Origin of the sequence: Prevotella falsenii DSM 22864 = JCM 15124 (assembly GCF_000613945.1) — a bacterium.
Lineage (GTDB): Bacteria > Bacteroidota > Bacteroidia > Bacteroidales > Bacteroidaceae > Prevotella > Prevotella falsenii.
Window position 1 is genome coordinate 1 of sequence record NZ_BAJY01000007.1, and the last position, 57,671, is coordinate 57,671.

Genomic DNA, 57,671 nt, shown 5'->3' on the forward strand with positions numbered 1-57,671 from the left:
GCTATAAAGTTACAAAAAACTAACGAGATTACCAACTTTTAAAAGGACTTTCTTATCCCGAACTCGCGTATTATTGATGTCAGTGCATTATTTTATGAAAGTTCTATAAAATTTACCTTATAAATTGCTATCTTTGCAGAAATTAAATATTTAATAATAATGGAATATGCTGTTTTAGAAAGAAACTACAACGAAATAATATCTTATATAGGAAAATATGAGAATAATGTTTCCCAAACTAATGCGAAAGAAGTTATTGTCTCATTCAAAGAAGAATGGGTAAATTCTATTGATTATATGTTTCGTGGTAAAGATATTGGGGAAAAGTATGGAGAGGCTTTGATTGTGTATTCTGCTGGAGTTTTTGAATTAGAAACTCTTTCAACAGTCGAAGTTGAGTTGCTATCTGAAAGGATTAAATTCTTTGACGAAAACGAGTCTGTAAAATACAAGTTAGGGATCAAGACCACACTATTTATAAATGTTGCTCTATCCTGGCATAGATTAGGAGACAAGTATAAGAAAAATATAATAGATTCCATAAAAAAGTATATTTACTATTCGATATGTATTTCTTATAATACAAGTTATAGCCCAAGCGCATATAAGTTTAGGACATGCAACAAATACTTATATCAATCATTAATTAACGAAAGTATAGGGCTGACATCTCCAGGATATTTTAACGATCCGTTTGATAGCCCTATTCTTGAGCTATTGAATAATGATGAAGATTTTTCTCAATATATTCGCCAAGCTTATAATGAAGGTCTGAAAGTTTCTTGTTTTTCATCAAATATAAAACTACCAAGAGAAGAAACACACACACACCAAGTTATAAATAACGAAGAAAAGCTAAAGGGAGCTCTTCCTGAATACTTGAATGAGCTGATGTGGGCACATTATGCAGACTCTCACAAAGGGGTATGTATCAAATATCACTTCCCTAATTCATTCACAAAATTTGTCGACAATAATGATGGAGTTACTTGTTTTTTTAATGATGTAACTTATTCTGATAGTGATATCAGTCAATATTCTAACAAAGATAGTATCAATATGAAGGATGCTTTTTTTCTTAAAGGAAAACAGTGGGAATACGAAAACGAATTAAGGCTCTTATACTTCGATGTTAATGGGAGAGAGGGATATAAAGTCATAAAAGCTGAGAATTGTATTGAAGCTGTATATTTTGGGTTAAGATGTTCTGAAGAAGATAAGACTACTATTATGAACATCTTAAAGGACAAAAAGCTTATTACAATAGATCTTCGGGAAAAGCAAATAGAAAGTCCAATTAAATTTTATCAAATGGAGGTAGACAAAGAACATTTTGGACAAGTGAAGGCTATTGATATTAGCCCTAAAACAATATGTTCTACAAAGAAAACGAAATTATGTTGCAAGCTGCTGAAGCTAATAAAGACTATAACTTATGCGCATTAGGGAAGAGGCACGATGCCATAGAAATTATTCTTTAAACCATTTCTGCGAAGTATGTCTGTAACCTTGAACTTCGGATATATCGGTGAGTAGGCAATATGCTGATAGGCTTCATTATCGTTGCGTATTGCCATAGGACTATAATAGGAAAAGGTATCAACATAGTGTCCCAATACCCTCTGTATGCCAACCACAACTTTTCGTCCCTGCATATTCCACCAATATTGCCCAATCTCTATTATGGAAGTCTGGGCTTTGTAACCTTTCTCCATACCCACAATAAGTAGGAACATACGTAATACTTGAAACTCTCCACAAGTGGTAAGTAGGGTGAATCCGTCTTCTTCATTTCGCATATTGTGGAGCATTGGAAAGGAAGCGAAAGTGCAACGCCCATAGTGGGAAATAGAAAAGGTGGCTATCTCGAAATGCGAGATAACCACCCGATGAAATATAAATGAAAGGTTTACAAAACCGTGCTTCTCAAAGCACGCAAAGCAGGATGGCGCAGAGTATCGCCAGCCAGAAAAGAAAACTCAGAAGCGCAAATGTCACTTTCAGGATTACCCGGACTATAAAGCGCAGTATCAGAAAACCTGCAATGACTGACACGGCGGTAACGACCTGTGGCGTTACTATCTTCGAGATAAGCCAAATGGCACCGATAACGACGCAAAGCAGGATGGCCAGTTCGATGAAGCGTGTCCAACCGAAGCGGCGGACTTGCTTGGGAGAAGTCAGCTGATGCTTGATATTATCGGTTTTGTTCGATGCGTCTGCCTTGATGAAAGCAGGTGTGTGAATGTCTTGATTCATGATGATTGTATTCATAATCGGAGCTTTTTATAGTTTCAAGAGCGATAACAAGATGCTCTAACGACCCAAAGACAAGTGTTTGCAAAACTCTTGGCGTGTGGAGTGGAGTGTTTATCTTGGCTCTTGACACTACAAAAGCTCCCGATGGTACTACATCAAGTCATGTTCTCACCGCCTATCGTTGGCAGACCATTGACCTCTATAAGCAGAACGATTGCACCTGTCAGTTCGGTGTAGAGTTTCTCATACTCAGGACTTGCGGCGAAATCGTCCGTGAGTTCGTACTTGTCGAAAATGCTTTGCACAGCCTTGTTATCCAGAAGTATCGGGGAAAGTCTTTCGGGAAGTGGGGAGGGTAGCTCTTTCTCAAACTCATTCTCCAAGATAGATACAAGCGTGTCGTATTTTGAGAAGTGCAGTCCTCGATACAACACTTCGCTTGCCATTGTCTCCGCTTCGGGATGCGAAAAACCTTGTGCCACGGCATCGCAGTAGGTGCTAAGTGCTTCGTCGGCTCTTGCCGTTATGAATGGTTTGTCACTCAGCATTTCGGGGAAATGCTCACCGAGATAGTTCTCCAACTTCAGACGGAAGTAGGACAGTTCTTTCTTTGTCGTTTCCATAATTCATTTTATTTTTAGGGTTATACATTATTATATTATCGGATTCCCATTGCCTTGTTGAACTTACCGAGTTTGTCGGCAAGCTGTTCCATGTCATGCTCAATCTTCTTGTTGGTTATGCGGGCATAGATTTGGGTGGTTTTAATATTCGTATGCCCCAACATCTTCGACACACTCTCCATTGGAACGCCCTTACTCAGCGACATAGTGGCAAAAGTATGCCTTGCAAGATGGAAGGTCAGGTTCTTCTTGACACCGCAAAGGTCGGCTATTTCTTTCAAATACGCATTAGTCTTCTGATTGGTCAGTATGGGGAATAGTTTGCCGTCCCGATAGGTCTTTCCACTATACTTTGCAATGATGCGCTTCGGAATATCGAGAAGTAGGACATTTGCTTCCACGCTTGTTTTCTGTCTTTTGGTCATAATCCACTGCTTGTCATCGAGTGTAACGATGTTGTCCGGCGTGAGATTGGATACGTCGATATATGCCAGCCCTGTAAAGCAGGAGAAGATGAAAACGTCCCTTACCAGTTCCAAACGCCGGATGCCGAAATCCTTGTTGGCTATCTTCATGATTTCCTCGTCCGTGAGGAAACCACGGTTTACCGGCTCCAAATGGAAGCGGTGATTGAGGAAGGGGTCGTGATGCAAGGCACCCATTTTTTGCCCTAAGATGACAATGGTCTTAAAAGTCTTCATCGTTTTAGTTGCCGTATTGGCATTCTGTCCAACCTCAGTACGAAGATAAATATCAAATTCTCGGATAACTGTATAAGTCAGCTCTGACAGTTTGATGTCTGCTCTTCTATAGTTGTTTTGCAGGAACTCCAAAAAGTGCCGCCTGCAAACATTGTATTTTTGCAACGTGGCAGCACTTACAGAAATGCCGACTTGTTGGGCAATATCCGCATTGTGTTTATCGAAAAGTTGCGACAGGGTGTCTATATCCTCTTTTTTACCTAAGAACTCTGCCTTGATGCGTTCCAAGCACAAATCGGAGCTATCTTCCAACTTACGATAGATGTTTTGCAAGCCATTACGAATGTTGTCCAACTCAAGATTGGTACTCAGAACGTCGGTTGTACGACCTTTGAGTTTCTCATTCTCTTTGTCCCATAGGGATTGCACTACGGCAATTCCCGTGGAACCAAGTGAAAGGCGTTCGTTGTTGAGATAGATTCTCAACATCACCGGTGTCTTTCCCTCCTTGTTTACATAGTTGCTTCTAAGATAGAAGACTGTTCTGAAAATTGACTTCATACTTTGCTTGTTTTTAATTGTAGCCAAGAACAGAGAAATTGTAGCCGGACAGATGGCTGATTGTAGCCAAAAGTCCATTGTTTCAATCTCTGTAGCCCGGCTACAAAGTTCTACATAATTGTTTGAATAACAGCAAAATACAAGTACTCTAAACGAACTCTCTACGAACTCTTGGCTACAATTTTTGGGAGGCTCAAAAAAATGTAGCCGGATTGTAGCCACAGGAGAGTATTTTGGGTGTTCATACGACCTTTTTACGTACTCTGAAAGCTTGAATGAGTATAAAATAAAAGTGTCGTAACTCTTTGAAATTACGACACTTACAGATTTTTGAAGTTTTTGTTTACTCATTTTACAGAGTACTTCACGCGGAGAGAGAGGGATTCGAACCCCCGGTGCCTCTCAGCACGGCGGTTTTCAAGACCGCTGTAATCGACCACTCTACCATCTCTCCAATGGTGATTACCATTTTGCTTTTGTGAACAAGTGGTTGTTCCTTCAAAGCGAGTGCAAAGTTAAGAAGTTTTTCTGAAACACAAGCAAAAGATGCAAGATATTTTACGAAGTAAACCTTTTTTAACTATTTGAATGGGGCTGCGCTGCGTAATCTCCAGACCTTTGCGCTACTTCTTTCAGGCTTTTGTGCTGCGACTTTCAGACTTTTACATTGCCACTTTCAGACCTTTACATTGCCACTTTCAGACCTTTGCATTGCTACTTTTCCATGAGTACGTTGCTGCTTGCGTGCTTCTACTTTATAACTTCTGTGCCTTTACACTTATAAAGAGGGATAAACCGGAATTTGCGGCGTGTGGTTATGCGAAAATTACGTACCTTTATATTATGGAAATTTGAGAACGAAGATGCTTTATCTCCTTTTGATTATAAACATATTAAATCACAATATCGGCACAATTCTTATACCGAACTCACGCATATTTATAGCTGCTAAATGATTTTATCCGTTGAATTGCCGTTCTGCCATGAACGGATTTAGAGCTTTGCGACAGATAAGAAGCAAACGATTTATTTGTATTTATTGCCGCTTTCCCAAGCCTTACCCACGCTACTGCCAACAGAACGATAGGCTAAAGAGATGGGGTCGAACACGATAGGCTTCACTTTTTCCATGTCTATGTGTCCTTCAGCGTCCAATACGCTCTTGTCGGCAGTGGTATTGACAACCTCGCCAACGAGTATGCCATTCTCGAAACTTACCAATCGGCACTCTAAAGTAACAGGATACTGGTCGATAACAGGAGCATCAATCTTGCCGGCACGGTGGGTTGTGAAACCAACACGGGCAACCTTGTCGGCTACGTCATTGCCCGACACAGCACCTAAGTAGTCGCTTTCTGCCATTGTTGCTTCTGTAGCGAAGCTGATAGTGAACACTTTCTTCAATCGGATATTGTCGGTTGTCTTGTGTTTGCTCAATCGAATAGTTATCTGATTGTCTTCAATCTGTCCTCCCCACGCTGCCATCATCACGTTGGGAATACCCTTTGCGTCGTAAGTACCAATCATAATGCAAGGCTCGGGAAGCACAAAAGCCATGTCGCCAAGGCTTACTCTGTTGTTTTTCGATGTCTTTTCCTGCGCCTGAACCATTCCCACAAAGAGAACCATCAAGGCAAATAAAATAATTTTTCTCATTGTCTTATACATTTATATTAATCTTTTTGTTCCTTTATTCTATTTCTTTTACGGCTTAATGTTACCCTATTCCACCATCGAATTTAATATACCGTTCTGTAAAGACAGCACCAACGAGCGTTATAAAAACTTGTTCTTTAATTGCTGAGCGCAACCCATTTTCTGCAAAGATAACCATATTTTACCGAATATCTGTAGTTTTTGCATCGAAAAAGCCATGTGGCTGCCGGACTTTGCACAATTTCTGTTGCTATAAGTTAAACTAAGTTATAAGCTGATATTATTTCCATTGGAAATTTGTTAATACGAAACAGACGCCTTATCTTTGCATTAGTTTCCAACGGAAACATAAAGATAGACGTTAGGAAACATACTGATGACAATTAACAATAACAACAAAGAAAAAACAAAAGAAAGGAAAAAGAAACAGGAAAGAGAAACAGAAGTGAAACCAAAACATTGACAGACAAATGAAAACAAGAATATTCATTGCCGTGGCAGCCGTAGCATTTACGCTCAGCAGTTGCAACACATCGGCAAAAAACAAAACAGAAAACAACAAGCAGGCGACTGCACAAACTAAAAAAGGAAACAAGATGAAGACAATAGAAATGAACGAAGCAATGTTCAAGGAAAAGGTAATGGACTACGCAACCGCAGGCGACACATGGAATTTCAAGGGCGACAAGCCTGCCATCATCGACTTTTATGCTACGTGGTGCGGTCCGTGCAAAGCCACAGCCCCCATTCTCGAAGAGATAGCACAGGAGTACGACGGCAAGATTGACGTGTACAAGGTGGACGTAGACAAAAATCAGGAACTCTCGGCATTGTTCAACATACGTTCCATACCGTCGCTGCTGTTCGTACCGAAAGAGGGAAAACCCACCATGTCGGTAGGTGCGCACCCCAAAGCCGAACTCGAACGAATGATAAAAGAAACTCTTTTGAAATAAGACCACACAACAAAAACGTATGGACAACAACTGCATACACAAGATACACAACATCTTTCGCGCAGTAGTGGAATTTGAACGGGCATTGGAAACCACATTCGGCATGAACATCAACGAGCTCATGCTGCTGTGTATGCTCGCAAACAAGGAGAGCCTTCTCGCTGGCGAAATAGCCAACGAGATGGGGCTCACTCGTTCGAATGCATCGAAAGTAATCGCTTCGCTCGAACGAAAAGGATTTTTGGAACGCCAAACCTGCAAGCACGACAGCCGCTGCCAACGGTGCAGCATCACAGCGCAAGGAAGAGAACAGATGGAGCACGTGAACTGCCAATCGTTCCCCGCACCGCCCAACCTCGCTGCCATCATCAATCCGTAGTGCAGGAACGCCGTGGCAAGGCTGCCGCAAAGGCTGAAGCAAGGTACTGTTTCCCTCGCTTTCGGCAATGCGGAAACATTGCAGCACTGCCTTTCCGAAGTTCCGTAACAAAAGGTTTCGCCCCCTGCCTGTAACAAGAATAAACGGTGTAAACCTTTCAAAAAACTCCTCTACAACCCTTATAGCCTACCTGTTTTCGGGTAAGCAAGATACGCTTTTTCCATTTTTATTTGGCATTTTCGGCTTTTATATGTATTTTTGCAAGCGAAATTTTAAATGCAAACCAGTATGTATATAGACCCGGCCTACCAAAAACTACTCGATTGTGGCATACGTCCGTCATTGCAACGCATAGAAATTATGCGCTATTTGCAGACACACAAAACGCACCCCACTATCGACGACATCTTTGTAGAACTGAAAAAACGTATTCCATCTGTAAGCCGCACCACCATATATAATACCCTCAGAATGTTCTCTGAGAAGGGTGGAGCACTCATGATTACCATCGACGAGCATCGTGTTTGCTACGACGCTGCACCACACCGCACGCACACTTCTGCTGTAAAGAGTGCGGACAGGTGTTCGACTTGCCCGATATGCAGCCCCCCGCACCGCAAAGCCCATCTATCGACGGCTTCCGCGTAGACGATGCACAGCTCTACTACAAAGGCATCTGCCCGGAATGTCTGAGAAAGAAAGCCGAAAACATTTCCTGAAATAACGGAAATACAGGCAAAAAGATTTAACTATATAAATATATAAACTGCGACAAAAAAGTGAAAATATTTGTTAATCGGAGGCTTACACTCACGTTTACGCCTCGATTAACAAGTAAAACTACTTTTTTGTCGCAGTTGTTTTATTGTCCGTTTCCAAAGAACTTCCCTATTTGTTGCCGTTGTATGTAAAGTGCTTAGAACACAGCTTGTTACGCCTTACTTACGAGAAGACGACACAAAACAAAAGCAAGTCGCACAGCCATGTTCTAAGCCGAACCTGCCAAAGCGCAGGCACCACAACGCCACTGAAAGGCAGAAAAACCGCCATTGCCACGCAGTCATCTTCCCTTTCTGTTGCCACCGACCTCCCAATGCGTCGCACCCTGCTCATATTCATTCCTATTCTGTCGCACCAAACCTACTCGCTTGTCGGTTGCTTTTTCCGCAAATGTCGGCTGCAACCTACCCTTTTGTCGGCAGTTGTGCGCAGAATATGCTCAATATCAAGCTGTTGTGCAGTCTTAAATAATCGGTACAATAGATTTACAAATGATGGTCTAAAGTCTCTGACGGTCGTTCTGCCGTGTGCTTAGCGATTTTCTCTCTCGCCGTACGCACCGCAGTGGCTTACATGCACGAGCCCATTCCCAGTGTAGTGGCAACAGCCGAAAGCACTGAAAGGATAAGCTGAACGATGAACTTCCATTTTTCTTTCTTCATGTTTTTGAGATTTTTAAAGAGTTAATAATAGGTTGAAGGTGGGAAGGCAGGGGGTTCGGGGAGGATAGGAATGGTAGAAGTCTTAGGAATCCTAAGGGGTTCTAAGGTCAAAAAGGGCATGAAAATAGCCATTGAAATGGTAGAACTCCTAGGGTTCCTAGGGGTTCTAGGGATTCTAGGTTTCCTAGAGGTTCTAGGGTTCCTAGGGGTTCTAGGGTTCCTAGGGGTTCTAGGGGTTCTTCTATCCCCACGCACCCCTAAAAGCCCCACGCCTTTTCGCTTATGGGTGTGTTTGCTCGCCGCCGGTAGAACCTTCTTCTTTCTTTGGCTTTGGCGTGCCCTCATACTTGTCAAGCTCCTCTACCTTCACACCCGCAACAAAGTTCTTGATGCGCATCTTGTCGGCACCCACATGGGTTTCGGGCTGGAAAATAACGTGCGGACACTTGATGTTCTTCGCTGCCGAGAAGTCTTTCACCTCCTTTACACCCGTAGAGCGAATGGCAATCTTGAATGCGCCGAAGCCGTCGAGCTTCACACGCATACCATTCTTGAGGTTGTGTGTCATCTCGTTCACCAGTGCACTAATCACTGCCAAGATGTCTGCCTCGGTTACGGTACAGCGTTCACCAATGCGTACTGCCAAATCCTTGGTGTCGGCAGTGCCTATGTGTGCGGCACGCGCATACCAATAACCGTTACGTTTGCTTGAACTGTTCTTTAACTGATACATTTTGTACTTGATAGACATAATACTTAAAAATTAAAAGGTTAATAAAAAAATGAATTGATAATCCCAAACCGGGCATTATAGTCCTTGACTTATTTTGTTCGATTGTCGAGCAGATGTGCCGGCGTTTCATCGAAGGCGTAGCTGCTACGTCGAGATGTAAGGGCTGCGCAGATACCGGCAACGACCAAACAGGTCTGCCACAGCTCGTCTGCCCCGACGAGAACGCCAACGGAAACCTTCCCAATGCGTCGCCGACAACGCTACTTTTTCCGCCTGAAGGTTACGTGCAGCCATCGCTTGTGCTTTGTTCCAAGCGGTTCCAACAACACCTGCTGCACGGCAGAGTGTTCCTCGAGAATGCGTCCGTAGCGCATCGCCGTTTCCGTGTCCGACACATATATGTCGGCAGCCTCGCCCCGCAGGTGCTGCGAGTTCCACACTCCGCCCACCGCCTTGTTCAGCTTTCGGCATCGATAGCCGCTCGTTATTATCACCCGCCCCACCCTTCGGCGCAGTGGTTCCAGCACTTCCGTGCACAGTGCCCGCAGGTTTTCTATCACCTCCTCGTTCGTCAGTCCGTCTTCGGGGTGTGCGTCAGGCTCGTTCACAATGCCCAATCGGATAGCCGTGCCCGACCGAAAGAACTCGCCCACCGTGAAATGTGGCGACAGATGTTCGTCAAAAGTTAATTTCATGTTTTTGTCGCATTATATGTTTTTATAATTTTGTTTTTACATTCTCAAAGGTTTACGTATCTATATATATAAATAATGTGTAGCAGTCTTGCTGCTTTCAACATTTCCCGCACCCCTTGTTCGTTTACGTTTGCAAAGGTACAACATCGAGAAAGCCATATCAAGTATTCTGTGGGTAGTAAGGTGGGGAGTGTTGGCATAGCGGTTTCGCGCCCTCGCCGATGCGCCAACGCTTTATAAAAACTGTTGTTTGGCGCGGTGAAAGGGGGGATAGGGAGGCTAGAAAGCCTAGGGGTTCTAGGTTTCCTAGGGGTTCTAGGAACTCTAGAATATCTAGGAGGGCTAGGGTTCCTAGGGGCTCTAGGAGCTCTAGGATACCTAGAAAATCTAGGCTTCCTAGGCACTTTACTCCCTCCACGCTTTGCTGCCCACCACCAAAACGAATGTTAAAATGCACCTACTTCGCACAGAAATAAATATAAATGTAGTAACTTTACCGCCTGTAATGAAAAAAACCATCAACATACTGCTGCTGTTGTTGCTGTCCGTGCTGATTGTATGGACAACAACAGGCGTCGTGTTGATGCAGTGTGCACATACCGGCAACGTTGCCATTGGCAAGAAACCCATCGCCGACCGAGGCTGCGGAAAGGGTGCCGACAAAGGCTGCATGAAGGTGCAGGTACTGAAACTTACCGAAGCAAGTCAGGCTTCAACGACACAGTTCGACCTGCAACCCTTGCAACTGTCGCTGCTCGAACCGCTTGTAACGTTGCTCATTGCCCTGCCCACATTACTTTTTATTGTGTCGCCGATACGGCTGATGCCCTATTGCCGGCACAGTCCGCCGCGACGATACCTGCAAAGGCTTACCGTTCTCATAATTTGATTTTGTAACTTTATCATGGCTTTCTATCTGACGGACAACAAACAGCGTGTCTATCAGATACTGTTTTCGTATTCACAAAATCAAATTAAAAGAACAAACTAACAAATGAACAAACATATTATACGCACAGGAATACTCCTGCTGCTCGCATTGCCTGCCATGGCGCAACACAATTCTGCCGACTCGCTGGCAACACTCAAGGAACAAGAACTCGAAAACGTAACCGTTACCGCAAGGCGCGCCACCGTGCGCACGCTGGGCGGTGCCATCAACGGACAAGACATATTGCGCGACGAACTCTTCAAGGCGGCATGCTGCAACTTGGGCGAGAGCTTCGTTACCAACCCTTCGGTAGACGTAAACTACTCTGATGCCACAACCGGCGCACGACAGATTAAGCTGCTCGGACTCAGTGGCACGTATGTGCAGATGCTCACCGAGAACCTGCCAAACTTCCGCGGTGCTGCCCTACCCTACGGTCTGGGCTATGTGCCGGGCCCTTGGCTGAAGAGTTTGCAGGTAAGCAAGGGCAACTCGTCGGTGAAGAATGGCTACGAGGCAATGACGGGACAGATTAACGTAGAGTACGTAAAGCCCGAGGACGAACAGGGCGCAACCATCAACGTCTACGGCAACACGATGAGCAAACTCGAAGCAAACGCCGACGCAACTTGCACATCGGGGGCAACAAAAACCTGAGCACGGAAGTTCTTGCCCACTTTGAAAACAATTGGAACCAACACGATGGCAACGGAGACGGCTTTCAAGACAGTCCGCAAGTGCGACAATACAACTTGCAGAACCGCTGGCTGTGGAAGAACGGCAACTATATTTTCCACGCAGGACTGGGCTTTCTGAAAGAAGACAGAATGAGCGGACAAACCCGACACACCCACCATCTTGCCCCCGGCGCAACGCCCTATCGCATCAACATCGGTACGAACCGCTACGAGGGCTACATGAAACACGCCTTCATTCTCGACCCGAAGCACGGCACCAATATTGCTTTGATGGGCAATATATCCATGCACGAGCAGGCTGCCGACTACGGCATCAAGCATTACGACGTGAACGAGAAGAACGCCTACGCATCGCTGGTGTTTGAAACCAACGTTGCCGAAGTGCACAACCTTTCTGCCGGACTGAGCATGAACCACGACTACCTGCACCAGAACCTTAATCTGACCGACCCTACCGCCATTTCCGCCAACTACGGCAACCGCTATCCGCTGTCGAACGACGTGGAGAGCGAAACCACTTCGGGCGCATACGTGCAGTACACGCTGAACCTTCACAATCGGCTGGTGGCGATGGCAGGAGTCCGCATCGACCATAGCAACGTTTACGGCACTTTCGTTACCCCGCGTTTCCACATCAAGTGGGCACCCACCGACGTGCTCACCCTCCGTCTTTCTGCCGGAAAGGGCTACCGCAGTCCGCACGCCTTGGCAGAAAACAACTACCTGATGGCATCGGGCAGACGCCTTGTGGTAGACCCAAAGCTACAGCAGGAAGCGGCATGGAACTACGGAACGAACATGGCTTTCAACATTCCCATACGGAACAGACTGCTGAAAGTGAACGCAGAATACTACTACACGCACTTCACAAGTCAGACTATCATCGACTACGACACCGACCCGCTGACGCTCCACATCGGCAACTTGGACGGCAAGAGCTATTCGCACACCTTTCAGATTGATGCTTCCTACCCCGTCTTCCGCGGTTTCGAGCTCACCGCAGCCTATCGCTACAGCCTCGTAAAGGCTACCTACGGCGGACGATTGCTATCGAAACCACTGCAAAGCAGATACAAAGCGTTGCTCACCGCAAGCTATAAAACACCGCTCGGACTGTGGCAGTTCGATGCAACCTTTGCGCTCAACGGCGGCGGACGCATGCCTACACCCTACACAACGGCTGACGGCACACCGTCGTGGCAGCACAACTACAGTGCCTACGGACAGCTGAATGCGCAGATAACGCGCAATTTCCGCCACTTTGCACTCTACGTAGGCGGCGAAAACCTTACGAACTACAAGCAGAAAAATCCCATCATAGGCTATCACAACCCGTGGTCGCAAACCTTCGAACCCACGCTCGTTTATGGTCCGATAGAGGGAGCGATGGTCTACGCAGGTATCCGCCTGAACCTCGGAAAGCGCATGTAGGCAGCCGTCAGCCCACGTCCGGCTTGCCTGTCGTGGGCGGACAGCCCGACAATCACGTAAATTCCAATTTGCCCTACGGGGCTTCTAAAAACATAAAAAACAATGAAGAAAAGTATCATCACAATGATGCTGGCAATGGCAGCCATCGCCGCATCAGCCAAAGACATCAAGACAGTCGTCTTTACCACCACTCCGCAGATGCACTGCCAAAGCTGCGAAAACAAGATAAAGGGCAACCTTCGTTTCGAGAAAGGGGTAAAAGACATACAGACAAACGTCGAAGCACAAAAGGTTTTCGTTACCTACGATGCCGACAAAACTACCGAAACAAAGCTCCAAAAGGCTTTCGAGAAGTTCGGCTACAAGGCTGAAAAGACCACCAAAGATGCCAAAATACCTGCCCACGAGGGCGGCAGCTGCGAGAATATGTAGGGAAAACGCAGCCCGGCTCTCACGGTTCTCTTAGGGACTTTAAGTTTCATGGAAACGATAAAGCCCCTAAGATACCCTGAAATCCCGGTGCACTCGGAATAGCCCGGAGCTTCCTACAAAGTTCCAAAAAAAACGCATTACCTGACAAACTCATTATAAACACATAGAAATACCCTTTGTTTTACATCGCAGAAGCGACTGTTTTGCAGCTTCTGTATGAAGCGCAAAGAAGCAGACCTTCCTTATTTTAATAGGAGAAACGAAAATTTACGTAAAAGTATAGTTATATTAGAAAGAATTTGTATCTTTGCCAAATATGGAAAGGCATTTATATATTATCAGCGGTTGCAATGGAGCCGGCAAAACAACAGCTTCATATACAGTGTTGCCAGAAATCCTTAAAGTAGAGGAATTTGTAAACGCTGACGAAATTGCGCGTGGTTTATCGCCTTTCAATCCTGACAGTATGGCAATCGAAGCCGGTCGTCTCATGCTAAAGCGCATAGATGAACTCTTAATGAAAGGAAAGAACTTCGCTATCGAAACAACACTGGCTACTCGTTCATACGCCAAATTGGTGGAACGTTCGCACAGCTTAAATTACACCGTTCATTTAGTTTACTTCTGGCTTAGCAGTCCGCAACTGGCAAAAGAGCGAGTAGCAAACCGTGTCAAAAACGGTGGGCACAACATTCCCTCTGCCATTATAGAGCGTCGTTACAGCTTGGGAATAAGGAATTTAGTCGATATTTTCCTCCCCATCGTAGACGAGTGGATTATGGTAGACAACAGCAGCATGGGACGGATAATAGTGGCTGAAGGAGGCACAGACAAGGAAACTGTGATATACGATAATACTTTATTCTCAAAAATAAAAGGTTATGGAAGATAAAGAACAATACAGCGAGTTTGCACGCAAGATAATGGAAGGCGTAAAAAAGGCGCAACAAAAGATGATACGCGAGAAAATACTGAAAGGCGAAAACATCGTGATAGCTGATGCAGACGGGAAAATCATGAACATTCCCGCACAGGAACTCGCTCCAGACGAGTAAGTTGCATACATTGAAAGCCACTTGCCGACAATGGTCGGCAAGTGGCTTTTTGCTGCCATTTCCAAAGGTAATACATCGTTCTATTAAAGTGAGTTCGGCATCATTCTTACATCGAACTCACGTTCTGTTCGGTTTCCCGAAACGCCTCTCCCCCTTTACGATACCCCGAAACCCCGGTGCGCCCATCGCCCCAAGCCCACAACCGGCGCGCAGATTTTGCCGTCTGCACTTTTTTTATTATCTTTGTCGTTCAAATACAAAAATTAAAACAATGGCAATAAACAGAAAGGCAGCAGCTTGCTTGTTGGCGTTTTGGCTCGCAATGGGCACGGCAACGGCAGACAACAGGTATGCACACACCGCAGTAAAGGACTCGACCGACGAGAAAACCGAAGTGGAAAAACAGAAAGACGGCAAAGCGAAAGCCGACGAAAAGCAAGGAAAGGGTAAGGAAAAGGAAGACTCCTACGAACAGCTCATAAAGAAAAAAGGCAGCATGCACGAAGGTGTCTTCACGGTAAGGCATATCGACGAGAAGTGGTATTTTGAGGTTCCCGACTCCATTATCGGGCGTTATCTGCTGGCGGTAACACGCTTTACGGGTGTGCCGCAGAACTTCGGAAAGTTCTCGGGCGAAGCCGTGAACCAGCAAACCATCTACTTCGAGCAGCGCGACGCAAAGACAATGGTGCTGCGTGCCTACGTGCTCTCGCAGGAAGCCGACCCCGACAGCCGCATCTCGCAGACGCTGAAGGCATCGACCATCGACCCTATCATCGCATCGTTCAAAATCATCGGCCGCAACAAAGCCGCAAATGCACAGATGATAGAGGTTACTCCGCTCTTCGCAAAAGACAACGGCGTGGTAAGCATATCGTCGAACAGTGCAAAGCAACTCAAGCTCGGCGCACTGCAAGCCGACCGCACTTTCATCGACACCATGAAGGTATATCCCATCAACGTCGAGGTGGCTACCACCCGAACCTATGCCGCCACACCGGCCGCCACACCGGCTTCGCACACCGGCGCAATAACCGTCGGACTGAACACCAGCATCGTTCTGCTGCCGAAAGTGCCCATGCGAAAGCGCATCTGGGACAGCCGCGTGGGCTATTTCACCAACCATTACACCATTTTCAGCGACGAACAGACCAAGACCGACCGACAACAGTTCGTCTCGCGCTTCCGTTTAGAACCGAAAGATGTGCGCCGCTACCGCAAGGGACTGCTCACCGAACCCGTCAAGCCCATCGTTTTCTACATCGACCCGGCTACTCCGAAGAAGTGGGTACCTTATCTGAAGAAGGGCATTGAAGACTGGAACGCAGCCTTCGAAGCAGCAGGTTTCAAGCACGCAATAAAGGCAGCCGACTTCCCCGACGACTCTACGATGAGTGTGGACGACGCCCGTTTCAACGTGCTTCGCTATCTTCCTGCCGAAATCGAAAACGCTTACGGTCCGCGCATCGTAGACCCGCGCAGCGGCGAAATCATAGAAAGCCACATCTGTTGGTACCATAATGTAATGAATTTGCTTACAAAATGGTATATGACGCAGTGCGGACCGCTCGACAAGCGTGCCCGGACAATGAAGATGGACGACCGCCTTATGGGCGAACTTATACGCTTTGTGTCGAGCCACGAGGTTGGGCACACACTCGGTTTGCGCCACAACATGGGGGCAAGCCACGCCACGCCGGTGGAGAAGCTGCGCGACAAGAAGTGGGTGGAGAAGTACGGGCACACGGCAAGCATTATGGATTATGCCCGCTTCAACTACGTGGCACAGCCGGAAGACGGCATTTCAGAGCGCGGACTTTTCCCACGCATAAACGATTACGACAAGTGGGCCATAAGCTGGGGATACCGGTATCGCCCCGAGTTTAAGGACGAAATGGACGAGAAAGAAAAGCTCATGGACGAAACCACTGCCGCGCTTGCCAAGAACCCGCGCCTCTGGTTCGGTGGCGAAGGTAGGAACGAAGACCCTCGTGCACAGACCGAAGACCTCGGAGACGACAACGTAAAGGCGAGCGACTACGGCATAAAGAACCTCAAACGCATCGTTGCGGCACTGCCCGAGTGGACGTATCAGAAGAACGACCGGTACACCGACCGCATCGAAATGTGGAAAAGCGTCGTCGGACAGTTCAACCGTTACACCAACCACGTGCTGAAAAACGTAGGCGGCAGATACATCAACAACATGCCGGGACAGAAACCTTACGAGGTGGCACCTGCCCGGAAAGGCAGAGATGCCGTCGATTATCTTGCCCGCCAACTGTTCGATGCCCCTGTATGGCTCTATCCGTCGTCGATAACCGACGTGCTCGGGACGGACGTTGTCGAAGAAATCAGTGCGCAGCAAGTACGCGTGCTGAAGGTATTGCTGAACGCAACGCTGATGGACAAGATATACAAAGACCAACGGGCAAAGGGTGCTTATGCGTTTGCCGACTATCTCGACGACGTTTTCCGTGCCGTTTGGAAACCGCTTTCCGGGCTTAGCGACGTGAAAGCCGGCACGCGCCGACTGCTCGAACGTGCCTACGTGGAGCAGCTCGACAGCCTGCTCAACCCTGCCAAAAAGGAGAAACCGACTGCCGCCGACCGTGCCAACGCTTCCGATGCCATGCTCTACATGGAGCAACAGCTTGCCAAAGTGGAAGCCTTCTGCAAGGCGCAGGCAGCCCAAAGCAACGACATCGACCTGCTGCACTACAACGACTTGCTCCGCCAACTCAAACTTATCCGGGAGCGCAGAGTAACCGTAAAGTAGGTTTTAAGGCTTTGGAAGCAGGCAAATGCTTGCTTTCGTATTGTCCAATCTTAATTGCCTAATCATAAAAAGCCCCGACCAAACTTGCATTTGGTCGGGGCTTTCCCTTTTGTAATGGCATCTCAGAGATGCCTTATGCGTTTCTGTTTACTTCACCAATACCTTTACAGTAGAGCCGTCAGACATCTTGACGATGTTAAGACCGCGCTGCGGAGCACTTATTCTGCGACCGTCTATGGTGTAGCGTGCCACTTCTTTCACTTCGCCCTTGTTCTCAGAAATGCCTTCAACGCCTGCCGGATCCGGCAAGTAGAACTTGGCTGCATTTTCAATCCTGCCGTCCTTGCGGATAAGCATTGCGACAACTGCGAGTTTGTTGTAGTAGCCTGTTTTGTCGATAGCGGCTTTCAAATCAGCCTTCGTTGGCAACTTAAGCGTGTAAGTGTTCGTTACAATATTACCATCCTGTAGCGGTGCGAGCGTTGGCTTGGTACCGGCAAAAGAGGTGGCGAGCACAACATCGTCGTAAACCAATGCAACTTTTTGAGTTCCATACTTGCCACCCTTGCCGAATGGAGCCAAGTCTGCGGGCAATTGTGAGGAATTGTAGTTGACGAAATAGTTGCTCTGCTTCCATGCATCAGTTGTTCCGGTAAGTCCGTCGGCAACAAGAACATAGGCTATATCGTATGTTCCGTTTGCCACAGGCTCGATGGTTGTCGTAGCTGTTACTTCGGTACGGGCGGCATTCAGTTTACATGTACCCGATATGCCTACTGCCGCAAGACGTGAGAGTTCTTTCTTGAAGTCGTCGCAGACGTCGTCTTCCGAACCATAGTAAGGGTCTATTTGTTTAGTATTGCGGTCTATCTTACAAGCAGGTGCTCCATTAAAAGCAAGGTCATAGTCCTTGTAGTACATTGGGTCGTCCGGGTTGAACTTGTGTAGAGCAACACCTACGAAGTTCTCGCCGAATTGTTCGCGCATCTTCTTCATACCTACCCAGCCGCGCGGACACCAGCCACAGCCTGTGCCTGTAAACTCTTCGACAACGACACCTCGCTTCACTTCCTTGGCGACGGTGGTCAGTTGGCAAGTTGCAGTCTTGTTGCTTGCTTCGTTGGTTTTGCCGTTCACCTTGGTAATGGTAACGGTTTTCGTGGTTATTCCCGTATTGGCATCGGCTGCCAAAGGCAATTCGATGGTGTACTGAGCAGCATACGGCTTGAACGCCGGGCTGATGTTGAGGTGCTGTTCTGCGCCCACCGTACCATTGGTAGCAACTGTATAGTCGATGCTGCTGATACCGGCAATACCGGTATTGGTTACGACGAACTTGGTCTTGCGTGTGGTATTCTTCGCTACAACAATATCTTCCAACGAATTGGCAGATACCGAATTCTGTGGGAGGTTACCCTCTATGAGTATTTGGTGTGTCGTTTTGCCATAATTTTGATTCGAATAATCACTCCAATCAGCTATAGATTTCGAGGTGCGGAGGAAGATGCTATTAGCTTCCTTATTGCCATTAGAAGAAACGATAGGGTACTGTGTTGCTTCGTCTGAAACTTTGGTAATGGTGAAAGAATAACCTACATAGACACCTTCAGAACCTATAACGTATGGTTTGGTCAGGGCAATGTCGTTGGCAATTCCTAATTTTTCCTTGCTCTCGTCGCCGGCTTTCAGAGACGATTGGGCAACATTCTGAACATAGTCTGCCTTGCTGACGTCCGAAGGCTGCCCCTTTGAAATCCATACCTTGACATCTTTCGTATTCGCTTTATCGCGGAGATAGATACGAATTGCCTTGATGGTCTTTCCCACAACAGCACTATTGTCGGGGGCAACGCGGAAAGCAACATCGTAAGTTTCGGGTCTTGATATGCCAATTGCCGAACGCTTTTCGGTTTCATTGCCATATCCCCACCAAACCTGATTGGCAGCGGGGTCTATCTTCTTGGGCTGCTGCCCTTTGTATGGAGTGAACAACTGTGCATTTCCCATTCTGTTTGGGACTTGCTTTAATACTCTCGGTTGCGCATGTACCGACATTCCCAGTACAATCGCAAAGGTTAAAAATAAAAGTTTTTTCATAATCGTGAAATTTAAGTTAATAGCCATAATGGGTTATTACGGCATTAATCAACACTTTTTTCTCATTATTTTTGATATAAAATTAAAAAATTTAATAGTTTTGTTGTCAATTCTTCACTTCCCTGTTCAGGTGGGAGTATGTATTTTATGCAAAGATACAGATTTATTTTGAAAATACCATCGTTTTGTTAGAAATATTTCTTAAAAAGACTTAACAAACGTCTTTATTGTTGCAAAACAGAGAAAAAGCACGGCAACAATTTATGTTTTTCGCTACATTTGCGGTACTGAAAAAAAAATAAACATAAAAAGCTATATATATTAAATAAGGTGGTTACGCTTTAATATGCCCATCACCGGAAAGCAGTTGAAGCCTCTTCGGGATTAAACCCTTATACCGACTCCATGTTGTTTATAAGCGAAACGAAGCCAAGAAATACGTAAACGAAACCAAGAAAAAGCATAAAAAAAGCCCATAAAATCGTAAACATTTTTCGCAAGCGTAGCTGTCGTGTAACCATCTGTACGTCAGCGTGTTGCAAAACCTATTGTTTCGCATTGTAAAACCGTAGGTTTTGCACGGTTAAACCGTATGTTTTGCATCGTTAAACCTACGGTTTCGCAACGCCAAACCGATTATATCACTTTTTAACAGAATTATCTTTACAAAACAAGACCGAAATTCCCTCATCGTTTCAACAGCAAAATACCTACTTTGCGGTATTGTGCAGACAATGCTTTTATATTACTTTTGCACCATTAAAAAAATATTCAGAATAGCAAATAAGGTAAAAAGATGAAAGCAATGAGACTTATTATCGTGTTTCTGTTGCTGTTGGATATTCAGGTTACATGGGCGCAGCACGTATCGAAAAATACAGGAACGCATAATGTAAGCCTGACCGTAACGGACAAGAACAGCAAGGAAGCCATGATTATGGCAAACTGTGCGCTCGAACCGCTCGGTGCTGCCAACGTAACAGACATAGACGGAAAGGTTTCTTTCCGGAAAGTTCCGTCGGGCACGTTCACGCTGAAAGTAACGTATGTGGGCTACGAAACCTACACCACAACGCTGAAAGTGGAGGGCGACATGCAGCTGAACATACAGCTTGTGCCCACCTCGTTGGCACTGAACGAGGTGGTGGTAACTGCCAAACAGAGTGCGTCGGGCGCATCGAGCGCATCGATGATTGGGCGACAAGCCATCGACCACCTCCAAGCATCGTCGCTGGCAGACATCATGCAGCTTATTCCGGGAAAGGCAATGGGCAACACCGACCTTACCCAACAAGCGAACTTGCAGCTGCGCACCCTGCGCAACAACAACACAAGTGCCTTCGGTTCGAGCATCGTCGTGGACGGCGTGCCCATATCGAACAACGCACAAGTGGGGCAAGGAGCTTTTTCCGGCACCGCCTTCACGGGCACCGACCTGCGCCAAGTGGCTGCCGACAACATTGAAAGCGTGGAGGTGATACGCGGCATACCGTCGGCAGAGTATGGCGATTTAACGAGCGGACTGGTCGTGGTGCGCTCCAAAATGGGCGTTACACCGTGGCAGCTGAAGACGAAAGTTAATCCGTCGATGTCCAATGCCTCGCTTACGAAAGGCTTTTCGCTGAACAGAGTGGGCATCGTAAACGTGAACTTCGACTACGCAAAGGCATGGGGCGACCCCCGACAGAAGACCCGCAGCTTCGACAGATACACCCTGAACCTTGGTTACAGCTACGACATAAACAGACGCTGGCACACCGAAACGAAGTTCAGAATGCTGTCGGCAAAGGACTGGACAGGCAACGACCCCGACGCAAAACAAGACGGCAGCGATGCAAAGAACCAAACGCTGAACTTCGGACTGACGCATAACGGACGCATTTCGGCAGACAAGACTTTCGCGCGCACGCTCAACTACACGCTCGGCATAAGCTATGGCGGAACAGACAACGTGCAAACGGCATTCGTTCCCGTAAGTACAGGACTGCTTCCGATACTCACTGCGACGGAAACGGGCTATTTCAACGTGCCTTGGCAAACACAGTCGTACCGTGCAACCGGCAGAACCGAAAGCCGTCCGGGCAACATCTACGCCAAGATAAACGATACTTTCTACTTCACGGCAGGAAAAACGCGACAGAATTTCAAGGTCGGAGCAGAGTATCACTACGATTGGAACAGCGGCAAAGGGTACTACAACGACAACGATTTGCTGCCGCTCCGCCCCAACAGCAGCGGTCGTCCGCGCGCCTTCTCGGCTGTTCCGGGACTGCACCAAATAGCTGCCTATGCGGAAGACAACTTTCTTTGGAACATGAACAAGGTGAACCGGCTGCGTGCCAACCTCGGTTTGCGTTTCACGGCAATGCAGCCTTTCAGCGACGTGGCAACCACTTCGCTCTCTCCACGCGTCAATATCGTGTTCGGCGCAGCAAGTTGGCTCGACATCAGAGGGGGCATCGGCTTGAACTCGAAGACGCCCGGGTTAGGCTATCTCTACCCCGATGCAAAGTACGACGACCGTGTGGCAGCCAACTACATGCCGCAAACCGACCCCGCCGGCCGGCTTCTTGTCTACCACACGCAGGTGTATCAGACTGCCTACTCGAAGAACCTGAAGAACGCAACCACCACAAAGATAGAGCTGGGGCTTGACTTCAAGCTGAAAAACGGACGCCGTCTGAGCATTCTTGCCTATCGCGACCGCACGCCGAACGGCTTTGCAGCACTGAGCGACTTCTTTACTTACCGGTACAACCTATATACACAGGAACGCGGACTGAACATTACGCCGGGACAGGCAACCACCATCGACTACGCCAATCCGTACCGCACGTTCAACGCTTTCATGACCACGGGAGCCGTAGGCAACACCAATACCACCGTAAACAAGGGCTTGGAGTTCGACTTTGAGCCGGGCGAGATACGCCCCCTCCGCACTTCGCTCTTCTTCAGTGGTGCTTATTCCGAAACAAAAACGTATTCCACCGACCGCAACACCGCTGCCGTGCCAACGGCATTGCTGCCTGCCGAGTATGCAAGCTATGGCGTTACGCCTTTCAGAGTGGTATATCCTTCAGGACAGGACTACGAGAAATACCGCCAATTCCTGAACACCTTGCGCATCGTAACCAACATTCCTGCGCTGAAAATGGTGGCTTCGTTCACCGCCCAAGCGATATGGTACAATTGGAACACGAGCTTCTCGGCAGACAAAAAGCCCATCGGCTACTTCGGAGCAGACCTTGTGGAACACCCCATTACAAACGACATGATGTCGGGCTACCTCGGCATGGACGGCACATACTATGCGACCAAGCCGGCAGGCATCGCCACCGTTGCCGTGAGCGACCTTGCTTCTCGTGCCGGCGACAATAAGCCGACGAAGTCGCCAATAGAATGGAACATGCAGGGACGCCTTACCAAACAGCTCGGCAACTTCGGCGGTTTGTCGCTCTATGTGAACAATATGATATACTACGAACCCTACCTCAAGAGCAGCAACTCGCAGACGCTGACCCAGCGCAACACCGGTAAGTTCAGCTTTGGCGTAGAGTTATACCTTAATTTATAGGCATTATGTAGGTGTTCATAATTAATTGACATTGTATTAACACCTACTTATTTTAAAACAGAACTAAAAGATGAAGACAGTAAACTATATACTTTCGCTCGTTGCGATGTTTGTTTTCGCTTCGTGCGTAGACTATTCCGACGCTACCGAAAGCGTAACGGCAAAGGTTCGGGTGCAGCTTCCGAAAGAGTTCGGAACGAACAACGGCTTGGAAGGACATACGGTGCTGCTCCGGCTCGGCAGTGCTTCCTACTCGGCAAAGACCGACGCTGAAGGCATGGCAACGTTTGCCAACATCACCCCCGACGTGTATGACATCTCGACTTCGTGGGACATTTCGGCTGACGAATACAAGCAAATAACGGGCAGCAACGAAGCCAACAGCGGCGCAACCGTATCGGGCAGCCTCAACGCACAACTTATTTCAGGGGCAGAAACCCTTACGCTTGCCACGACGTTGTCGGTGAAACGCGACATCGTAATCGGCAAAATATACGTTGCCGGCTCTAAGGACAACAACGGAAAAGCCTACCGCGCAGGACAGTATGTTGAACTTTACAACCAATCGAACGACACGGTAGATGTGTCAGGACTATACATCGGACTGCTCGAAACCGATGTTCCGCAGGCTTATACCCTCGCCAACCTGCACGCCGACTACGCCGATTCGGTGGTATTGGTGAAGCAAGTGTTCCGCATTCCGACCACTTCGGCTTACAAGGTTGCCCCCGGCGGCACCGTCGTACTGACGAACAGTGCCATCGACCACAGCGTGAATGCCCCCAACGAACACAACTTGCTGAAGGCAGACTTTGAAGCAAAAGACAAAGTGGGCGGCAAAACGCAGAACAATCCTGACGTTCCGGCATTGCTGAACGTGTTCAACATCTATCCGAGCATTGCCAACATGAACCTCACGAACAGCGGTCAGGGCGTCGTTATCTTCCGTACAACGGCAGACGTGAGCAGTTTCAAGCTGACCTATAAATACGGAAAGACGAACGGAACACAGTATTTGCTGCTGCCAAAACGCTACATCATCGACGGCGTAGACTACCTGCGACACAAAGCAACAGGCACCGACGTGGGCGAAAAGCGACTCTACGCCGACATCGATGCGGGCTTTACGAGCATCAATGCCACCGCAGGACTGTCGGGCGAGGTGGTGTACCGCAAGACATCGGCTACTGCTGCGAACGGCAACAAGATACTGATGGATACCAACAACAGCTCCAACGACTTCGCCGTGTCTGTCACGATAGCTCCCCGCATCTATCCGTAAGCCACGCAATGAATACGATTTCAACCGACCATCATTATAAATCAAGCAAGTAAATTTATGGACAACAACATATTTCCAATACACACCAAGCTGTATGTTTCGGCTGTTTCGCGATGGTGGGCAGTGCGCTTGCTCGCCCTTATCGCCCTACCCGCTTTGGCACAGACACCCACCGACACGCTGAAAGGCGAACAAGAATACAGGTTCGGCAACCTTATGCAGCTGTGGCACAACACCAATAACGCTTCAGGACTGTCGCTCGACCAATCTCCCAACCGCGGCTACGCTGCCATGGGCTACCTGCATCGGGACGGCAACTACCACCGGGTGCAGGAAGGCGGCATGGCAAACAGCCTTCAGTTCTTCACCGAACGCTATCAGCAATTGGGCAAATACCTCTACGGTTACGGCAAAGTGGACTTCCGTTTGGGCAGAACCAAGGACCGTGCCTTTGCCGACCAATACCGCCCGTACAACGCCAATCCGTACCAATCGGGCAGTTCCATTGCAGGAAGCTACGATAACCAAGACTTCGACATCGTGGCGGCAGTGGGCACCGTGCCCGTCTTCGGCTGGCGATTTGGCATGCAACTCAACTATCGGTTGGGCGACCTGTCGCGCCTTCGCGACCCCCGCTCGCGTTCGCAGCTGCTCGACTATCGGCTCACACCGTCGGTATCGTACACCGTCGATAAGCACACGGTGGGTCTGGCAGGCTATTACGACCGGCGAAAAGAGAAGATGGGCTCGCTGACAACGGTGCAGAGCGACGCCACACTGACTTACTACCTGTTCTCGGGAATGGAAAACGCAACCGGAACCATCGGCGGCTACTCCGCCTTCAACCGCGAATGGGTGAACCATACATTGGGTACGGAACTGAACTACGGCTTCCGCACCGATGCCTTCCATACGCTGAACACACTCGGCATCAGCCGCGGCGAAGAGTATGTGTACGGCACTTACAAGTACGAACCGGGCAGATACTTCAGCTATATATATAATGTGCAGTCGCAAAACCGTCTCCGCACCGGTTCGGTGATACACCAAGCCGACCTGCAAGCACAGTGGCAGCAAGGCTATGCCGACGAATACAGACAGCAACTCGTTATTACGAAAGACCCCGAAACAGGCATAACATCGTATCGCTACGACCGATTGCTGGAATTTAGAAAACGCTTTCAGGTGCGCACGTTCGACTTCTCGTTCGCCTATCGTGCCAACTTCGCAGCCCGCCCTCGGCTCGTGGGCACGTCGGCATCGGGCTTCGGGCAGTCCGACAGCGAAAGCATCAGAGCCTACACAGGCTTCCGCATCGATGCCCACACGGCGAAAAACCGCCACCTGCTGCCCTTCTCCGAGTCGGATTACGGACGCATCAACTTCCAATTAGAAGACGGAATATCGCTCTTCAAGCATCGTGTAATGGCGGATATGACGCTCGGTTACAGTCTTTCCACACGTGCCAAGCTCGCTTTGGCAGACCCTTCAAGCGTCTTGGCGCAGGGCGTATGGCTCAAAGACCTGCCCTACTACGATGCCAACCTCGTGCACGGCAGTCTGCAAGTGATGTACCAATTCCCCCTCACCATCAAGCGCACACGCTCCCTTTGGTTCGTGAAAGCCTTCGGCAACTTCACTTCTGCCGACACGGCAGGGCACCCCAATCTGTACAACATCGGCATCAGCATCGGCATGTTCAACTGATACGCCGAACGCTTCAGCCCCAATAACGATTGGAAAGCGCAACGGCAGCAACTGCAAAAAACCGCTGCTGCAATTTCAGAACGCAATGGCAGCAACTGCAAAAGACGGCTATTGCAACTTCAGAACGCAACGGCTGCAACCCTAAACCGCAAAAGCCTCGTCTCCAAACAAGTGAGACGAGGCTTTTTGGGTTCTTCCGCCAAATGCGTAAACAGCGCATTATGCGTATATGGAAAGAGCCGACGGCACTTCTGCACAATACCTATCGCAAACCCATACCGATGCGATTAAAAATAAAAAATATTAGAAAAAATTTTTAATTCTAAAACAAATATATTATTTTTGCATAAGATAAGTTGCACTCGGACATTTGAGAATAAGTTCTCATGTCGCTCGTTGGCGTTATCTTTGCATAAGATAAGCTGCACTCGGACATTTGAGAATAAATTCTCATGTCGCTCGTTGGCGTTATCTTTGCACAAGATAGTACCAGCGAACGGAACGAGCGCACAAGCGCAAACACCTGCGGGCAACCTGTTAAACCTAAAAACAGCTACAACAATAAAAGCATTAACGCAAAACCTAATTCATCACATAAAATGCCCAAACCTCCGATACGGCGTTGCTCTGCGAAGAGTTTCAACAGGGAGGAAACAACTTAAAATGAAACCAAATCTACTTAAGAAAAGCTACGCGGCTACGGCTGCATTGTTCATCGCATTGTTCGCTTTCGGCACAACGGCGCACGCACAGCAGGACTACACACTTGCCATTGCGGGCAGAACCGTAAACGAACAGAACTGCAAAGAAATATCTAAGTTTCCCGGCGTTAGCGGAAAGGTGGAGTACGACAACGCTACGAAGACACTGACGCTCGAAAATGCCACCATCACGGCGTCGCAGGTGAACACACATTGTATCATGAACTTCATCAACGGACTTAAAATAAAGGTGGTCGGCAACAATACGCTCGAGTCGAAACAGGCTTGGGCGATACTCAATTATCAGGATTGCGACCTCACGGTGATGGGCAGCGGCACGCTGAAAATGAAAGGTTCGTCCACTTCTGCCGAGCCTACGTTTATGGTAGGCTTCTTCAATGTGGGCACCGTAACGGTGAAAGACTGCACCATGGAGGTGAGCGCAGGACTCTACGGCATCGGTAGCGGCAAGTGGAAGTTCGACCATTGCACCGTGCGCGCCAAGGGTAACGGTGCCGACGACAACGAATTTGCAGGCAGCCTCTGCTATCTGCACGCAAAGCCGGAGTTTGTCGGCTGCGAGATAGTTGCTCCGGAAGGAGCTTATTGGAAAGAATTTGAGAGCAACGGACAAAAGAAATACTCGCTCTTTGGGGCTGACGAGAAGGTGATGACCGACTGGGTTACCATCTCGTCTCAAGCAACAGGCATCGACACGGCTGCTGCCAAGCCCGGCAAAACCACTCGCAGCATCTACAGTATTAGCGGTGTCCGCCTGTCCGACGAGCTGAACAACCTGCCGAAAGGCGTGTACATCGTAGGCGGAAAGAAGGTTGTGAAGCAGTAAAAACCTCGCTCTTGCACTACCTTTGCACAACAACACATACGAAAAACAACAAGTAAAACGTAAAACCTAATTCATCACAATACGCCCGAACCTCCGACACGGCGTTGCTCGGAAAGAGTTTCAATAGGGAGGCAACCATTAACAATGAAACCAAATCTACTTAGGAAAAGCTACGCACGCACAGCCGCGCTCTTCTTGGCACTGTGCGCCCTGCCCGCAACAATGTCGGCACAAACCGAATACGGTATCGAAATTGCAGGAGAAAAAGTAACTTCCGAGAACTGCAAAGACCTGTCTGTGATAGAAGGTGTAAGCGGTAAGGTAAGCTACGACGACGCCACAAAGACCCTCACGCTTGAAAACTCAGCCATCAACGGAGGTTCAGACGCCGGCATCAGCTCTAAAATCGACGGGCTCACCATCAAGCTGACAGGTATCAACAAAATACTTTCTTCAGAGTCGGGCATCTACACCGTGAAGTCGTCGGGCATGCAAGCACCCAAGCCACTCACCATTACGGGCGGCGGAACGCTCAACGTTGAAAGCTCCAACTACGACGGCATCTATGCAAAAGGCACATCGCTCGTTATCGAAAACTGCACCGTGAACGCCAAGGGCGTAGGCTTCGGCATTACGGGAGAGAGCGGCATAGGCAGCGAAAACTTCACCATCAAGCAAGCAACCGTAACGGCTGAAGGCACTGAACGCGGCTCCATCGCACGGTTCGCAATGATGCACATCGACGGTTGCGACATTAAAAAGCCCCGCCAAGCCAAGTTCGACGAAGCAATGCACGCCATAACCAACCTCGGCGAAATACTTACGGAACCCGTAACCATTAAGCTGTAGACAAATACTACATCGATATTGCAGGCGTGCCGGTAACACCGGAAACCTTCAACGACTTCTCGAAGATACCGGGCGTAAGCGGCAAGGGGTACTACGAACCTGCCACAAAGGTGGTAACCTTCGATAACATCACCATCGAGAAGGACGCAGATATATGTTTCTTTAACGGAGTAACGGGTCTGACCGTGCGTGTTATCGGCAACAACACCCTGACCTCTGCCAACAATGTAGCCATCTCGGGACTTGCCAGCGGCAGCATGACCTTTGAAGGCGACGGCAAACTGGTTGCCAACGGCTCGACCGATGCCAACCTCGAAATACTTCGTACTGGCATTTGGATAATGGCTGACATCACCGTTCGCAACTGTACGTTCGAGATAACAGGCGGTGTGTGCGGCATCTTGGGCGGCGAATGGACGTTCGACCACTGCAACGTGCGTGTCAAAGGCGACGGCAGCAACGACAAATATGCCGGCAGCATCAACTATTTACTGGATATTCCGAAGTTCATAGGCTGCTCTATTGTTTCTCCGGGCAACACTAAATGGCAGGATTTCACCATTCAGACCACCAACTACTATACCCTTTATGGCGAAGACGATAAGGCTGTTACCGACTGGGTTGTTATCGAACCGGACGAAACAGCCATTGCCCGGCCAACCGTTAAGCCCGTTACAGCCAAGCAAGGCATCTACAACCTTAACGGCGTACGCCTGTCGGCACCGCTGAAAGACCTACCCAAAGGCATCTATATCGTAAACGGTAAAAAGGTTGTAAAGCAATAAATGTTGCGCTGCAGCGGTACGAAGCATCGCACCCTGCAAGCCTTATCCTATACAACTACAATAAGATTTCAAGGTGTGGGAGCATGCGTCGTCATGTTCCCCACACCTTTTTTACTTCCGTCAAGGATAGGACGGAAAGGTAATCGACACATCAATGGCATGTTCCTCACACCTTTTTTACTTCCGTCAGCCATAGCCTACCACCCTAAAAATTGCATAAGAAAGCAGAAAAAACATAGATTTAAATTTGATAATATGAAATTAAAAACCTACCTTTGTAAAACAATGAGAATAGAAAAGAGCTATTATTTGTTACATAAAAGACAGGTTCTAAAAGACAGTAATAAAAGGAACTCTTCAGCATGGAATTTTTAAGTTCCTGCCTAAAGGCAATTTAACCCATTTAACGCCCACGCCTCCGACACGGCGTTGCTCCGAAAGAGCTTAACAGGGAAGGCATTTGAACAATGAAATCAGGTAAACAAAAGCACGTCTACGCAGCAATGGCTGCGCTGTTCATCACCATTTTCGCACTGCCTGCACAGGCACAAAACCTCTACGAGAACGAACCCACAACCACCTACGACCTTAAAATTGCAAACACAGACGTAACTTCCGACAACTGCAACGACCTTTCTAAAATTCCCGGCGTAAGCGGAACGGTAAGTTACAACCCACAAACAAAAACCCTGACCCTGCAAGACGCAACCATCGATATACAAGAAGACAACGCCATCTTGTCGTACATCGACGACTTGACGGTCAAGGTTACAGGCACCAACAACCTCAGTTCATCGAAGGCAACCATCAGCTTCAGAGCACCACTCACCATTACGGGCGGAGGCACGCTCAACCTTCAAAGCGAGAAAGACTGTGCCCTCTACATCAATGCAACAAAACTTACCATCGACAATTGCACCCTAAGTGCCAAGAGTAAGGTGTATGGCATTTCGGGAGCTGAAGGCATTCGGGAAAAAGTTGCCGTAACAAACGCCACCGTAATAGCCGAAGGAACAAAGTACGGTTCTATCTGCGACATTGCCGAACTCACCCTGACAGGCTGTTCCATCACCGAGCCGATGGGCGCAATCTTCGACCCCGACAAGCGCGCCGTTGTGCTTATGCTGAACAATGAGATAGTAAAGAGCAAGGTAATAATAAGCAAAGACCCCACCGGCATCGAAGCACCGGTTGCAGACACGGCTGCCCCGCAAGGCATTTTCACCCTTAGCGGCGTCCGTCTCCCTGACGATGCGCAGTTGTCAAAAGGCATTTACATCGTAAACGGAAAGAAAGTTGTGAAGCAATAGCCTGTGGGAAAACCGACGTTTCCATAGCTCCTATCCCCTACCCCTCGTGAAACAGCAGCGGGGGAACTGCCCCGAAGGAATACAGTTTCCCCTATTGCAAATTAGGAAAATCCCGATGGCTGTCTCATTTTTTACCATTACCTTTGCACCATACATTAAACCCCAATCGGTCATTAGCGTCCTTGACTGATTTTGTTCGATTGTCGAGCAGATGTGCCGGCATTTCATCGAAGGCGTAGCGGGCTACGTCGAGGTGTAATGGCGGCGCAGATGCCGGCAAGCGGACCAAAGCAGTAAGGAAGCATGACCGTAATAACAAATATAAGAAAAGCGTCCTAATGAACCGATTGGGGTTAAACTAAAAACAGTAAAAACAAATAAAAGTAAGGTAACTATGAAACAGACGAACTTTAAAAACTTACGCCACAGCGCACTTTTGCTTTTCGCTGCCTTCGCACTGATAGCCGGCGCACAGCCGCAACAACAGAAACAGCTCTATTCTTTCAACCGTAAGGGAGTGTACTACGAACGGCAACCCATGGTGGGAGCAGACTATCGGTCGTTCATCGACTTGGGTTACGGCTATGCGAAAGACCGCTATAACGTGTATTACAGAGGACGGGTGCTGCCCTACGTAGACCCTGCCACTTTCCGCCTGCGTCTGCCGGGCATGCCTTATCCTGACGATTACCCGATGGACGGCGACGGCTACGGACAGCAGAACTTCGAATACTACCGCATTACATCGAATGCCGTGCTCTTCCGTGGAAAGAAACTCGACGCATCGCCCCATAGTTTTAAGGAATTGGGCTGGGGCTACGGCAAGGACGCTTTCAACGTTTACTACATGGGAAAGAAGGTAGAAGACGCTTTCGTCAGCAACTTCAGAGTGCTCGAAGACGGCTATGCGGAGGACACTTTCAACACATATTACAGGGGAAGAAAGATAGAATAGCCCCCTATCTGACGTGCGTGCGGCTTTGTTAAAATAATGCAATGCGTTGGTCTAGTGTTTCTAGGATTTCTAGGATTCCTAGGATTCCTAGAAATACTATGCCAACTCGTTTTTCTTTGGTGTCGGCAGCGCGATAAACTACGCTCCTGCAAGTCGGCAGCAGCTCTTTAACTAATTTTTATATACCCTTTAAAAGGTAATGAAAAAAAAACATTACCTTTGCAAGCGGCTTTGCACTCACTGCAAAGAACAATACAGAAAGACAATTGATACATTATTATATATAATAGATGAAAAAGTTTAGATTGGTGGACAACACGCTGGGGTGGCTCGCTTTCCTGATAGCCGCCTTTGTTTACTGCTCCACGATAGAGCCAACGGCAAGTTTTTGGGACTGCCCCGAGTTTATTACAACAGGCTATAAGCTCGAAGTAGGGCACCCGCCGGGGGCACCGTTCTTTGCGCTTACAGCCAATTTCTTCTCGCATTTTGCAAGCGACGCAACGCAAGTGGCACGCATGGTGAACACGATGAGTGCGCTGTTGTCGGCAACGTGCATCATGTTCCTGTTTTGGACAATCTCCCATCTCGCACGCAAGCTAATCGTGCGCGACGGCGAAGAAATATCAATGGGCAAGCTCATTGCCATCGAGGGCGCAGCTATGGTGGGCGCATTAATCTACACTTTCAGCGACACCTTTTGGTTTTCGGCGGTCGAAGGCGAAGTTTATGCCTACTCGTCGGCATTTACGGCAGTGGTGTTCTGGCTCATATTGAAGTGGGAAGACAATGCCGACAAGCCGCACGCCGACCGCTGGCTGGTGTTAATAGCCTATATGACAGGACTTTCCATCGGCGTCCACTTGCTCAACTTGCTTTGTATTCCTGCCATCGTACTGGTGTATTATTACAAGCGTGTGCCCGATGCCAACCTCAAAGGCTCGCTCATAGCCCTCGCTGTTTCCATCGTTTTGGTGGCTGCCGTGCTCTATGGCGTTGTGCCGGGCATCATCACCGTGGGTGGTTTCTTTGAACTTTTGTTCACCAATACGCTCGGCATGCCGTTCAACACGGGTACCATTCTCTACATCTTGCTACTCATCGGGAGCTTCGTCTGGGCGATTGCCGAAACCTATAAAGACAGCAACCGCAACCGTCAGAACATAGCGTTCCTCGCTGCTTTCGGACTTATCGGTATTCCGTTCGTGGGTTACGGCTGGAGCGCATTCATCGTTGGCATCGTCATACTTGCAGGTCTGTACTTCGTGCTCAACATCAAGCGTGGCAAAGAGTTGCTCGTTTCTGCACGCATGAAGAACACGGCGTTGCTCTGCATGCTCATGATGATAATCGGATACGCATCGTATGCCGAAATCGTGATACGTTCAACGGCGAACCCTCCAATGGATCAGAACTCGCCGGAGGACATCTTTACGCTCGGAAACTATCTGGCACGCGACCAGTATGGCGACTCTCCGCTGTTCTACGGACAGGCATATACCAGTCAGCCAAAGGTGGCAGAAGACGGCAGACACTACGAGATAAAGAAGGGCAAGCCCATCTATGAACGCAAGGAAAAGGCATCGCCCGACGAACCGGACGCTTACTTCCTTGTGCGCAACAAGACATCGCAGGTGTTTGAACAGAACATGTTCTTCCCTCGTATGTGGGACAATGCGCACGCACAGAACTACGAACAGATTATGGGAGGCATAGAAGGGCACGACGTGGACGGCGTGAAGATGCCCACACAGTTCGAAAACATACGCTTCTTCCTGTCTTATCAGTGCAACTTTATGTACTGGCGATACTTCATGTGGAACTTCGCCGGCAGACAAAACGACATACAAAGCTATGGCGAACCGGAACACGGAAACTGGATTACGGGTATCTCGTTCATCGACAATATGCTCTATGGCGACCAAGACTTGCTGCCCGACGAGCTGAAAGCAAACAAGGGGCACAACGTGTTCTACTGTCTGCCGCTCTTGCTGGGTCTGTTGGGTCTGTTCTGGCAGGCATGGCGCGGACGCCGGGGCATACAGCAGTTCTGGGTAGTGTTCTTCCTTTTCTTCATGACAGGGCTTGCCATCGTGGTTTATCTGAACCAAACACCAAGTCAGCCGCGCGAGCGCGACTATGCTTATGCCGGCTCGTTCTACGCTTACGCCATTTGGTGCGGACTCGGAGTACTTGCCATTTACGACCGGCTGAAGAAGCTGAAGGTTTCCGGGACAGCCGCAGCAGCCATTGCTTCGGCAGCCTCTATCCTTGTGCCGATACAGATGGCGTCGCAGACTTGGGACGACCACGACCGCTCGGGACGCTACACTTGTCGCGACTTCGGGCAGAACTATCTGAACTCTATGCAGGAAAAAGGCAACCCAATCGTGTTCACCAATGGCGACAACGATACTTTCCCGCTGTGGTACAACCAAGATGTTGAGGGCGTGCGCACCGACACTCGCGTCTGCAACCTTTCGTACTTGCAGACCGATTGGTACATCGACCAGATGCGCCGACCTGCCTACACATCGCCAAGTGTGCCCATTAAGTGGAACCGACTCGACTATATAAGCGGTACGAACGAATACATTCCCATACAGCCGGAGCTGAAACAAGAAGTGTTAGACCTGTACAAGGAGAACCCCGAACAGGCAAAACAACAGTTCGGTGCCGACCCGTTCGAACTGAAGAACGTGCTGAAATACTGGGTGCGTTCGCGCGACCCGCAGTTCCACTGCATACCTACCGACACCTTATATATGACCATCGACAAGGCAGCAGTGCGCCGCAGCGGTATGATGATGCCCACCGACAGCATTCCCGACCGTATGGCTATCTCGCTCGTAGGTAAGGAAGGACTGATGAAGAGCGACATCATGATGCTCGAAATAATTGCCAACTGCAACTGGACACGACCGCTTTATGTGGCTATTACCGTAGGCAGCGACAACTTCATGAACCTCGGCGACAACTTCATACAGGAAGGATTGCTGAACCGCATCACACCGTTCTACACCAAAGACGCAGGCAGCTTCGACGCAGAGAAGACCTACAACGTTATTATGAACAAGTTCCGATGGGGCGGAGTGTCTACAAAGGGTATCTATCTCGACGAAACCGTGCTGCGTATGTGTTACACCCACCGCCGCGAAATGGCACAATTGGCAATGAACCTTATACTGCAAGGCAAGCGCGACAAGGCTTTAAAGGTGCTCGAAAAGGCTGAAAAGGAACTGCCAACCTACAATGTGCCGCTTTCGTTCTCGCATGTAAAGGGCGGACCGATAATGCTGACGCCTACGCAATGTTAGGAAAGAAAGCCAAAGCCGAAGCGATGTACAACGAAATGTGGAAGACATCGGCGCAATATGTGCGCTACTACTTGAGTCTTCCTGCCAATACGTTCAATACGAATATGAGTTCTTGCGCTATGCACCTGCAGATTATGTACCAGTATATTCGTGCAAACGAGCAGAACAATCCGCAGTGGGCAAATGCACACAACGCCGAACTCATGCAAATGCTCAAGGCTTACGAGGCAAAAGGCGGCAAAATGCAGTAAAGCATAGGGACGGTAAGAAAACAACGAATGCAAGGCAACACGTGCAGGGGCGTGGTTTATCACGCTCCGCATGCTTTGCCGCCGGTACGAAGGCGTTGTTTCATCACATTTCCGGCACCTGCCTTACAACTCCGGACGTCCGTTATCTCGCTGCCTGTTCTGCGATAACGGAAATTGGCGGAACACGCCTTTCCGCCATCAACTGCACGGACACCCACCCCAAAACCCTCTTGACGAGGGACGAGGGAACACGTTGAATATGTTTATAGAACAACCCGCACGCTGGTTGCGATGGCTTTACCCGCACGCATTGTGGCGAATGTCGCCCGACGAACACTCCGTCTACCTGACATTCGACGACGGTCCTATACCCGAAGCCACACCTTTCATTCTCGATACGCTCGACAAGTACGGTGCAAAAGCAACCTTCTTTATGGTTGGCGACAACGTAAGGAAGTATCCCGAACTCTACGAAGAAGTGGTGCGCAGGGGGCATTTGGTGGGCAACCATACCTATCACCACCTTGGGTCGTTCAAGCATTTCACCCTTACCTATGCCGTCGATGTCATCGAAGCCAACGCCCTCATCAAGTCAAAGTTCTTCCGTCCGCCACATGGCTGGCTCCGCCACACTGTCTATTGGTGGGTGAAACGCAGGTATCGCGTCGTAATGTGGGACCTCGTAACCCGCGATTACTCCAAATGGCTTACAGGACCCGATGTGCTGCGCAACGTTCAGAGATATGCCCGCAACGGTTCTATCATCACGTTCCACGATTCGCTGAAGAGCATCGACAAGCTCCACTACGCCCTGCCACGTGCTTTGGAATGGCTGAAAAACGAAGGATATGAGTTCAAGATATTCAAGGAAGGAGATTAAAGTCGAGGCAGAACGTCTCGGCTTTTTTGCTTGTGGCATTGCCCGTGCCGAGCCGGTAGATGCCGAAACAGCCGCTGCCGTGCGCGGTTGGATAAGCAAAGGCAGCCAAGCCACCATGGACTATATGGCGAACTACACCGAAAAACGCCTTAACCCCTGCTTGCTCGTGCCCGGAACGAAATCCATCGTTTCGCTTGCCATGAACTATGCGCCTGCTCAAACCATGCCCGAAACCGAGTATCAGCTCGCTGCCTACGCCTATGGGCAAGACTATCACGACGTTATGAAGCGAAGTTGCGCCGGCTTGCAGCCCTTATTGCCAACAAGTTTGATGGCGAAAGCGACTGCGGAATGGAAGAAAACCACCGCAACAGCACAGCCATTGCCACTGAAAACCCCGACGAAACCCACCCGGAACCTATGGGCGAAATTCGTGTTTTTGTCGATACTGCCCCCGTGCTCGAACGCTATTGGGCGCAGCGGGCAGGCTTAGGGTGGATAGGAAAGAACCATCAGCTCATCATTCCCCGCGCAGGCTCTATGTTTTTCCTTGGCGAAATCTTCCTGCCCTACGAGTTCGAGAGCTACGACAGCCCCATGCCAAGCCGTTGCGGCAAATGCCGTCGCTGCATAGAAGCCTGTCCCACCTATGCCATTACCGACGAATGGGGCTTCGATAGCGAGAAGTGCCTGTCCTATCAGCTCATCGAAAACCGTGGCGAACTTTCCGAACAAGCCAAGCAAAATATGGGCACCACCATCTACGGGTGCGACCGTTGCCAAACCGCCTGTCCGTGGAACAAGTTCGCAACTCCCAATACCACTCCCGAATTTCAGCCCAAATCCGAACTCCTTGCGATGACAAAAGCCGATTGGCACAACCTTACCATCGACGAATATCGTGCCCTTTTCAAAGGCTCGGCAGTAAAACGTGTCAAGTTCGACGGCTTGAAACGCAACATTTCGGCAAAGGAATAAGGGGGCAAATCAAAATATAGACCATGCAAGTCTTGCGATGCACGGCAACAACCCATTGCTTTCTACTGTGTGTCAGTGATTTGCAGCTACTATACAGCTTCGCCTGCACGCCACAAGCCACGCCCCTACTCCTCCTCGTGCTGATGTGTCTGTGCGCCTTTACATTCCCTGCTGCTTGCCGGCAATTATGTTCCTTACACCTGAAAAATACGTAAAGATTTTTCGCAATCGCAACTTCTGTGTAACTATCTCATTAGCAACGCAATGCAAAACCTATTGTTTTGCATTCCAAAACCGTAGGTTTTGCACGGTTAAAGCGTAGGTTTTACAACGCAAAACCTACGCTTTCGCAACGCCAAAGCGATTATATCACTTTTTAACAGAATTATCTTTACAAAATCAAGGCGGTTATGGCGTTCCGAAAAACAGGTATTATGCCTTCGCTTGGAGTTACGATGATGTTTGCTTTAGCGGTTATGGCGTTCCGAAAAACAGGTATTATGCCTACAGATATATGCTCGTTCTGTGCCCTTGCGGTGCAGTTGCAGTGTTCCGGTTTCTTTGTTCGTTGTAAGTGCAAATATGGCTCTTGGCTGCTCTGTGCATTGTTGCTTTTTTCTGTTATTTATGTTCTGTTCTACCTATTTTTGTTCCCTTTCGGGTTTGATACATTAGGAAGGTATTTAGATTTTTGCATTTTTAAATGGTGTTTTAAAAATATTTAATTGCCATATTATCAGATATATATATACTTTACGGCTTTTAGATAAATTTAGATTTATATTTGTAGGGTATTGCAACAACGATTTTATTGTGTACCTTTGTATCAGATTTAACGAAAAGACTGTCGTGAGGCAATTAAAGAATGTAGCGTTTAAAATGGTAAAAAGATGATTTTAGGTAATGTTAAATTGTAGACCTATTTGTAGATTATAGGCGAACCAATTCTCAATCAACAATGGACTAAACGCAAAGTGCACCAAGAAGAGAATTCATGGTGCACTTTTTTTGTGCCTTAATTTGGTTTTTTCAATATTTTTGTCTATTTTTGTAAGGCTGAACCACCTTAATATATAACGTGGCAGAGGAAAAACCAAAAAATACGAAACTATGATGCGCAAGCTGTTTTTGCTGCTTCTGCTTGCAGTGCTGCACGCTTCGGTGGGCACGGCAGGCAATGAATATGACGAGCTGGACCATCTGATAGGACAGCGCAGTGCGATAACCGACAAGAAGTTATTGCAAATCAGGGACATACGCCAACGCCTTTCTACGCCCTATCTTACCGACAAGCAACGCTATAAAATATGTATGCAGCTTTACGAGGAGTACGAAGCGTTCCGTTTCGATTCGGCATTGGTCTACGCCAACCGTACCATTATGTACGCAAAGCGTGTGGGCGACCCGAAATGGATAGCCGAAGCGCAGCTCAAGAAAGTGCATGTGTACACGCTGGCTGCACTTTTCTTGGAGTCGAGAGAACTCTTGGACAGTATGAATACGGCGGACTTGGACGACCGTCTTCGTCAGGATTATGATAAGGAGTGGTATCTGCTGATGATGTTCATGGCTGAATTTACCGACGGAACGCAGATGCACACGTACTACGACAAGCAGGCGGATTATTACAATGCGCTGATTTTGAAAAGCCGGTACAGAGATACGCGCGCCTATATCATGGCGAAGGCAAAGGATTTGAGCGAGCGCGGCAACACCGGGAAAGCCATTGCGATACTGAAAGAATACTTGCAGAAGTGGCAAAGGCACGAACACGACTATGCAATGATAACCAGTGAGTTGGCAAGACTTTACGGTAAGGTGGGCAACACCGATAGGCAGTATTTCTATCTTATTGAAAGTGCGATGGCAGACATACGCTCGTCGGCGAAAGAAAACAACTCCTTGCGCCTCTTGGCTACGCTTTTGTTCGAGAAAGGCGATGTGAGGCGGGCTTATATGTACCTGAATATCTCGATAGAAGATGCCAATTTCTACGGCACACATTTGCGCAACAGCCAAAATTCGCGCATTCTGCCCCGCATTCTGTCGGTCTATTTGGTGCAGAAACGTGCACAGCGTATGCGCATTACCATGCTTTTGGCAGTGGTGAGCCTTGTGGCAATCGCCCTTGTGGTGGCTGTTTTCTTCATTCTGAAGCTCTTGAAACGCTACCGAAAGATGAACAAGCAGGTGGTGGTGATGAACCAACAGCTGAACGAAGCGGTGGAAAACCTTCGCAAGATGAACGCGCAGATAAGCGAAACCAACAGTATAAAGGAGGAATACATAGCCCGCTTCCTCGAATTAGCATCGAACTTCATCGACCTCGTAGACGAAAGGCGCAAGGTTTACAACCGTCTGGCGCGCGAGAAGCGAATGGAAGAACTCTATGCAGAACTGAAAAACAGCGATTTAATCCAGACTGCCACCCGCCATTACTATATCAATTTCGACACGGCTTTCTTGAATATATACCCCAATTTCGTAACGGAGGTGAACCGGTTGCTGCGCCCCGACGGACAGATTGAGCCGAAAGGCGACGAGCGGCTCACCACCGAACTGCGCATTCTCGCCCTTATACGCCTTGGCATTACCGACAATGCGCGCATCTCTTCCATTCTGCGTGCGAGCCTTACCACCATTTACACTTATCGTTCGAAGCTGAAAGCCCGCGCCATCGACCACGATGGGTTCGAGCATGCAGTGAAGAAAATAGGCTGATGGGGTAGTTATAGGAGTCCCTAGATTATCTAGAGGCTATAGAAATTCTATGCTTTCAAGGAAGTTTGGGGTGGGTGCTTGCTATCGTTCTTAGGGGTTCTAGGCGTCCTAGATAATCTAGGGATTCTAGAAATGCTATGCTTTCAAGGAAATTCGGCTGGGTGCTTGCTATCTTTCTTAGGGGTTCCTAGGAGTCCTAGATAATCTAGGAATTCTAGAACATCTATGGCTTTAGCTTGCAAAAAACGAAAACTTGCAAGCCAAGAACCCTATTTCGAGCGTAAAAATACCAAGAAAAAGCAGGGGCGTGAATCACTTCACACCCCTGTGGGATAAATGGATTGCTGCAGGCTGCACTATGAAAAGTTTTAAACTATGTGATGAATAAGTCCTCCAAAGTGCGAGACCTGCTGCAATCTGAACAATGAAATGTATTGGAGAGCTATAATATATCGCTCCCACGTATTAATTGATAGGTTATGTCTCTATATAATATAAGCGGCTGCCCATATCCGACAAGACGGCAAAAGCACGACCTTAATGCAGATTTTGAGATGGCAGGCAGCGGCTGCCCATATCCGACAAGGCGGCAAAAGCACGACCCTGATGCAGATTTTAAGATGGCAGGCAGCTGTTGCCCATATCCGACAAGACGGCAAAAGCACGACCTTGATGCAGATTTTGAAATGGTAGGCAGCTGTTGCCCATATCCGACAAGGCGGCAGAAACACGAGGCTTGTTTGCCATTTTGTGCGCCTTTGCAGTGCTACCTATAATATAATGTGGTGCTACCTACATATAATAAGGTGGCACGGGTACGGTTGGGGCGCACCCGTTGCGGGGTTTCTTACCGCTTCGCAACCTTCTTGCCGTTTACGATGTATATGCCCTTGGGCAGTTTGCCCGGCTCGTCAGAAAGGCGAATGCCGCCGAGCGAGTAGATGACAGGTGCGGTTTGGGTAGCGTCGGCAGCCGGTTTGCCGATGGCGGTAGGGTCGGTAGAGATGGTTACCCAATCGGTAACGACCTTGCCGTTCGCATCTACGAGCGAGTAGCAGGTGCCGTATTCGTCGTTGAACTCCTTCCACTGTGTGCCTGTGGGGGCAGTGATGGCGCAGCCACGAATGTCGGAATCTTACTCATATATGCCATGCTGCCTGCAAATTCGTATTTTTCGTCGCCGCTTGCCTTCGTGCGAATGTTGCAACGGTCGAACTTCCATTCACCGAAACTCAAGCCGTTGATGCCTGCGCTCGCCTCGATGGTGCAGCCACTGATGGTGAGCAAGCCGTGATTTTGAAGGGCTTGGCGACTCGCTTTGTCTTTCGATTCGGTTGCACCTTGCAATTTCAGTGTGGCATCGCCGACGATGTTGAGCACGCAATCGTCGTTGTTGTAGATGGCGTTGTTATTCTCGGAGATGATGGTATTGTTGCCGGCGAGTCGAATTGTTACGCCGTCGATGAAGTTCAGAATACCGTAATACTTTGTTGTGTTAATGGTCGCATTCTCGAGCGTCAGGGTTTTGGTCCGTGGGTCGTACTTCACGGTGCCCTCTATGCCGTCCATTACCGATAGGTTTTCGCAGTTTTTGATTGTTACGGGCTTACCTGCAATCCAGATTTGGAACACGGTGGGGTCGATGGAAATCTTCTCTTTCACTAATTCTCCGTTGATTGCGATGCCGTGTAGCTCGGTGTCGAAAGCCGCACCGGCGGGTTGGCTGATGGCACAACTTACGATGGTGAGGTAGGCAAAGCAACCGATAGATGCGTCGTTCTTGCCCTCAGCGGTTACCGTGGCGTATCTGATGGTGAGCTTCTCTCCGTTCTTGCCGTCTTCGCCCACAATGCCGTAGTTCCCGCCCTTGGCGTTCAGGGTGCAGGCATCGACGATAAGGCTCGTCTTGTTGGCGTAGATGGCGTCGCCTTGGGGGTTCTCTACGTTCAGCGTACCGCCGCCTGCGATGCTCATAGGCTTTGTAAACTGTATGGTAGAAGTGTATGCCGAAGTCAGGTTGTTGCTTCCTGCCACCTTCACGGTGAGTCCGTCGAGCTGCGAATAGATGGCGTTGGCACTGCCACCGTCAATCTTTGCATTCTTCAAAGTAAGTATTCTGTTTTCGGCGTCGTAGCTTACGGTGCCGCTCACGCCCGGAATAACCGACAGGTCGTTGCAGTTTTCCGATGTTATCCATGTGCCGGCAATCGCAACGTCGTATTTTTCCTGTGCCTGTACCTGCTGCGACAGGGCGAACAAGGCGATGAACAGTACGACGAATGTCGCATAGTTGCGCTTGAATAGTTGGTTGGTTTCCATTGTTTCCGTGTGCCCCCCTGTTGCAGCTCTTGCGGAGTAACGCCGTGTCGGAGGCTTGGGCGTTTCGGTAAATAGCAATGTCCTTAATCTTATATATGCTTGGCAATCGCTTTGTTTCCCTGTTCGGAACACTTTTCTTGCGTTGCTTTATTTTCTTTTATTTTAGGTTTCGGCTGCAAATATAACAAAAAATAAAATAAAGAAACAAGGTTTATCGGAAAAAATTTATCCTATATCGATAAATTTTTATGAGTTCTTGCGGTTTATCGGAAAAAATACTATACTTTTGCCACGATATTTTAATCTATTAATATTAAATCTACAGAAAATGAGAAGAAGTACTTTAGCAGCCTTACTGATGCTGCCGTTGGTGCTGCAAGCACAGAGCGTGAAGCTGCCTTGGTCGGAAAGCTTCGACAGCGAGCAGGCTTTTGAACGCTTTACGGTGCTCGATGCGAACGACGACGAGCAAGCCTTTAAGTATGATAAGGACGCCCGCACGGCTTATTGCGTGCGCACGCAGGACGCCGACGACTGGTTGGTAAGTCCCGTTCTTAAGCTGAAAGCAGGCAAGTCGTACGAGCTTGCATACACCATTAGTGGCGAAACAAACAACGCAAAAGAAACTTACGAAGTGAAACTGGGTACCGACAGAACCGCTGCAGCGATGAAAAAGACCATCGCAGCCAAGATTGTTGCACCTGCAGACTTTGTTGAAAAAGCAACCGTAAAGGTGGTGTTCAGCGTCGATGCCGATGGCGAATACTATCTTGGGTGGCACTTCAACACCGAAATGCAACTCGAAGCGGGAGGTTTCAGCATCTATAACATAGACCTGAAAGAGAAGTTGGGCGAAAGCGCACCTGCTGCCGTAACCGGCGTTAAGGTAACACCTGCTGCCAACGGAGGGCACTCGGCAGTGATAACCTTTACTGCACCGACAAAGGATATGGGCGACAAACCACTTACAAAGCTCACCAAAATAGAAATATATCGTGGCGAAGAGCCGGTGAAAACCTTCGACAATCCTGCGCCGGGTGCTGCCTTGAGCTTCACCGACACGAATGTTCCGAACGGCACCAACACCTATCGTATTGTGCCGGTCAGCGACGAAGGCGAGGGCGAAGCCGTAGAGGTTTCAGCCTTTGTAGGCATAGATGTGCCTGCGGCAGTGGGCAAATTAAGCCTCATCTACAAAGAGGGAAAGGCGCAGATAAAGTGGGACGCAGTTACCAAAGGTGCCAACGGAGAATACGTGAACCCCGATGCCATCACCTACACGCTGAAGCGTGCCAAGACCGTAGAGGTGGCAAAGGGCATCAAAACCACCGTCTACGAGGACACACCACCTGTGAAAGACATTCAGGAAGCACTGGTTTACAACATTGCTGCCGTAAACGAAGCGGGCGAAAGCAAGCGCACCTACTCTAACGTAATCGTAACCGGAAAGCCTTATACCCTGCCTGTGAAAGAATCGTTTGCCAACGGCAAGCTCTCCAACTTCTGGTTTATCGACTACAGCAAGCTCGACCGCTGGTCTCCATTCTACGACGATTCCAACTATTCTCAGGACGGCGACCGTGGTTTCATCGGCTTTACACCGAAGTTTGTCGGCGAATGGTCGGTATTGGAGAGTGGCTTGATTGACCTTGGAAAGGCAAAAGACCCTGTACTTTCGTTCTATTACAAGACCCACCAGAACTCTGAAGACGTGTTTAAAGTATGGGTATCGAAAGAGTACGGCGTGGCTGACACCATCGCAACCATCGACTTGCAGGAAGTGGGACTCCGCGAATGGATAAAGGTAGAGTTGCCTTTGAAGAAGTTCGTAGGTGGCAAATTCATTCAGATTGCCTTCGATTGCAAAGGCTCAACCGACATGAGCAACCTCTACTTGGATAACATCAACATCTTCGACCGCAAGACAAACGACTTGGAAATAAAGATGAAAGAGGCTCCGGGACGCTTGCGCGTAGACAACCCTGCCGCCGTAATCATTGATGTTACCAACCACGGAACAATGGCTGCCGATAACTATACCGTAACGGTTTACAACGGAAAAGAACAGCTCGCCAGCACAAAGGGCGCAGCCGTGCCGGCAGGCAAAACGGTTCAGAACACCGTAACCTTCACACCACAGCGCACTTTCGCCGATGCAGCAAAGCTCTATGCAAAGGTTGAAGTAGAGGGCGACGAAGATTTGGACAACAACACCACCGACACCGTTACGGTGGCAGTGAAATTCCCTTCTTACCCAACAGCAAAGGATTTGAAGGCTGTTGCAGGCGCACGGAATACACTCACATGGAACATTCCTGACGCTCCACGCACCGACGACCAACGCGTCGTGGAAAGCTTTGAGACGTATCCGGACTTCACAAACACGAATATTGGCGACTGGCTGCTCTACGACGTAGACTTCCACACCGTTTACGGATTTAACGAAACCACCTTCCCCGGAATGGGCGACCGTCAGGCTTGGACCGTATTCAACTATGCCAAGACCACTCCTGCCAGCAGTGCTGCATGGAAAGGGCACACCGGCGACAAGGTGTTAATCTCGTTCGGAGCACCTTATGCCATCACCGAAAACTGGTTGGTATCGCCCGAATTGCCGGGCAAGGCACAGACTATATCGTTCTGGTCGAAGGGTTTCAAAGGTGCCGACAAGGAAACTTACAGCGTAATGTACTCTACAACAGGCTTTAATCGTTCCGATTTCGTAATGCTCGAAGAGAAGCACGTGGTGCCGGAAGCATGGGCGGAAGAAGAGTATAACCTGCCGGAAGGAACCAAGTACTTTGCCATCGTAGCATCAAGTGCCGACGGTTACGCCACACTCATAGACGACATAAACTTCTTGCCCGACTCTGCAGCCGCTCAAGACCTTACGCTGATGGGCTACAACATCTACCGCGACGGCGTTAAGGTGAACGATGCACCTGTAAAGGACACCAAGTTTACCGACACAACGGGCGGCGCACACCGCTACCACGTAACAGCGGTGTACGACAAAGGCGAGGCTAAGTTCTCTAACGAAGCCGAAGTTACCACTGCCGACGGTATTGTTGAAGTAGGTGCTACCGACCAAAATGCCGACCAAAATGCACCACGCTACGACCTCTCGGGCCGTCGTGTAAGCAACAACTACAAAGGCATATACATCACGAAAGGCAAAAAGCACATCGCAAAGTAGTTTTTCTGTATTCTTTAACCCCAATCGGTCGTTAGCGTCCTTGACCGGTTTTGTTCGATTGTCGAGCAGATGTGCTGACATTTCATCGAAGGCGTAGCGGGCTACGGCAAGATGGAATGGCTGCGCAGATGCCGGCAAGCGGACGAAAACGGTAAGGAAGCATAACGATAATAACACATCTAAGCCAATGCGTCCTAATGACCAATTGGGGTTAATAGTTTAGCAGCCGCTCGGTAGTTCTATCGGGCGGCTGTTTCGTTTTTAGTGTCTCGGAAAACCCGAAGAAATGATTTTGAAAGCCCCAAAAAGTGCTTTGGAAAGTCTGAAAAAATGCTTTGGAAAAAGCAGAAAACCGCCCTTATTTTGTAAGAATAATTCCGTTAAAAAATGATATAATCGGTTTGGCGTTGCGAAACCGTAGGTTTTACGATGCAAAACATACGGTTTTACCGTGCAAAACCTACGCTTTTGCAACGCCAAACAATAGGTATTGCAAAGCATTGATAACGAGGTGGTTACGCAACCGCACTTCTTCCGAAAAATATTTACATGTTTTTCTCCCTTTTTCAGCCTTTTCAACACAAATCCGGGGCTGTGGTTTAGGGTGCTTTTCTCGCCATGGCAATGCTCAAATAAATTTGGCATTGCGCATTTGCCCGGACGAAAACGGTCGGTCGGACAACCATAACAGAATACGCAAACTGCGGTGCGGGCAACGCAGAAACCAATGCCGGAGAAGTGTCGGCAGCCCCTTTGCCGAGCGACAGCAAGGCGGCTGATTTTCCGAAAAGGCTGCACCGACAAGGCAAACGGTCGCACACAATGGGCATTTTTTCAATTCTCAAACCGCATCAATACAAAAAATATTAGTATCTTTGTGGCAAATAAACCCAAATCGGTCATTAAAGTACTTTACCGGTTTTGTTCGATTGTCGAACAGATGTGCCGGCATTTCATCGAAGGCGTAGCTCGCTACGACGAGCCGGAATGGCTGCACAGATGCCGGCAGGCTGACGAAACCGGTGAGGAAGCATAACGGTAATAACACATCTAAACAAATGCGGCCTGATGACCGATTGGGGATAAAACATTGAAACAACATAAACCCATCAACAGAATGAAAAAACTTATCGCATTGTCGGCACTCGCACTGACAGCAACAACAATGACAGCACAGAACATTGTCTACCCGAAAGCACCGAAAGACGATACGGCAGACACATATTTCGGCGTGAAAGTGCCCGACCCCTTCCGCCCTTTGGAAGCCGACCGCAGCCAAGAAACCGCGGCGTGGGTGGAAGCCGAAAACAAGGTAACAAACGCTTACTTGGCAAAAATACCCTTCCGTGCCAAGCTACTGAAACGCCTGAAAGAGGTGGCAGACTTTGAAAAGGTGGGCACACCCTTCGAGAAAAACGGAAAATGGTATGTGTATAAGAACAACGGACTGCAAAACCAGAGCGTTCTTTACCAAATGGACGAGTTGGGAGGACAGCTCCGCGAGTTTCTCGACCCTAACAAACTGAGCGACGACGGCACGGTGGCTCTCCAAGATGCCACCTTCTCGAAGGACGGAAAATACATGGCTTACGTCATCTCGCGCAGCGGCAGCGACTGGCAGGAAATATACGTCAAGGACGTTGCAACGGGCGAACTGCTGACCGACCACATAGAATGGGCAAAGTTCGGAGGTGCACAATGGTGCGGCAACGGTTTCTATTACAGTGCCTACGATGCCCCCGAAAAAGGCAAAGAGTTCAGTTCCAAGAACGAAGTACACAAGGTTTACTACCACAAAATAGGCACGAAGCAGAGCGACGACGTGCTGTTCTACCAAAATCCCGCCTATCCGCTACGTTTCTATTCCGTATCGGTGAACAAAGACGAAACCATGATGTTCCTCTACGAAAGCGGTGCAGGGTCGGGCATGAACCTCTATGTGCGCGACCTTCGTGTACCCGATGCGCAGTTCATACAGATGACTTCAAACATGGACTTGCAATATAGTCCCATCGAAACCGTAGGCGACAACATCTACTTGCTCACCAACGACGGCGCGCCACGTGGCAGACTCATGGTTGCCGACATAAAGAAACCCGGCTTTAAAGACTGGAAAGAACTCGTCGGCGAAAGCAAAAACGTATTGGAAAGCGTACAGTTTGCCGACGATAAGCTCGTGCTTACCTACAGCCAAGATGCCTCTACACACCTTTATCTCTACTCGACAGAAGGCAAAGAACTCGCCGAAATACAGCTGCCGACAGTGGGTAGGGCACGCTTCAGCGGCGAACGCGGACAAAAAGAGTGTTTCTACAGCTTCTCTTCCTTTACCGTTCCGGGCACCATCTACCAATACGACATTGCCGAAAACAAAAGCAGCGTCTACACCGCACCCAAGGTAAAGTTCGACCTCGATAAATATACCACCCGGCAAGTGTTTTTCACCAGCAAGGACGGAACGCGCGTGCCGATGTTCCTGACCTACAGAAAAGACCTGAAACAAAACGGCAAGAACCCCGTGTTCCTCTACGGCTACGGCGGTTTCAACGTTCCGCTGTCGCCCAATTTCTCGTCAATGCGCATACCATTCCTCGAAAACGGCGGCATCTACGCACAGGTAAACCTGCGTGGCGGTAGCGAATACGGCGAAGAATGGCACGTTGCAGGCACGAAAATGCAGAAGCAAAACGTGTTCGACGACTTTATTTCGTCGGCAGAATGGCTCATCACGAACAACTTCACAAGCAAAGACCACATTGCCATCGTGGGCGGAAGCAACGGCGGACTGCTCGTAGGAGCATGTATGACACAACGCCCCGACCTCTTCAAAGTCTGCATTCCGCAAGTGGGCGTAATGGATATGCTGCGCTACCATAAGTTTACCATCGGCTGGAACTGGGCTCCCGACTACGGCACAAGCGAAGACAGCAAGGAAATGTTCGAATACCTGTACTCTTATTCGCCACTGCACAACCTGAAAAAGGGCGTCAGCTACCCGGCAACACTCGTTACGACAGCCGACCACGACGACCGTGTAGTGCCCGCACACTCGTTCAAATTCGCGGCAACCCTGCAAGAATGTCAGGCAGGCACAGCCCCCGTGCTCATTCGCATCGACAGCAAAGCAGGGCACGGCAGCGGCAAACCATTGGCAAAACAGCTCGAAGAACAAGCCGACATCTACAGTTTCATTATGAAAAACTTAGGAATGAAGTTTAAATAATATGGCTGCAAGCCGCTAAAAACAATACTTGTAGCCGGTTAATCCTGCATTCGGAACCTTAGATAAAACAACTAAGGTTCTGAATGCTCGTAAAAGAAACTTAGTAATATCAAGCTCACGACCGCATTATGACGAAAGAACAATCTTGAAACCTATAAGACATATTTAGCCCGACAGAAGGGACTGCTTGAAAAAATGTAGGCGAACATAGCGGAAAACATAGATAGGGAAAAAGTAAAACCTGTTCGATAATAATTAAAATTGGCAAAGTCGATAAAGGAAGCCAAACATATTACAATGCTCAAAAAGCAAATAAAATCAACACAAACAATTATGTCAGTATTAGTTCCCCCTATAAAATCGCAAGGAATAAAAACGAAACTTGTGCCTTGGATAAACGAAACGGTACGTCGGTCCGGACTGGATTTAGCCACTGTCAATTGGGTTGAACCCTTTTTTGGTACAGGTGTAGTGGGGCTTAATGCTCCCGTTGGCGGCAACAGAATAATAGGCGACAGTAATCCGCACATCATTAATTTCTACAATGCTGTGCTGAATGGGGAAGTAACACCGCAGAATATGCGCGAATATCTTACGCATGAAGGCAGCTTGTTGGCAGAAGCCGAAGAGGACGGATATGCGCACTATCGACTTATAAAAGACCGTTTTAATACCGAACATAGTCCTTTCGATTTCATTTTCTTGTCGAGAGCAGGGTTCAATGGCATGATGCGTTTCAACAGAAAAGGGCAATGGAATATACCTTTCTGTAAGAAACCTAATCGCTTTTCGCCCGCATACATCACGAAAATATGTAATCAACTTGCCGCTGCGCAGCGCGTAATCCATCGTTATCACTGGGAGTTTGTCAATCGTAATTTTATCGATACAATTAAGCAGGCGCAGGCCGGCGACATTATCTATTGCGACCCACCCTACTTTGGACGCTACGTGGACTATTATAATGGCTGGACGGAGGAAGACGAAGAGGCATTGTTCCATGCCCTCAGCACTACACCGGCTCACTTCATACTATCTACATGGTGTCATAACGAGTTCAGAACCAACGATATGATGGAAAAATACCGGAACCATTTCAACGTTAAAACGAAAGAACACTTTTACCATGGGGGAGGTCGCATAGAAAATCGGCATGCAATGATTGAAGCTTTGGTTTTCAATTTCGACCTGCAAGAACTTGCTTTGCAGCAAGAAAGTTTTCAGCTCGAACTAAACTTTGCATGGCAATAGCTCTATGGCACACTATTTTTACACAATTCTCAAGTTTTACTTGTATATATTAAAAACATTGTTTACCTTTGCAGCAATCATAAGATAAAAAGGTTTGTACCACAGAGGATTAAATAACTTAGGAAAGTATCAGATACCCTTATATAATAAAGGTATAAGAGGGTTGCAAGGAAATAGAATTTTTCATGCAACTTTTAACTCTTTATATTTGGTTGGCTCGAATATTTTGCTAACACACACACACAGGCGCACCGTCGCTCGTTATCTCTAAATACACTTTATCTTACGCGCGCGAGGCGTATCTTGCGAACCCTATACAGGCAAAGGATTTTCCTAAGAAAACTCCTTTGCCTGATTTTCTATGCCATTTGCCAACTTCAGAAAGAATGGAATAACGATAAATAATTTATTAAATTAAGTGTTAAATATGAAACAGAAAGAACTAAAAAAGCAGATGTATGTCTGCCCAAAAATCGAAATCATCAGCGTAAATCTTGAGTATCTGATGGTAGAGGCAAGTGGAGACCACTCCCATATTGGACAGGGAGGAACTGTAGGCGACGCCAAGCAGTGGGAGTTCACAGAAGAAAATGAAGAGTAAACTGGCTTCTATTGGTAACAAATATATGAGAAGACCAAGTGAACAAAGTAATTAATAAAAAAGAAGACTATAAAATGAGACACAAGCATTTATTCCATGCAGCACTGTTGCTTATGGCGGCGGTGCTCGCAGGCTGTGCCAACGATGATAGTACGCAAAACGAAGGCACACAGAACAATACAGCAACGGAGGCAGGCATTGTAACATTCGCAAGCGAAAATCCCGAAACGCGCACCACTATTGAACACTCTCTCGGACAGGGAGCCAAGCCCTATTGGTCGGCAGGCGACAAGATTTGGGTGAAGGACACCGAAGGAAAGTTTCAACAGAGCGGTGCGGGCAAGTTCAACTCGGATATGACGCATGGCGTGTTCACGCTGTCGGGAACATTCAGCAATGGCTGTACCGTTCATTATACCGGCGCAAACAGCACGGCAGGCGACAAAGTAACGATTGCCAACAAACAAACACAATCGCAGCCAAACGATTTCAGTCATGCCGGCGTTTCGGGCGACTGCGGTAGTGCGACGGCTTCGGGCAATGGCTCTTCGTTCAAGTTCAGACTCGACCACAAGGCGAGCTACCTCTGCTTCCTGCCCCGTACATCAAACGAATTTGTTAAGCGCAGTACGCTTTATCAAATAGAAATAGTGTCGGAAAGTCCTATCGCAGGAACCTACGACTTCTCTAACGGTACGCTTTCCAATACTCCCGTGTCCGATGCTTCCAATACCATCATGCTCACTACGGGTACTATGGGCTTCCCTATTACCAATTCCTCAACAGACATTACTAAAAACGGAGCCTACGTAGTTATTGCACCGGGAAACCATACACTCACTGTACGTTATTGGTTGCACTATAAAACAGCTACAGAAGATATTAAAGGAACTATAACCAAGACTTTTACGCTTAATTGTGAAGCCGGTAAAATCTATGACATAACAGCTAAGTTAGACCCAACCGATTATTCATATAAAAAATATTATATGTGGGATTGTGCGAGCGGACAGGACTATTGGAAAGGATATGAGAGCAATCAGCCCAAAACTAAAGATGCTCCCGCTGGTTCATCTTATCCTAAGAGTGAAAGTGATCCGCGTTGGTATAATAAGCAAGCATTCCCTGCCCCTGCATATCGCAGTTGCGGAGGCTGTCCAAACGTAAATGAAACATGGTGGTATATTCAATATGGCGATCCACATTGGGATTCGGAAGAACTTTGGGTGATGTATGAACATTTATATACCGGCGGAATGTGGTTTAAGAAAAAAGACTATATTCTTACACCAAACTTCAATTCCAATCTTGCTCCTGATGGTAAGGATTACACAACATTAGCAGCATCAGCTTTTTATGAGAACAACAACGCTGTCATTGGACGTCCTGATGATATTGAAAAATATTTCTATCTCCCGGCTTTGGGTAGCTATAACCAAGGCAAATTCTATAATATCGGAGAAGATGGCAACTATTGGACTTGCACTCCGACACCGTGGAATAATTCGCCCGGCGTGGCTACTGATGGCGCATATTATCTTTATTTCTCTCTGGACCATAATGGTACGAAGGGCACTGCGAAACTATACGGTGGTGCGAACCGTTATAAAGGATTTACTTGGTGGGAGAAAAAGTAAAAAGACAAAGAATATTTATCTAAGTAAAAATAGCAGAGGCAGATTTCCAATTGTGAAATCTGCCTCTATTGTAGTAATGAATAGAAGGATAAAATATAAGTACTTGGAAAACTTTAGCGGTGCGAGGTGTGTTCTATCTCTATTTTCAACTTCCTCGTAGCATATTCCACAGTATGTTCTTACGGCAGCTGCAACTTCTCCGCAGCATATTCCACGCTGTGCATTTATGCAAACAAAATATCCCCGAAAGCGGTTGTGCTTTCGGGGATATTGCTGTTTGGCTTCGATTAGCCGTTATGTTTATAATGCTTTGCCCACGCATTGGCTCGGCAGAGGCGAACCGATGGCGGGGGAAAAGGGGTTAGGGAATAACCTTGATGGCAGCGCAATTGCCGATGCGAACGAAGAAAGGCCGGTGCGGGAGGTCTGAAATAAGGTTGTCGCCATTGTGTACGGTGGCTGTCTTCAGGCATTTACCGTCGAATGTATAGATGGCAATGGGCTTGCCTACATATTGTTCGGCTTGGATTTTCAATACACCGCCATTCAGCCGGCACGTTACTTCGGGTTGCTCGGCACGGGTGCCGTGGATAGCCGTCGGGTTGGGGTCGGTGGCTAAGTAAGAAAGTCCTACGTAGCAGTAGCTGCACCCCTCTACTACCATCAGTCCGCAGGTAGCAAGCGTTTTAGAAGTTGGGTTGTACATTTGCCAGCAGTTTGTGTCCGGATTTGTACCTCTGTCTTTAAATCCGTTGGCTGCAAGCAGCTTGTAAACCTCGCTAATTTGCGGGGTTGTTACACGCTCCCAAGACGATGCAAGCAGGTAAAGGGCGCACAGTTCGCTCTCTTCAGGCGTGAAAGCAAGCATGATAAACGGAAACTCGGTGTTTGTTGTAGACAGTATTTCAAGTCCTTCGCGGTCTTCTGCGCTTACTTTGGGGTTCATCGCCCAATAGTCGGCGGTGTAGTTCGTGTATGCTCCGCTTTTCAAAAAGGTTTCCATTGTCTCTGCTTTCTTTTGTCCCCAAGTAGCCGAAAACTGTGGGAAAGGCATGTCTACGTGGTCTTTCACCTCGACCGAAAACCTTATTTCGTCTAATATATGGTCAGGGTCGAAAGTGTCTAATGTGCCCGGATAGGCACTCGAAATGCGCAATGTAAGGTTTGTACGACCTACTGCGATCGCCTTAAAAGCATTGCCTCGCGGTTCTACAATTGCATTGTCGTCCGCAGTATAGCGTATAGCGATGCGCTCGCCCTTTGCAATGTGCGCCTGTGTGGCTTTGTTGTATTTCTTTATATACATGCGGTAGATGCGGTTCAGCGGAATTGTCATCTCGTTGGCAGTCAGTATGGCGTGGTCGTCGTTGCCTGCGTATGCCTGCAAAGTGCCGATTGTAAGGAGCATCAGGGAACAGATGATGCCGTATCCGGTTTGTTTTAGATTTTTCATTGTTTATTATATTTTGTCTTTAAGAATAGGTTTTATTATTTTATTTTAATCATTACTTTCACTGTCAGCGGTGTTTTCGACTCGGCAGACATCAGTGTTACGATGTAGATGCCTGCGGGCAGCTTGCCCGAAGTGGCGCAGCGACGACCTGCAACGTCGTGTATAGCCAAGAGGCGGACGCCTTCTGAGGGTACGATACGTCCGTCTGCAATGTTCAGAACGGGCTTTGCCGCGGCTGTTTGTGCAATGTGGGTGATTACTTCGCCCTCTCCGCACGGCACAGGAAGTTCGTCATTGACACCCACAAGGCGTCTCCATACATATTCGGCACGGTCGCCGTTCAGCTTATCGGTAAATTCCTGCGAGCGCATATCTGCACGCGCATAGCCCGTACCGGCTGAAGTGCCATTGTAAAGAGCCTCGTCGTAATAGCAGTTTTGCGTGTTTATAATCAGTCCTTCCGTCTTTATTGCAAGTGGGAAGACAGGGTCGAAAGCCCCGTCAGTCGGTTGCCTCCACTCTACCGATGTTGTAGGAGTTGCGCAGATTGATGGAAGCCCCCTGTAAGCCCATTCCCAAGAGTCCGCCTGCATAAGATTGAGCCTTTATGTCGCCTGCATTGAGGCAGTCGTCGATGTTCAGACTGCCTGTTTCCACATACCCGACGATGCCGCCGGCGAAGTTACCGTCGGTGTGCACGCTGCCATAATTGATACAACGGCTTATGGTTGTTCCCTGTATGCTGTTCAAACCCAAGATGCCACCTGCTGCCACATCGGCTGCTTCTACGCTTGCTCTTGATGTACAGTCTGTTATGGAAGACGGAGAAAGGAATGCCGAAGTTGCTATGCCGCCTGCATAAGGTTTCAGGCGCGCTTTTACCGTAACGTTTTCGCTCGCATGGCAGTTGTCCAATACCGAGCTTACAAGCACGGAAGCGATGCTCGCAACGATGGCGTCAGCTTCGAAATGGCAGTCTGTCAGTGTAAGGTTCATCACCTTGGCGTCTTTCAAAATACCGAAAAGAGCTACGCCAAGATTGTTCTTACCCGTGAAGGTCATGGCGAGACGGCTGATGGTATGGTTGTCGCCGTCGAAGGTTCCGCTGAATGCTCTCAGCGAACTGCCGTCGGTTCCGAAGTTGTTTCCGATAGGTTTCATGTTGCTCACGCCGCTCATATCAATGTCTTTCGTAAGTTTAAAGTATTTGCCTGCGTAGTCGGTTTCGGTGTCTACGGCAAGCGAAAGGTCCTCTATGTCGCCTGCTGTGCCAATGAGATAGGGGCTTTCCTTTGTGCCCTCGCCACCGCTATACGTAAATTCGCCTGCCTTGCGGACAGCCGTTCCCGTAAGTCGCACTTCGGTTGTGGTTTCTCCCGATTGCAGTTTCAGCACGGCTTGGTGTGCTCCCAACGAGTTCGGAGTAAAGGAAACTTCCACCTCTCCGGTGCCTTCAGCCTGCGAAACCGAGATTAATTCGGTGGATATACCGAAAGTTTGCGGCGCACTTTCGCCCGAGAGCGTCAGACTGATGTCGTCTTTCAGGTTCTTGTAAGTAATGTTCAGCGTCAGCTTTTTCGTTTCTCCTTTGTTCACTTCGCCGAACGCCAATAAATCGTTGTTGGCGATAATAGAAGGTCGGTCGGGTGCTTCGGCTTCGCAATCGGTAATGCTGATGTCGTCGAGATTGAAAGCAGCGTCGTATCCGCTTGCTGCTGCGAAGTCGAAAACGGCATAGTCGGTACGCACAATGCGTATGCGTCCGGTTTCCACATTAGCTTTTGCGTGAAAGTTCTGCACTTCTGCCGTGGGCGTAAAAGGTTGCCCGATGGTTTCCCAATGCTCGCCTTTGTCTTCCGAAACCTGCACACACCACGCCACCTGCGATGCCGTGTGCTCGCCGTAGGCACGATAAACGAACTCTACAGTGCCGATGCCGCCTTCCTTGTCTTCGGTCATTGCCATATAAGGCATCTCCTTCATCGACATTTTACTGCCATAGATGCGTGCTGCATACTTGCCGTTGGCAAAGTCGTTTGCCCCTCCGGTGCGTCTGACGGCATACATCGACCATGCCAGTCCGTTCAGTTTCAAGTCGTAATGGTTCGGTCTGTCGCCGAGTTTGTCGGCTTTTGCCGTTTCAAAATCGTAGCTCCACCCTTGTTTCGGCTGTTCGCCAAGGTAGGTAGGAGAAGCCTTTAACCCCAAGATAAAGGCAAAAGCGAATGCCATAGTTAAATAGATGTAGTTCTTTTTCATAAATATATGCGTTTTAAAGATGAAAAGATAAAACTGTTATAGCAATGTTTTCTTTGCTTTCAATAAATGGTTTTCCGGTTAGAGAAGTCAGTTATTTGTGCATGGTTCAGCTTTAAGTGTCGGTTTGAAACACCTATTTGCAAATATAATAAAATATTTTTAGTTTTACAAAAATTCAGCTTTGGTTTTTAAGAATTTGTGTTTGCGGTGGGGGTTAGAGGGGGTGCCGGGGGCTAGGTTCTCTAGAAATTCTAGTTCTCCTAGATTTTCTAGGATTTCTAGGAGAACTAGATTTTTTAGGAAAAATACAGCCTTTGGGCTTTCTATCCCTCGAAATGGCGGGCTATGCTGTCCATAAACGGGGTAAGCTCGCGGGTGTAGGACACGTTGTGCCAATCGCGGGCGGTGAGGGAATAAGCCACGATAAGGCGGCGTTTGGCGCGCGACATGGCAACGTAGAACTTGCGGGCGTCTTCTTCGTTCTGCTTTTCGGTGGTGTTGCGCTTGTTCGGATAGCGTTCGGAAGCGGCATCGAAGACGATGACATTGTCGAATTCGAGTCCCTTTGCCTTGTGTATGGTGGTAACGTAGACACGTTCGTCAAGGCTCTTGCTGTTGCAGAAGTCGCTCTCTTTCATCGTACTGATTTCCGGCATATAGCGGTTAATCTGCTCGATAAGTGCGTTGGGTATGCTTTCGTCGGTAAGCAAGTCGAGTTCCAAGTAGCGCAGAAAGTAGGACAGGCGGTCTATTTCGCCGATTAATCCCTGCGCAATCAGCTCGTTGTAGGTGTTCTTTACTTCTTCGACGAGGGCTTTTTCGCTGCCCGCTTTCAGTTCGTAGCAATGCGAAAGTGCCGCATTGAAGAGCGGTGCATAGGCTGCACGGAAGCGTTGAACGTAGGGAGCAACCTGCCGGTGTGCCATAAAGGCGGCTTGCAGGGGCTGTTGCCGGGCGGCTTTGTGGGCGCAGAGACGTACGAGCGAGATGGTTGCGGCAACGTCGTCGATGGCTTGATGCGAGTTGATGCCTTCGAGGTGGAAGTGCTCTAAAAGCGTTTCCAACTTGTAAGACGGCAGTCCCGGTGCCAGCAGACGTATGAGCTTGAGCGAATCGAAGCACGGGTTGGTGTGGCTTTTCATGCTGTCGGCAGGCGTGTATCGGCGCATATTGTAGTCCAAGATGTTGCTGTCGTAGGCAACGTTGTGCCCCAAGAGAGCCGCATCGCCCACGTATTGCCAAAACCGTTGCAGGGCTTCGGCAGGCGAAAGCAGCTGTCCGCTGTGCATCTTCTCGTGGTAAATGGCGTACATCGGGTTGTCTTTTTCGCCGAGTTTGGGCAGAATGGGCTTATCGGTGCGTATGTAAAGGTCGAGCGGCTGCCCCACAATTTCGCCCTTGTGCAGGCGTACGGCGGCTATTTCGATGATGTCGTCGGCAAACACGTTCAGTCCCGTGGTCTCCGTATCGAACACTACGATGTCGCCATCGTTGTAGTTTTGCAGGAAATCGGCGGTGTAGTTGCTGTGTTCATACAGCAGGAAGTCGGTCGGCGATAGCGACAATTGGCGCAGTTTGTGGACAAATCGGCGGGCAAGACCTTTGGAATCGAACACTTTCAGCCCTTTCAGCAGGAGCGACCACGCAAGTGTATTCTGCTCGTTGTGCAACACGGCGATGTGGGAGATAAGCGTTTTCATGGCAGGCGTGTCGAAAAGGTCGCGCCCCGACACCTTCAGGTGGTTCACGCCGTGGCGTTCCAAGGCTTTGCTCACCCTGTCGGCATCGGCATTGGCGTTTACAATGACTGCCGTTGTTGCCGTTGCATCTTGCCGGAGCAGGCGTGCCGATGTTGCCGCTACAGCGTCGGTTTCGTCTTCCACCGTATTGCTTGTCAGCACCACGAGGTCGCCCGGTCGGGCTTTGGCATCGTTGTCGGTGAGCGGCAGCAGCTCGCGGTCGATGTGCAGCCGGTGTTCGGCATAGTCGTTGAACACGTCCAAGAGGTATTTTGGCGAGCGATGGTTTTGCAGCAGGTGGTGAATGTTGCCTTTGCAGCGTGTTTTCAGCAGACTCAGCATTTCTATTTTTGCACCCATAAACGAGAAAATGGCTTGCTGTTCGTCGCCGAGATACATCACCGTAGG

Annotated in this window: 42 protein-coding genes, 1 tRNA gene and 5 pseudogenes (1 of these 48 running past the window's edge); 30 read left to right on the forward strand and 18 right to left on the reverse strand. The window is 48.5% G+C overall.

Annotation, left to right across the window (positions count from 1 at the left end; translation table 11 throughout):
* Positions 1-159 precede the first annotated feature (159 nt).
* Entirely contained in the window at positions 160-1,446 is a 1,287-nt protein-coding gene (locus tag JCM15124_RS03995) for a DUF2971 domain-containing protein (protein ID WP_024998394.1), read from the forward strand.
* 5 nt (positions 1,447-1,451) lie between these two features.
* Here JCM15124_RS03995 and JCM15124_RS04000 read toward each other — a convergent pair.
* The 6 genes and pseudogenes from JCM15124_RS04000 to JCM15124_RS04025 form a co-directional block, all read right to left on the reverse strand.
* Positions 1,452-1,778 (reverse strand): annotated as a pseudogene (locus JCM15124_RS04000) (PcfJ domain-containing protein); the annotation flags it as partial.
* Positions 1,779-1,926: 148 nt separating this feature from the next.
* Positions 1,927-2,274 carry a hypothetical protein gene (locus tag JCM15124_RS04005; RefSeq protein WP_024998396.1) on the reverse strand — a complete coding sequence of 116 codons (348 nt, stop codon included), beginning with the start codon at positions 2,272-2,274 and terminating at the stop codon, positions 1,927-1,929.
* A 140-nt stretch (positions 2,275-2,414) separates the two neighbouring features.
* Positions 2,415-2,882, reverse strand: a complete 468-nt coding sequence (locus tag JCM15124_RS04010) for a DUF1896 domain-containing protein (RefSeq protein WP_024998397.1) — start codon at positions 2,880-2,882, stop codon at positions 2,415-2,417.
* Between the two features lie 35 nt (positions 2,883-2,917).
* On the reverse strand, positions 2,918-4,144 hold the full coding sequence (locus JCM15124_RS04015) for a site-specific integrase (protein WP_024998398.1): 1,227 nt from the start codon (positions 4,142-4,144) through the stop codon (positions 2,918-2,920).
* Between the two features lie 369 nt (positions 4,145-4,513).
* Positions 4,514-4,598: transfer RNA gene (locus JCM15124_RS04020), tRNA-Ser, on the reverse strand.
* A gap of 572 nt (positions 4,599-5,170) precedes the next feature.
* Entirely contained in the window at positions 5,171-5,800 is a 630-nt protein-coding gene (locus JCM15124_RS04025; RefSeq protein ID WP_198019118.1) for a flavin reductase family protein, read from the reverse strand.
* A gap of 470 nt (positions 5,801-6,270) precedes the next feature.
* Here JCM15124_RS04025 and trxA point away from each other — a divergent pair, with 470 nt between their 5' ends.
* The 4 genes and pseudogenes from trxA to JCM15124_RS15745 all read left to right on the forward strand — a co-directional run bounded on the left by trxA (position 6,271) and on the right by JCM15124_RS15745 (position 8,386).
* Entirely contained in the window at positions 6,271-6,756 is a 486-nt protein-coding gene (gene trxA, locus JCM15124_RS04030; protein WP_024998400.1) for a thioredoxin, read from the forward strand.
* A gap of 19 nt (positions 6,757-6,775) precedes the next feature.
* The gene (locus tag JCM15124_RS04035; protein WP_024998401.1) at positions 6,776-7,135 is read left to right on the forward strand and encodes a MarR family winged helix-turn-helix transcriptional regulator; all 360 of its coding nucleotides are present in this window, start codon (positions 6,776-6,778) and stop codon (positions 7,133-7,135) included.
* A gap of 288 nt (positions 7,136-7,423) precedes the next feature.
* Positions 7,424-7,854, forward strand: a pseudogene (locus JCM15124_RS13180) (Fur family transcriptional regulator).
* 193 nt (positions 7,855-8,047) lie between these two features.
* Entirely contained in the window at positions 8,048-8,386 is a 339-nt protein-coding gene (locus tag JCM15124_RS15745; protein ID WP_156930633.1) for a hypothetical protein, read from the forward strand.
* A gap of 98 nt (positions 8,387-8,484) precedes the next feature.
* Here the strand turns inward: JCM15124_RS15745 and JCM15124_RS15750 are convergent, their stop codons facing one another.
* The 3 genes from JCM15124_RS15750 to JCM15124_RS04055 all read right to left on the reverse strand — a co-directional run bounded on the left by JCM15124_RS15750 (position 8,485) and on the right by JCM15124_RS04055 (position 10,005).
* Complete coding sequence (locus JCM15124_RS15750) at positions 8,485-8,577, reverse strand: smalltalk protein (protein ID WP_156930635.1); 93 nt, start codon at positions 8,575-8,577, stop codon at positions 8,485-8,487.
* A gap of 280 nt (positions 8,578-8,857) precedes the next feature.
* A complete protein-coding gene (locus JCM15124_RS04050; RefSeq protein ID WP_024998402.1) occupies positions 8,858-9,328 on the reverse strand; it encodes an HU family DNA-binding protein in 471 nt (156 codons plus the stop codon).
* A 242-nt stretch (positions 9,329-9,570) separates the two neighbouring features.
* Positions 9,571-10,005 (reverse strand): D-Ala-D-Ala carboxypeptidase family metallohydrolase, encoded by a 435-nt coding sequence (locus JCM15124_RS04055; RefSeq protein ID WP_024998403.1) that lies wholly within the window; start codon positions 10,003-10,005, stop codon positions 9,571-9,573.
* Between the two features lie 505 nt (positions 10,006-10,510).
* Here JCM15124_RS04055 and JCM15124_RS04065 point away from each other — a divergent pair.
* The 6 genes and pseudogenes from JCM15124_RS04065 (at position 10,511) to JCM15124_RS04090 (ending at position 17,331) form a co-directional block, all read left to right on the forward strand.
* Entirely contained in the window at positions 10,511-10,894 is a 384-nt protein-coding gene (locus JCM15124_RS04065; RefSeq protein WP_024998405.1) for a hypothetical protein, read from the forward strand.
* Positions 10,895-10,999: 105 nt separating this feature from the next.
* Positions 11,000-13,065 (forward strand): annotated as a pseudogene (locus tag JCM15124_RS13190) (TonB-dependent receptor plug domain-containing protein).
* 102 nt (positions 13,066-13,167) lie between these two features.
* A complete protein-coding gene (locus tag JCM15124_RS04075; protein ID WP_024998406.1) occupies positions 13,168-13,497 on the forward strand; it encodes a heavy-metal-associated domain-containing protein in 330 nt (109 codons plus the stop codon).
* A gap of 316 nt (positions 13,498-13,813) precedes the next feature.
* Complete coding sequence (locus JCM15124_RS04080; protein ID WP_024998407.1) at positions 13,814-14,389, forward strand: ATPase; 576 nt, start codon at positions 13,814-13,816, stop codon at positions 14,387-14,389.
* Complete coding sequence (locus tag JCM15124_RS04085; RefSeq protein ID WP_024998408.1) at positions 14,379-14,552, forward strand: DUF8506 family protein; 174 nt, start codon at positions 14,379-14,381, stop codon at positions 14,550-14,552. Before JCM15124_RS04080 ends, JCM15124_RS04085 begins: the two co-directional genes overlap by 11 nt.
* A 271-nt stretch (positions 14,553-14,823) precedes the next feature.
* Positions 14,824-17,331, forward strand: a complete 2,508-nt coding sequence (locus JCM15124_RS04090) for a zinc-dependent metalloprotease (protein ID WP_024998409.1) — start codon at positions 14,824-14,826, stop codon at positions 17,329-17,331.
* Positions 17,332-17,478: 147 nt separating this feature from the next.
* Here JCM15124_RS04090 and JCM15124_RS04095 read toward each other — a convergent pair whose 3' ends face one another.
* A complete protein-coding gene (locus JCM15124_RS04095; RefSeq protein ID WP_232220075.1) occupies positions 17,479-19,338 on the reverse strand; it encodes a hemin-binding protein in 1,860 nt (619 codons plus the stop codon).
* Positions 19,339-20,224: 886 nt separating this feature from the next.
* On the opposite strand from JCM15124_RS04095, the gene JCM15124_RS04105 reads away from it, so the two are divergent.
* The 6 genes from JCM15124_RS04105 to JCM15124_RS04135 all read left to right on the forward strand — a co-directional run bounded on the left by JCM15124_RS04105 (position 20,225) and on the right by JCM15124_RS04135 (position 29,173).
* Complete coding sequence (locus tag JCM15124_RS04105) at positions 20,225-23,002, forward strand: TonB-dependent receptor (protein ID WP_024998411.1); 2,778 nt, start codon at positions 20,225-20,227, stop codon at positions 23,000-23,002.
* A 70-nt stretch (positions 23,003-23,072) separates the two neighbouring features.
* A complete protein-coding gene (locus JCM15124_RS04110) occupies positions 23,073-24,284 on the forward strand; it encodes a DUF4876 domain-containing protein (RefSeq protein WP_024998412.1) in 1,212 nt (403 codons plus the stop codon).
* Between the two features lie 57 nt (positions 24,285-24,341).
* Positions 24,342-25,991, forward strand: a complete 1,650-nt coding sequence (locus JCM15124_RS04115; protein ID WP_024998413.1) for a DUF6850 family outer membrane beta-barrel protein — start codon at positions 24,342-24,344, stop codon at positions 25,989-25,991.
* A 663-nt stretch (positions 25,992-26,654) separates the two neighbouring features.
* On the forward strand, positions 26,655-27,539 hold the full coding sequence (locus JCM15124_RS04125; protein ID WP_024998415.1) for a hypothetical protein: 885 nt from the start codon (positions 26,655-26,657) through the stop codon (positions 27,537-27,539).
* Positions 27,540-27,683: 144 nt separating this feature from the next.
* On the forward strand, positions 27,684-28,388 hold the full coding sequence (locus JCM15124_RS13200) for a DUF4353 domain-containing protein (protein ID WP_024998416.1): 705 nt from the start codon (positions 27,684-27,686) through the stop codon (positions 28,386-28,388).
* A gap of 26 nt (positions 28,389-28,414) precedes the next feature.
* On the forward strand, positions 28,415-29,173 hold the full coding sequence (locus tag JCM15124_RS04135; protein ID WP_024998417.1) for a hypothetical protein: 759 nt from the start codon (positions 28,415-28,417) through the stop codon (positions 29,171-29,173).
* A 68-nt stretch (positions 29,174-29,241) separates the two neighbouring features.
* Here the strand turns inward: JCM15124_RS04135 and JCM15124_RS16915 are convergent, their stop codons facing one another.
* Positions 29,242-29,367: a hypothetical protein gene (locus JCM15124_RS16915; protein WP_262499263.1), complete on the reverse strand. Its 126-nt coding sequence runs from the start codon at positions 29,365-29,367 to the stop codon at positions 29,242-29,244.
* A gap of 273 nt (positions 29,368-29,640) precedes the next feature.
* On the opposite strand from JCM15124_RS16915, the gene JCM15124_RS04140 reads away from it, so the two are divergent.
* Positions 29,641-30,483 carry a hypothetical protein gene (locus tag JCM15124_RS04140; RefSeq protein WP_024998418.1) on the forward strand — a complete coding sequence of 281 codons (843 nt, stop codon included), beginning with the start codon at positions 29,641-29,643 and terminating at the stop codon, positions 30,481-30,483.
* A gap of 124 nt (positions 30,484-30,607) precedes the next feature.
* On the opposite strand, the gene JCM15124_RS15755 is transcribed toward JCM15124_RS04140, so the two are convergent.
* Positions 30,608-30,802, reverse strand: a complete 195-nt coding sequence (locus tag JCM15124_RS15755; RefSeq protein WP_156930637.1) for a hypothetical protein — start codon at positions 30,800-30,802, stop codon at positions 30,608-30,610.
* Between the two features lie 27 nt (positions 30,803-30,829).
* On the opposite strand from JCM15124_RS15755, the gene JCM15124_RS04145 reads away from it, so the two are divergent.
* From JCM15124_RS04145 to JCM15124_RS15760, 6 genes and pseudogenes are all read left to right on the forward strand, one after another.
* On the forward strand, positions 30,830-31,438 hold the full coding sequence (locus tag JCM15124_RS04145; protein ID WP_487247572.1) for a DKNYY domain-containing protein: 609 nt from the start codon (positions 30,830-30,832) through the stop codon (positions 31,436-31,438).
* A gap of 290 nt (positions 31,439-31,728) precedes the next feature.
* Positions 31,729-35,006: pseudogene (locus tag JCM15124_RS13205) on the forward strand (protein O-mannosyl-transferase family).
* A 259-nt stretch (positions 35,007-35,265) separates the two neighbouring features.
* A complete protein-coding gene (locus JCM15124_RS04155; RefSeq protein ID WP_024998420.1) occupies positions 35,266-35,886 on the forward strand; it encodes a polysaccharide deacetylase family protein in 621 nt (206 codons plus the stop codon).
* A pseudogene (gene queG, locus JCM15124_RS13210) lies at positions 35,855-36,864 on the forward strand (tRNA epoxyqueuosine(34) reductase QueG). Before JCM15124_RS04155 ends, queG begins: the two are co-directional and overlap by 32 nt.
* Before the next feature lie 1,110 nt (positions 36,865-37,974).
* Complete coding sequence (gene susR, locus JCM15124_RS04170; protein WP_024998422.1) at positions 37,975-39,585, forward strand: SusR family glycan utilization regulator; 1,611 nt, start codon at positions 37,975-37,977, stop codon at positions 39,583-39,585.
* Between the two features lie 479 nt (positions 39,586-40,064).
* Complete coding sequence (locus JCM15124_RS15760; RefSeq protein WP_156930639.1) at positions 40,065-40,361, forward strand: hypothetical protein; 297 nt, start codon at positions 40,065-40,067, stop codon at positions 40,359-40,361.
* Between the two features lie 265 nt (positions 40,362-40,626).
* Here JCM15124_RS15760 and JCM15124_RS14525 read toward each other — a convergent pair whose 3' ends face one another.
* Positions 40,627-41,982, reverse strand: coding sequence for a peptidase (locus JCM15124_RS14525; protein WP_156930641.1), 1,356 nt, complete (start codon positions 41,980-41,982; stop codon positions 40,627-40,629).
* A gap of 250 nt (positions 41,983-42,232) precedes the next feature.
* Here JCM15124_RS14525 and JCM15124_RS04185 point away from each other — a divergent pair, with 250 nt between their 5' ends.
* The gene (locus JCM15124_RS04185; RefSeq protein WP_036885022.1) at positions 42,233-45,100 is read left to right on the forward strand and encodes a choice-of-anchor J domain-containing protein; all 2,868 of its coding nucleotides are present in this window, start codon (positions 42,233-42,235) and stop codon (positions 45,098-45,100) included.
* Positions 45,101-45,699: 599 nt separating this feature from the next.
* Here the strand turns inward: JCM15124_RS04185 and JCM15124_RS04190 are convergent.
* On the reverse strand, positions 45,700-45,945 hold the full coding sequence (locus tag JCM15124_RS04190; RefSeq protein ID WP_156930643.1) for a hypothetical protein: 246 nt from the start codon (positions 45,943-45,945) through the stop codon (positions 45,700-45,702).
* Positions 45,946-45,977: 32 nt separating this feature from the next.
* Between JCM15124_RS04190 and JCM15124_RS15765 the strand changes: the two genes are divergently transcribed.
* From JCM15124_RS15765 to JCM15124_RS04215, 5 genes are all read left to right on the forward strand, one after another.
* Positions 45,978-46,136, forward strand: coding sequence for a hypothetical protein (locus tag JCM15124_RS15765; RefSeq protein WP_156930645.1), 159 nt, complete (start codon positions 45,978-45,980; stop codon positions 46,134-46,136).
* 81 nt (positions 46,137-46,217) lie between these two features.
* Positions 46,218-48,323, forward strand: a complete 2,106-nt coding sequence (locus tag JCM15124_RS04200; protein WP_024998426.1) for a prolyl oligopeptidase family serine peptidase — start codon at positions 46,218-46,220, stop codon at positions 48,321-48,323.
* 333 nt (positions 48,324-48,656) lie between these two features.
* On the forward strand, positions 48,657-49,574 hold the full coding sequence (locus JCM15124_RS04205) for a DNA adenine methylase (protein ID WP_024998427.1): 918 nt from the start codon (positions 48,657-48,659) through the stop codon (positions 49,572-49,574).
* 454 nt (positions 49,575-50,028) lie between these two features.
* Positions 50,029-50,175: a hypothetical protein gene (locus JCM15124_RS15770; protein ID WP_198019120.1), complete on the forward strand. Its 147-nt coding sequence runs from the start codon at positions 50,029-50,031 to the stop codon at positions 50,173-50,175.
* Positions 50,176-50,249: 74 nt separating this feature from the next.
* Complete coding sequence (locus JCM15124_RS04215; RefSeq protein ID WP_024998428.1) at positions 50,250-51,812, forward strand: hypothetical protein; 1,563 nt, start codon at positions 50,250-50,252, stop codon at positions 51,810-51,812.
* Positions 51,813-52,173: 361 nt separating this feature from the next.
* Here JCM15124_RS04215 and JCM15124_RS04225 read toward each other — a convergent pair whose 3' ends face one another.
* From JCM15124_RS04225 to JCM15124_RS04235, 4 genes are all read right to left on the reverse strand, one after another.
* Positions 52,174-53,265, reverse strand: a complete 1,092-nt coding sequence (locus JCM15124_RS04225; RefSeq protein WP_024998430.1) for a hypothetical protein — start codon at positions 53,263-53,265, stop codon at positions 52,174-52,176.
* A gap of 35 nt (positions 53,266-53,300) precedes the next feature.
* Positions 53,301-53,858: a T9SS type A sorting domain-containing protein gene (locus JCM15124_RS16440; RefSeq protein WP_232220076.1), complete on the reverse strand. Its 558-nt coding sequence runs from the start codon at positions 53,856-53,858 to the stop codon at positions 53,301-53,303.
* Entirely contained in the window at positions 53,767-55,524 is a 1,758-nt protein-coding gene (locus JCM15124_RS13220) for a halomucin (protein ID WP_232220077.1), read from the reverse strand. Before JCM15124_RS13220 ends, JCM15124_RS16440 begins: the two co-directional genes overlap by 92 nt.
* Positions 55,525-55,847: 323 nt before the next feature.
* Positions 55,848-57,671, reverse strand: partial view of a 3'-5' exonuclease gene (locus tag JCM15124_RS04235; protein ID WP_024998431.1) — the 3' portion only. 876 nt of this gene lie beyond the right edge of the window; 1,824 of the gene's 2,700 nt are visible here — the last part of the coding sequence; the start codon falls outside the window, past its right edge — the gene reads right to left on this strand; it ends in the stop codon at positions 55,848-55,850.

Coding starts and splice junctions, on each gene's coding strand:
- JCM15124_RS03995 (WP_024998394.1), top strand. CDS start 160: ATGGAATATGCTGTTTTAGAAAGAAACTACAACGAAATAATATCTTAT.
- JCM15124_RS04005 (WP_024998396.1), bottom strand. CDS start 2,274: ATGAATACAATCATCATGAATCAAGACATTCACACACCTGCTTTCATC.
- JCM15124_RS04010 (WP_024998397.1), bottom strand. CDS start 2,882: ATGGAAACGACAAAGAAAGAACTGTCCTACTTCCGTCTGAAGTTGGAG.
- JCM15124_RS04015 (WP_024998398.1), bottom strand. CDS start 4,144: ATGAAGTCAATTTTCAGAACAGTCTTCTATCTTAGAAGCAACTATGTA.
- JCM15124_RS04025 (WP_198019118.1), bottom strand. CDS start 5,800: ATGAGAAAAATTATTTTATTTGCCTTGATGGTTCTCTTTGTGGGAATG.
- trxA (WP_024998400.1), top strand. CDS start 6,271: ATGAAAACAAGAATATTCATTGCCGTGGCAGCCGTAGCATTTACGCTC.
- JCM15124_RS04035 (WP_024998401.1), top strand. CDS start 6,776: ATGGACAACAACTGCATACACAAGATACACAACATCTTTCGCGCAGTA.
- JCM15124_RS15750 (WP_156930635.1), bottom strand. CDS start 8,577: ATGAAGAAAGAAAAATGGAAGTTCATCGTTCAGCTTATCCTTTCAGTG.
- JCM15124_RS04050 (WP_024998402.1), bottom strand. CDS start 9,328: ATGTCTATCAAGTACAAAATGTATCAGTTAAAGAACAGTTCAAGCAAA.
- JCM15124_RS04055 (WP_024998403.1), bottom strand. CDS start 10,005: ATGAAATTAACTTTTGACGAACATCTGTCGCCACATTTCACGGTGGGC.
- JCM15124_RS04065 (WP_024998405.1), top strand. CDS start 10,511: ATGAAAAAAACCATCAACATACTGCTGCTGTTGTTGCTGTCCGTGCTG.
- JCM15124_RS04075 (WP_024998406.1), top strand. CDS start 13,168: ATGAAGAAAAGTATCATCACAATGATGCTGGCAATGGCAGCCATCGCC.
- JCM15124_RS04080 (WP_024998407.1), top strand. CDS start 13,814: ATGGAAAGGCATTTATATATTATCAGCGGTTGCAATGGAGCCGGCAAA.
- JCM15124_RS04085 (WP_024998408.1), top strand. CDS start 14,379: ATGGAAGATAAAGAACAATACAGCGAGTTTGCACGCAAGATAATGGAA.
- JCM15124_RS04090 (WP_024998409.1), top strand. CDS start 14,824: ATGGCAATAAACAGAAAGGCAGCAGCTTGCTTGTTGGCGTTTTGGCTC.
- JCM15124_RS04095 (WP_232220075.1), bottom strand. CDS start 19,338: ATGGGAAATGCACAGTTGTTCACTCCATACAAAGGGCAGCAGCCCAAG.
- JCM15124_RS04105 (WP_024998411.1), top strand. CDS start 20,225: ATGAAAGCAATGAGACTTATTATCGTGTTTCTGTTGCTGTTGGATATT.
- JCM15124_RS04110 (WP_024998412.1), top strand. CDS start 23,073: ATGAAGACAGTAAACTATATACTTTCGCTCGTTGCGATGTTTGTTTTC.
- JCM15124_RS04115 (WP_024998413.1), top strand. CDS start 24,342: ATGGACAACAACATATTTCCAATACACACCAAGCTGTATGTTTCGGCT.
- JCM15124_RS04125 (WP_024998415.1), top strand. CDS start 26,655: ATGAAACCAAATCTACTTAAGAAAAGCTACGCGGCTACGGCTGCATTG.
- JCM15124_RS13200 (WP_024998416.1), top strand. CDS start 27,684: ATGAAACCAAATCTACTTAGGAAAAGCTACGCACGCACAGCCGCGCTC.
- JCM15124_RS16915 (WP_262499263.1), bottom strand. CDS start 29,367: ATGGCTGACGGAAGTAAAAAAGGTGTGAGGAACATGCCATTGATGTGT.
- JCM15124_RS04140 (WP_024998418.1), top strand. CDS start 29,641: ATGAAATCAGGTAAACAAAAGCACGTCTACGCAGCAATGGCTGCGCTG.
- JCM15124_RS04155 (WP_024998420.1), top strand. CDS start 35,266: ATGTTTATAGAACAACCCGCACGCTGGTTGCGATGGCTTTACCCGCAC.
- susR (WP_024998422.1), top strand. CDS start 37,975: ATGATGCGCAAGCTGTTTTTGCTGCTTCTGCTTGCAGTGCTGCACGCT.
- JCM15124_RS15760 (WP_156930639.1), top strand. CDS start 40,065: ATGTCTCTATATAATATAAGCGGCTGCCCATATCCGACAAGACGGCAA.
- JCM15124_RS04185 (WP_036885022.1), top strand. CDS start 42,233: ATGAGAAGAAGTACTTTAGCAGCCTTACTGATGCTGCCGTTGGTGCTG.
- JCM15124_RS04200 (WP_024998426.1), top strand. CDS start 46,218: ATGAAAAAACTTATCGCATTGTCGGCACTCGCACTGACAGCAACAACA.
- JCM15124_RS04205 (WP_024998427.1), top strand. CDS start 48,657: ATGTCAGTATTAGTTCCCCCTATAAAATCGCAAGGAATAAAAACGAAA.
- JCM15124_RS15770 (WP_198019120.1), top strand. CDS start 50,029: ATGTATGTCTGCCCAAAAATCGAAATCATCAGCGTAAATCTTGAGTAT.
- JCM15124_RS04215 (WP_024998428.1), top strand. CDS start 50,250: ATGAGACACAAGCATTTATTCCATGCAGCACTGTTGCTTATGGCGGCG.
- JCM15124_RS04225 (WP_024998430.1), bottom strand. CDS start 53,265: ATGAAAAATCTAAAACAAACCGGATACGGCATCATCTGTTCCCTGATG.
- JCM15124_RS16440 (WP_232220076.1), bottom strand. CDS start 53,858: ATGCAGGCGGACTCTTGGGAATGGGCTTACAGGGGGCTTCCATCAATC.
- JCM15124_RS13220 (WP_232220077.1), bottom strand. CDS start 55,524: ATGAAAAAGAACTACATCTATTTAACTATGGCATTCGCTTTTGCCTTT.